This window comes from Anaerosalibacter bizertensis (assembly GCF_009696605.1).
GTDB lineage: Bacteria > Bacillota > Clostridia > Tissierellales > Sporanaerobacteraceae > Anaerosalibacter > Anaerosalibacter bizertensis.
In genome coordinates, this window is sequence record NZ_VULR01000010.1 from 1 (window position 1) to 57,671 (window position 57,671).

The 57,671-nt window shown below is 30.0% G+C and carries 55 protein-coding genes and 2 riboswitches (1 of these 57 running past the window's edge); of the genes, 47 read left to right on the top strand and 8 right to left on the bottom strand.

The features are described 5' to 3' along the window. Nucleotides 1–347: 347 nt before the first annotated feature. Entirely contained in the window at nt 348–2,708 is a 2,361-nt protein-coding gene (ppsA, locus tag FYJ27_RS08095) for a phosphoenolpyruvate synthase (protein WP_154484348.1), read from the top strand. Nucleotides 2,709–2,836: 128 nt separating this feature from the next. Beyond that, entirely contained in the window at nt 2,837–6,367 is a 3,531-nt protein-coding gene (nifJ, locus tag FYJ27_RS08100; protein WP_154484349.1) for a pyruvate:ferredoxin (flavodoxin) oxidoreductase, read from the top strand. Between the two features lie 25 nt (nt 6,368–6,392). Here nifJ and FYJ27_RS08105 read toward each other — a convergent pair whose 3' ends face one another. Both FYJ27_RS08105 and FYJ27_RS08110 read right to left on the bottom strand, forming a co-directional pair. Then, nucleotides 6,393–6,584 (bottom strand): CDIF630_02480 family spore surface protein, encoded by a 192-nt coding sequence (locus FYJ27_RS08105; protein ID WP_226808925.1) that lies wholly within the window; start codon nt 6,582–6,584, stop codon nt 6,393–6,395. A gap of 73 nt (nt 6,585–6,657) precedes the next feature. Then, complete coding sequence (locus tag FYJ27_RS08110; protein WP_229775507.1) at nt 6,658–7,461, bottom strand: MetQ/NlpA family ABC transporter substrate-binding protein; 804 nt, start codon at nt 7,459–7,461, stop codon at nt 6,658–6,660. Between the two features lie 392 nt (nt 7,462–7,853). Here FYJ27_RS08110 and FYJ27_RS08115 point away from each other — a divergent pair, with 392 nt between their 5' ends. Next, on the top strand, nt 7,854–9,143 hold the full coding sequence (locus FYJ27_RS08115) for an IS110 family RNA-guided transposase (RefSeq protein ID WP_154484427.1): 1,290 nt from the start codon (nt 7,854–7,856) through the stop codon (nt 9,141–9,143). A gap of 166 nt (nt 9,144–9,309) precedes the next feature. Here the strand turns inward: FYJ27_RS08115 and FYJ27_RS08120 are convergent, their stop codons facing one another. From FYJ27_RS08120 to FYJ27_RS08130, 3 genes are all read right to left on the bottom strand, one after another. Next, nucleotides 9,310–9,951: a methionine ABC transporter permease gene (locus FYJ27_RS08120; RefSeq protein WP_154484351.1), complete on the bottom strand. Its 642-nt coding sequence runs from the start codon at nt 9,949–9,951 to the stop codon at nt 9,310–9,312. Continuing rightward, nucleotides 9,951–10,955 (bottom strand): methionine ABC transporter ATP-binding protein, encoded by a 1,005-nt coding sequence (locus tag FYJ27_RS08125; RefSeq protein WP_154484352.1) that lies wholly within the window; start codon nt 10,953–10,955, stop codon nt 9,951–9,953. Before FYJ27_RS08125 ends, FYJ27_RS08120 begins: the two co-directional genes overlap by 1 nt. Nucleotides 10,956–11,071: 116 nt before the next feature. After that, nucleotides 11,072–11,171: riboswitch (SAM riboswitch) on the bottom strand. 95 nt (nt 11,172–11,266) lie between these two features. Continuing rightward, nucleotides 11,267–11,539, bottom strand: a complete 273-nt coding sequence (locus FYJ27_RS08130) for a YkuS family protein (RefSeq protein WP_154484353.1) — start codon at nt 11,537–11,539, stop codon at nt 11,267–11,269. Between the two features lie 139 nt (nt 11,540–11,678). Between FYJ27_RS08130 and FYJ27_RS08135 the strand changes: the two genes are divergently transcribed. The 12 genes from FYJ27_RS08135 (at nt 11,679) to FYJ27_RS08190 (ending at nt 21,915) form a co-directional block, all read left to right on the top strand. Further along, nucleotides 11,679–11,885, top strand: coding sequence for a hypothetical protein (locus FYJ27_RS08135; RefSeq protein ID WP_154484354.1), 207 nt, complete (start codon nt 11,679–11,681; stop codon nt 11,883–11,885). A gap of 16 nt (nt 11,886–11,901) precedes the next feature. After that, a complete protein-coding gene (locus FYJ27_RS08140) occupies nt 11,902–12,165 on the top strand; it encodes a spore coat protein (protein ID WP_154484355.1) in 264 nt (87 codons plus the stop codon). Nucleotides 12,166–12,399: 234 nt separating this feature from the next. Then, nucleotides 12,400–13,323 (top strand): aspartate carbamoyltransferase, encoded by a 924-nt coding sequence (gene pyrB / locus FYJ27_RS08145; RefSeq protein WP_154484356.1) that lies wholly within the window; start codon nt 12,400–12,402, stop codon nt 13,321–13,323. Beyond that, nucleotides 13,323–13,754: an aspartate carbamoyltransferase regulatory subunit gene (locus tag FYJ27_RS08150; protein WP_154484357.1), complete on the top strand. Its 432-nt coding sequence runs from the start codon at nt 13,323–13,325 to the stop codon at nt 13,752–13,754. The genes pyrB and FYJ27_RS08150 overlap by 1 nt, the downstream gene beginning before the upstream one ends. A 2-nt stretch (nt 13,755–13,756) precedes the next feature. Then, nucleotides 13,757–14,959: a dihydroorotase gene (locus tag FYJ27_RS08155; protein ID WP_154484358.1), complete on the top strand. Its 1,203-nt coding sequence runs from the start codon at nt 13,757–13,759 to the stop codon at nt 14,957–14,959. Then, nucleotides 14,946–15,815 (top strand): orotidine-5'-phosphate decarboxylase, encoded by an 870-nt coding sequence (pyrF, locus tag FYJ27_RS08160; protein ID WP_154484359.1) that lies wholly within the window; start codon nt 14,946–14,948, stop codon nt 15,813–15,815. Before FYJ27_RS08155 ends, pyrF begins: the two co-directional genes overlap by 14 nt. Then, nucleotides 15,796–16,530 carry a dihydroorotate dehydrogenase electron transfer subunit gene (locus FYJ27_RS08165; RefSeq protein ID WP_326831058.1) on the top strand — a complete coding sequence of 245 codons (735 nt, stop codon included), beginning with the start codon at nt 15,796–15,798 and terminating at the stop codon, nt 16,528–16,530. The genes pyrF and FYJ27_RS08165 overlap by 20 nt, the downstream gene beginning before the upstream one ends. Beyond that, nucleotides 16,523–17,419, top strand: a complete 897-nt coding sequence (locus FYJ27_RS08170; RefSeq protein WP_154484360.1) for a dihydroorotate dehydrogenase — start codon at nt 16,523–16,525, stop codon at nt 17,417–17,419. Before FYJ27_RS08165 ends, FYJ27_RS08170 begins: the two co-directional genes overlap by 8 nt. 4 nt (nt 17,420–17,423) lie before the next feature. Continuing rightward, nucleotides 17,424–17,984, top strand: coding sequence for an orotate phosphoribosyltransferase (pyrE, locus tag FYJ27_RS08175; protein ID WP_154484361.1), 561 nt, complete (start codon nt 17,424–17,426; stop codon nt 17,982–17,984). Between the two features lie 104 nt (nt 17,985–18,088). Then, nucleotides 18,089–19,528, top strand: coding sequence for a spore germination protein (locus FYJ27_RS08180; protein ID WP_154484362.1), 1,440 nt, complete (start codon nt 18,089–18,091; stop codon nt 19,526–19,528). 4 nt (nt 19,529–19,532) lie between these two features. After that, the gene (locus FYJ27_RS08185; protein WP_154484363.1) at nt 19,533–20,795 is read left to right on the top strand and encodes a Ger(x)C family spore germination protein; all 1,263 of its coding nucleotides are present in this window, start codon (nt 19,533–19,535) and stop codon (nt 20,793–20,795) included. A gap of 1 nt (nt 20,796) precedes the next feature. Continuing rightward, nucleotides 20,797–21,915 (top strand): GerAB/ArcD/ProY family transporter, encoded by a 1,119-nt coding sequence (locus FYJ27_RS08190; protein ID WP_154484364.1) that lies wholly within the window; start codon nt 20,797–20,799, stop codon nt 21,913–21,915. Here FYJ27_RS08190 and FYJ27_RS08195 read toward each other — a convergent pair whose 3' ends face one another. Together FYJ27_RS08195 and FYJ27_RS08200 are read right to left on the bottom strand one after the other, a co-directional pair. Then, nucleotides 21,916–23,280, bottom strand: coding sequence for a HAMP domain-containing sensor histidine kinase (locus tag FYJ27_RS08195; protein WP_154484365.1), 1,365 nt, complete (start codon nt 23,278–23,280; stop codon nt 21,916–21,918). 3 nt (nt 23,281–23,283) lie between these two features. Continuing rightward, nucleotides 23,284–23,979: a response regulator transcription factor gene (locus tag FYJ27_RS08200; RefSeq protein WP_216383031.1), complete on the bottom strand. Its 696-nt coding sequence runs from the start codon at nt 23,977–23,979 to the stop codon at nt 23,284–23,286. A gap of 372 nt (nt 23,980–24,351) precedes the next feature. Between FYJ27_RS08200 and FYJ27_RS08205 the strand changes: the two genes are divergently transcribed. The 17 genes from FYJ27_RS08205 to FYJ27_RS08285 all read left to right on the top strand — a co-directional run bounded on the left by FYJ27_RS08205 (nt 24,352) and on the right by FYJ27_RS08285 (nt 41,520). Further along, a complete protein-coding gene (locus tag FYJ27_RS08205; protein ID WP_154484366.1) occupies nt 24,352–24,699 on the top strand; it encodes a hypothetical protein in 348 nt (115 codons plus the stop codon). A 482-nt stretch (nt 24,700–25,181) separates the two neighbouring features. Continuing rightward, nucleotides 25,182–26,138, top strand: coding sequence for an ABC transporter ATP-binding protein (locus tag FYJ27_RS08210; protein WP_154484367.1), 957 nt, complete (start codon nt 25,182–25,184; stop codon nt 26,136–26,138). A 7-nt stretch (nt 26,139–26,145) separates the two neighbouring features. Beyond that, the gene (locus tag FYJ27_RS08215) at nt 26,146–26,853 is read left to right on the top strand and encodes a hypothetical protein (protein ID WP_154484368.1); all 708 of its coding nucleotides are present in this window, start codon (nt 26,146–26,148) and stop codon (nt 26,851–26,853) included. Nucleotides 26,854–27,384: 531 nt separating this feature from the next. Further along, a complete protein-coding gene (locus tag FYJ27_RS08220) occupies nt 27,385–27,885 on the top strand; it encodes a GDSL-type esterase/lipase family protein (protein WP_326831061.1) in 501 nt (166 codons plus the stop codon). Nucleotides 27,886–27,909: 24 nt separating this feature from the next. Then, the gene (locus FYJ27_RS08225) at nt 27,910–28,404 is read left to right on the top strand and encodes a DUF4358 domain-containing protein (RefSeq protein WP_154484370.1); all 495 of its coding nucleotides are present in this window, start codon (nt 27,910–27,912) and stop codon (nt 28,402–28,404) included. Between the two features lie 32 nt (nt 28,405–28,436). Beyond that, nucleotides 28,437–29,843 carry an MBOAT family O-acyltransferase gene (locus FYJ27_RS08230; protein ID WP_154484371.1) on the top strand — a complete coding sequence of 469 codons (1,407 nt, stop codon included), beginning with the start codon at nt 28,437–28,439 and terminating at the stop codon, nt 29,841–29,843. 18 nt (nt 29,844–29,861) lie between these two features. Then, complete coding sequence (locus FYJ27_RS08235) at nt 29,862–31,001, top strand: DHHW family protein (protein ID WP_229775508.1); 1,140 nt, start codon at nt 29,862–29,864, stop codon at nt 30,999–31,001. Nucleotides 31,002–31,121: 120 nt separating this feature from the next. Then, nucleotides 31,122–32,798, top strand: a complete 1,677-nt coding sequence (locus FYJ27_RS08240) for a 2-oxoacid:acceptor oxidoreductase subunit alpha (RefSeq protein WP_154484372.1) — start codon at nt 31,122–31,124, stop codon at nt 32,796–32,798. Beyond that, the gene (locus FYJ27_RS08245) at nt 32,791–33,642 is read left to right on the top strand and encodes a 2-oxoacid:ferredoxin oxidoreductase subunit beta (protein ID WP_154484373.1); all 852 of its coding nucleotides are present in this window, start codon (nt 32,791–32,793) and stop codon (nt 33,640–33,642) included. Before FYJ27_RS08240 ends, FYJ27_RS08245 begins: the two co-directional genes overlap by 8 nt. 112 nt (nt 33,643–33,754) lie before the next feature. Next, a complete protein-coding gene (locus FYJ27_RS08250; protein ID WP_154484374.1) occupies nt 33,755–34,471 on the top strand; it encodes a lysoplasmalogenase family protein in 717 nt (238 codons plus the stop codon). A gap of 107 nt (nt 34,472–34,578) precedes the next feature. Then, a complete protein-coding gene (locus FYJ27_RS08255; RefSeq protein WP_195839103.1) occupies nt 34,579–35,610 on the top strand; it encodes a serine hydrolase domain-containing protein in 1,032 nt (343 codons plus the stop codon). A 19-nt stretch (nt 35,611–35,629) separates the two neighbouring features. Then, nucleotides 35,630–36,319: a 5'-methylthioadenosine/adenosylhomocysteine nucleosidase gene (locus FYJ27_RS08260; RefSeq protein ID WP_154484376.1), complete on the top strand. Its 690-nt coding sequence runs from the start codon at nt 35,630–35,632 to the stop codon at nt 36,317–36,319. A 231-nt stretch (nt 36,320–36,550) separates the two neighbouring features. Beyond that, nucleotides 36,551–37,495, top strand: a complete 945-nt coding sequence (locus tag FYJ27_RS08265) for an alpha/beta hydrolase (RefSeq protein ID WP_195839104.1) — start codon at nt 36,551–36,553, stop codon at nt 37,493–37,495. A gap of 198 nt (nt 37,496–37,693) precedes the next feature. Continuing rightward, nucleotides 37,694–38,710 carry a lipoate--protein ligase gene (locus tag FYJ27_RS08270; protein ID WP_154484378.1) on the top strand — a complete coding sequence of 339 codons (1,017 nt, stop codon included), beginning with the start codon at nt 37,694–37,696 and terminating at the stop codon, nt 38,708–38,710. Continuing rightward, complete coding sequence (lipA, locus tag FYJ27_RS08275) at nt 38,710–39,552, top strand: lipoyl synthase (RefSeq protein WP_154484379.1); 843 nt, start codon at nt 38,710–38,712, stop codon at nt 39,550–39,552. Before FYJ27_RS08270 ends, lipA begins: the two co-directional genes overlap by 1 nt. Nucleotides 39,553–39,653: 101 nt before the next feature. Beyond that, a riboswitch (purine riboswitch) is annotated at nt 39,654–39,755 on the top strand. A 132-nt stretch (nt 39,756–39,887) separates the two neighbouring features. Beyond that, a complete protein-coding gene (locus FYJ27_RS08280; protein WP_154484380.1) occupies nt 39,888–40,955 on the top strand; it encodes a SulP family inorganic anion transporter in 1,068 nt (355 codons plus the stop codon). Between the two features lie 19 nt (nt 40,956–40,974). Next, complete coding sequence (locus tag FYJ27_RS08285; protein WP_154484381.1) at nt 40,975–41,520, top strand: phosphoribosyltransferase family protein; 546 nt, start codon at nt 40,975–40,977, stop codon at nt 41,518–41,520. 56 nt (nt 41,521–41,576) lie between these two features. Here FYJ27_RS08285 and ychF read toward each other — a convergent pair whose 3' ends face one another. Continuing rightward, nucleotides 41,577–42,671: a redox-regulated ATPase YchF gene (gene ychF, locus FYJ27_RS08290; RefSeq protein ID WP_154484382.1), complete on the bottom strand. Its 1,095-nt coding sequence runs from the start codon at nt 42,669–42,671 to the stop codon at nt 41,577–41,579. A 181-nt stretch (nt 42,672–42,852) separates the two neighbouring features. On the opposite strand from ychF, the gene FYJ27_RS08295 reads away from it, so the two are divergent. The 15 genes from FYJ27_RS08295 to murD form a co-directional block, all read left to right on the top strand. Beyond that, complete coding sequence (locus FYJ27_RS08295; RefSeq protein WP_154484383.1) at nt 42,853–43,695, top strand: phosphate ABC transporter substrate-binding protein; 843 nt, start codon at nt 42,853–42,855, stop codon at nt 43,693–43,695. Nucleotides 43,696–43,781: 86 nt separating this feature from the next. Continuing rightward, on the top strand, nt 43,782–44,648 hold the full coding sequence (gene pstC / locus FYJ27_RS08300) for a phosphate ABC transporter permease subunit PstC (protein ID WP_154484384.1): 867 nt from the start codon (nt 43,782–43,784) through the stop codon (nt 44,646–44,648). After that, a complete protein-coding gene (pstA, locus tag FYJ27_RS08305) occupies nt 44,641–45,492 on the top strand; it encodes a phosphate ABC transporter permease PstA (RefSeq protein WP_195839105.1) in 852 nt (283 codons plus the stop codon). The genes pstC and pstA overlap by 8 nt, the downstream gene beginning before the upstream one ends. A 14-nt stretch (nt 45,493–45,506) precedes the next feature. Further along, nucleotides 45,507–46,259 (top strand): phosphate ABC transporter ATP-binding protein PstB, encoded by a 753-nt coding sequence (gene pstB, locus FYJ27_RS08310; protein WP_216383046.1) that lies wholly within the window; start codon nt 45,507–45,509, stop codon nt 46,257–46,259. 76 nt (nt 46,260–46,335) lie between these two features. Next, nucleotides 46,336–46,821, top strand: a complete 486-nt coding sequence (locus FYJ27_RS08315) for a YhcN/YlaJ family sporulation lipoprotein (RefSeq protein WP_154484385.1) — start codon at nt 46,336–46,338, stop codon at nt 46,819–46,821. Between the two features lie 122 nt (nt 46,822–46,943). Then, the gene (gene yfmF / locus FYJ27_RS13035) at nt 46,944–48,215 is read left to right on the top strand and encodes an EF-P 5-aminopentanol modification-associated protein YfmF (protein WP_154484386.1); all 1,272 of its coding nucleotides are present in this window, start codon (nt 46,944–46,946) and stop codon (nt 48,213–48,215) included. 19 nt (nt 48,216–48,234) lie between these two features. Continuing rightward, on the top strand, nt 48,235–49,524 hold the full coding sequence (yfmH, locus tag FYJ27_RS08325; protein ID WP_229775509.1) for an EF-P 5-aminopentanol modification-associated protein YfmH: 1,290 nt from the start codon (nt 48,235–48,237) through the stop codon (nt 49,522–49,524). Between the two features lie 66 nt (nt 49,525–49,590). Next, nucleotides 49,591–50,328, top strand: coding sequence for a prolipoprotein diacylglyceryl transferase (gene lgt, locus FYJ27_RS08330; RefSeq protein WP_154484388.1), 738 nt, complete (start codon nt 49,591–49,593; stop codon nt 50,326–50,328). 272 nt (nt 50,329–50,600) lie between these two features. Then, nucleotides 50,601–51,032, top strand: a complete 432-nt coding sequence (mraZ, locus tag FYJ27_RS08335) for a division/cell wall cluster transcriptional repressor MraZ (protein WP_154484389.1) — start codon at nt 50,601–50,603, stop codon at nt 51,030–51,032. A 25-nt stretch (nt 51,033–51,057) separates the two neighbouring features. Beyond that, on the top strand, nt 51,058–51,990 hold the full coding sequence (rsmH, locus tag FYJ27_RS08340; RefSeq protein WP_154484390.1) for a 16S rRNA (cytosine(1402)-N(4))-methyltransferase RsmH: 933 nt from the start codon (nt 51,058–51,060) through the stop codon (nt 51,988–51,990). Between the two features lie 30 nt (nt 51,991–52,020). Then, nucleotides 52,021–52,479, top strand: a complete 459-nt coding sequence (locus tag FYJ27_RS08345) for a cell division protein FtsL (RefSeq protein ID WP_154484391.1) — start codon at nt 52,021–52,023, stop codon at nt 52,477–52,479. Nucleotides 52,480–52,499: 20 nt separating this feature from the next. Further along, nucleotides 52,500–54,674: a stage V sporulation protein D gene (locus FYJ27_RS08350; protein ID WP_154484392.1), complete on the top strand. Its 2,175-nt coding sequence runs from the start codon at nt 52,500–52,502 to the stop codon at nt 54,672–54,674. 65 nt (nt 54,675–54,739) lie between these two features. Further along, nucleotides 54,740–56,206, top strand: a complete 1,467-nt coding sequence (locus tag FYJ27_RS08355; RefSeq protein WP_154484393.1) for a UDP-N-acetylmuramoyl-L-alanyl-D-glutamate--2,6-diaminopimelate ligase — start codon at nt 54,740–54,742, stop codon at nt 56,204–56,206. 27 nt (nt 56,207–56,233) lie between these two features. Continuing rightward, nucleotides 56,234–57,199, top strand: a complete 966-nt coding sequence (gene mraY / locus FYJ27_RS08360) for a phospho-N-acetylmuramoyl-pentapeptide-transferase (RefSeq protein WP_154484394.1) — start codon at nt 56,234–56,236, stop codon at nt 57,197–57,199. A gap of 23 nt (nt 57,200–57,222) precedes the next feature. After that, nucleotides 57,223–57,671, top strand: partial view of a UDP-N-acetylmuramoyl-L-alanine--D-glutamate ligase gene (murD, locus tag FYJ27_RS08365; protein ID WP_154484395.1) — the 5' end (the start) only. 913 nt of this gene lie beyond the right edge of the window; only the first 449 of its 1,362 coding nucleotides appear in the window; its start codon is at nt 57,223–57,225; the stop codon falls past the right edge of the window.

A 57,671-nucleotide genomic window follows, 5' to 3' on the forward strand; every position in this document is an offset into this window, starting at 1 on the left:
AGTAGGCACTAGTTAAAAAACTTAAATTCATCTCCTCAATAATATTGTGCACCAGGAAAACCTCGTCATCCATATCAAAATTATTAGTCAAATCAAAACTAAAAGATAGTTGCATTTTTTTGATTTTTGCTTTATGATTAAATTTAGTATGGTTTTTCATTGCAGATAAATTATACTAAAAAACAGGTCTTAGAGCCAGTGCTCTTTGACCTGTTTTTATTTTATGGGTTGTTTATTTTGAAACAGCCCCTTTTTTATTAAAAAAAATAAAAAAAATCATAAATAGTATGACACATATAATAATATATGCTATAATATATATATAATTATTTTCAGGAGGTGCCCCAATGGGAAAATATAAATACATTAAATGGTTTAATGAAATTGATAAAAATGATATACCAATAGTAGGCGGAAAAGGTGCTAATTTAGGAGAACTTACTCAAAAAGGAGTAGATGTACCACCAGGATTCTGCGTGACAGCAGGAGCTTATACAGATTTTATTAAGTTATCTAAATTAGAGGATAAAATAAAAGAAAAAATAGACGGGTTAGATGTAGAAGATTCTTCTGAACTTCAAAAGAGAGCGGCAGAAGTTAGAGAACTTATAAATAACTGTGAGATTCCGAAAGAAATAAAAAGTGACATAGTAGATTCTTATAAAGAATTTAGTAAAAATGTGAAAGTTGAAAATCCAGAAGTAGCTATTAGAAGTTCTGCAACAGCAGAAGACTTACCAGAAGCTTCTTTCGCTGGACAACAAGATACTTATTTACACATAAGTGGAGTAGAAGAAGTTCTTAATTTTTCAAGAAAATGTTGGGCTTCACTTTGGACAGCAAGAGCTATATATTACAGAGAAAAACAAGGATTTAACCATTTTGAAGTTGCACTAAGCGTAGTTGTTCAAAAAATGGTTAACAGCGGAAAATCAGGAGTAATGTTTACAGCAAACCCAGTAAACAGTAACAAGGATGAAATAATGATTAATGCAAGCTGGGGACTAGGTGAAGCAGTAGTATCAGGTACAGTAACTCCCGATGAATATATATTTAATAAAAATGATAAAAAGGTTTCAGAAAAACATATTGCTGAAAAAATTACAATGATCGTTAAAAGTGAAGAAGAGGTAGGAACAGTAGAAGTTAAAGTTGGCGACTATTTAGGATTTGAAAAAGTAAATGAACAATGTTTAACTGATGAAGAGATACTAAAACTTGCAGACTATGGAATGAAAATAGAAAATATGTATGGAAGCCATCAAGATATTGAGTGGGCATTTGATAAAGATACTAAAGAGCTTTATATATTACAAGCAAGACCAATAACTACATTAAAAGATGGAGGGGAGTCAAAAGCTGTGACTGAAAAAACTGAATTAACATCATTAGTAAGAGGTTTAGCAGCTTCACCAGGTATAGCTAGTGGAAAGGTGAAGAATATCAAAGATATAAGTGAAATTTCTAGAGTAGAAGATGGAGATGTATTAGTAACAGTAATGACAAATCCAGACATGGTGCCAGCTATGAGAAGGGCTAGTGCAGTAGTTACTGATGAGGGTGGAAGAACTTGCCACGCAGCTATTGTATCTAGAGAGCTTGGTATACCATGTATAGTAGGAGCAAAGACAGCTAGTGAAGTTTTAAAAGAAGGAATGGAAATAACAGTAGATGCAACTAGGGGAGTAGTTTACGACGGAATAGTTCTTCAAGAAGATAAAGAAGAAAAAGCTGAAGCTGCTTCAGGAGCTGCAGTTGTTAGTGAAGATTTAATAAACCAATTAGCACCTATAACTGCTACTAAAATCTACATGAACCTTGGTGAACCTTCTATAATAGGAAGATATAAAAATCTACCTTTTGACGGAATCGGACTTATGAGAACTGAATTCATATTTACAAATATGGTAGGTGCTCATCCAATGTACCTAGTTAAAACAGGTCAAGGAGATTTATTAATAGATAAAATGGCAGAGGGAATTACAGCAGTAGCACAAGAAATATATCCAAAACCAATAGTTGTTAGACTTAGTGACTTTAGAACTAACGAATTTAGAGGACTTAAAGGTGGAGACGAAGTAGAACCAATAGAAAACAATCCAATGATTGGTTGGAGAGGTGTATCAAGATATATTTCACCAGAATATGAAGAAGGATTCAGACTTGAATGTAGAGCAATGAAAAAAGTAAGAGAAGAGTATGGATTAACAAACGTATGGGCAATGCTTCCTTTTGTAAGAACTACATGGGAACTTAAGAAGGTAAAGCAAATAATGGCAGAAGAAGGCCTAGTTCAAGACAATAGCTTTAAAATATGGATAATGGCAGAAGTACCATCTGTAGTATTTGAAGCAGAAGAGTTTGCACAACTTGTAGATGGATTTAGTATAGGAAGCAATGACTTAACTCAACTTGTAATGGGAGCAGATAGAGATTCTGGTATATTAAATAATATGGGTTACTTTGATGAAAGAAATGAAGCGGTAAAAAAAGCTATTTCAATATTAATTAAAGCTGCACATAAACATGGAAAGACTATTTCAATCTGTGGTCAAGGTCCATCACAATACCCAGAATTTGCTGAGTTCTTAGTTCAACAAGGAATAGACAGTATGAGTGTAAACCCTGATACTGTAGCATATACAAGAAGATTAGTAGCTGGAGTAGAACAAAGAATGATCTTAAAGAAAATAAGAGAAGATAGATAAAATTTAATAAAATATTTTTCCTAAAGCCTTGTATTCAAAATGAATACAAGGCTTTTTCCATTTAGTATGTATTATTGTTTGACAAATGTTGAATAATAAGTATAGAAAAATGGAATGGAGGTTTTTGTATGACAAGAAGAATGAAAACTATGGATGGAAATGAAGCGGCTGCTTATATTTCCTATGCTTTTACAGAATTAGCAGCTATTTATCCTATCACTCCTTCTTCACCAATGGCTGAATTGGTTGATTTATGGTCTAGCCAAGGGAAGAAAAATATATTTGATCAAAGGGTTAAAGTAGTGGAGATGCAATCAGAGGCAGGTGCATCAGGAACAGTTCACGGTTCGTTGCAAGGAGGAGCACTAACAACTACTTATACAGCTTCACAAGGGTTACTTCTTATGATTCCAAATATGTATAAAATGGCAGGGGAACTCCTTCCAGGAGTATTCCATGTAAGTGCTAGAGCAATAGCTACCCATGCACTAAGTATTTTTGGAGACCATCAGGATGTAATGGCAACTAGACAGACTGGATTTGCCTTATTATGTTCTAGTAGTGTTCAGGAAGTTATGGACCTGTCAGGTGTAGCCCATTTAAGCGCAATAAGTGGGAGAGTTCCTTTTTTACATTTCTTTGATGGTTTTAGAACTAGTCACGAGATACAAAAGATTGAAGTTATAGAATATAATGAATTGGAAAAGTTAGTAGATTATAAAGCTATAGAAGAATTTAAAAATAGATCTTTAAATCCAGAGAGACCAGTAGTTAGAGGAACAGCACAAAACCCAGATATATATTTTCAAGGTAGGGAGATTTCTAATCCATACTATGAAAAATTACCTGAAATAGTAGAAAACTATATGAATAAGATAAATGATATTACAGGAAGAGATTATAAACTTTTCAACTATTATGGTCATCCAGAAGCTGATAGGATCATAGTAGCTATGGGTTCTGTTTGTGAAACTATAGAAGAAACAATAGACTACCTGATTGAAAAAGGAGAAAAGGTAGGTCTCATAAAAGTTAGATTATATAGGCCATTTTCAGTAAAACATTTCAAAGATGTTCTACCAGAAACAGTGAAAAGTATAGCAGTATTAGATAGAACAAAAGAACCAGGGGCTTTAGGAGAACCGCTATACTTAGATGTAAGATCTGCTTTTTATAATTCAGATATAAAGCCTCTAGTAGTAGGTGGTAGGTATGGACTTGGTTCAAAGGATACTGTACCAGCAGATATAATAGCTGTATATAAGAATTTAAAAAAGGATGCTCCAAAAGATCGATTTACTATATGTATAGATGACGATGTATCTCATACATCATTAGAAGTGAAGGATTTTGTTGACACATCTCCAAAGGATACTATTAAATGTAAATTTTGGGGACTTGGATCTGATGGAACTGTAGGAGCAAATAAAATGGCAATAAAAATAATAGGGGATAATACATCGTTATATGCTCAAGGATATTTCTCCTATGACAGTAAAAAATCAGGAGGAACAACTGTATCCCATCTTCGATTTGGAAAAACTCCAATAAAATCTACTTATTCAGTCCACGAAGCTGACTTTATTTCTTGTCACAATAAATCCTATATATATCATTATGATATTTTAAAAGGATTAAAAGATGGAGGAACTTTTGTTTTAAATTGTCCATGGGAAGAGTATGAGTTAGATGAAAAGCTTCCTCACTATGTAAAAAAATATTTAAAGGATCATAATATAAATTTCTATATAATAGATGGGGAAAGTATTGCTCAAGAGATTGGATTAGGCACAAGGATAAATATGATAATGCAATCAGCCTTTTTTAAATTAGCAAATGTGATTCCAATAGAAGATGCAATAAAATATTTGAAAGAGTTTATAGAGAAAACCTATGGTAAAAAGGGAGAAAAAATAGTAGAAATGAACAACAAGGCAGTAGATGAAGGAGTAAATAGTGTTGTAAAAGTAGACATACCAGAGGGTTGGGGAAATATAGATGTACAAGAAGAAAAAGAAGAAGTAAAAGATGAACCAGATTTTGTAAAGAGGATTCAAAGACCTATGGCAAAATTGGAAGGAGATAATCTACCAGTAAGTGCATTTAAATATATGGAAGATGGAACATTTCCAATGGGAACTACTGCCTATGAAAAGAGGGGTATAGCAGTACTTGTTCCTCAATGGCAAACAGATAAGTGTATTCAGTGCAATCAATGTTCTTTTGTATGTCCTCATGCAGTTATAAGACCTTTTCTATTAGATGAAGAAGAGGTGAAAAATAAACCTGAGACTTTTGAAACGAAAAAAGCTGTTGGAAAGGGATTGGAAGGACTAGAATATAGAATACAAGTAAGTCCCCTTGATTGTACAGGATGTGGAAACTGTGCAGATATTTGTCCAGCACCAGGAAAAGCATTAGTAATGGTGAAGGCAGAAGAAGAAATTGAAAGACAGGTTGACAATTGGGAATATGCAGCTAACAACATTTCATATAAAGATAATCTGATGAGTAAGACTATGTTGAAAGGAAGTCAATTTTCTAAACCATTACTTGAATTCCATGGGGCTTGTGCAGGATGCGGAGAAACTGCTTATTTAAAGTTAGTAACTCAACTCTTTGGAGATAGAATGATGATAGCCAATGCTACTGGTTGCTCATCTATTTGGGGTGCTAGTGCTCCATCTATTCCTTATACAACTACCAAAGATGGTAGAGGTCCAAGTTGGGCAAATTCATTATTTGAAGATAATGCAGAGTTTGGACTGGGAATGTATCTAGCTGTAAAACAGACAAGGGAAAAACTTGCAAGTCTAATGGAAAAAGGTATAGAAGAAAATATTAGTAGTGAATGTACAAATATATTTAAAGAATGGTTAAATTATATGGATGATGGTGAAAAATCAAAAGAAGTATCTGATAAACTGTTAAAGATCATTAGTAAGGATGAGTATAATGGAAACTCAACTATTGGAAAAATACTTAAATTAAAAGATTTTCTCGTGAAAAAGTCACAATGGATAGTTGGAGGAGATGGTTGGGCCTATGATATAGGATATGGAGGACTTGACCATGTGATTGCTACAGGAGAAGATGTAAATATCTTAGTATTTGATACGGAAGTGTATTCAAATACTGGAGGTCAGGCATCGAAAGCTACACCTACAGCTTCAGCAGCTAAATTTGCTGCTTCAGGAAAAGTAACGAAGAAAAAAGATTTAGGAAGAATGGCCATGACTTATGGCTATGTATATGTGGCACAAGTGTCATTAGGAGCAAATATGAATCAAACCCTTAAAGCTATAAATGAGGCAGAGAACTACAAAGGTCCTTCACTTATAATATGTTATGCTCCATGTGTTGCTCATGGTATTAAGGTAGGTATGGGAAAAACTGTAGAAGAAGAGAAAAAAGCTGTAGAATCAGGTTATTGGCATCTTTATAGATATGATCCAAGATTAAAGGAAGAAGGGAAGAATCCATTTATATTAGATTCTAAAAAGCCAGAAAAACCTTTTAAAGATTTTATACTAGGAGAAGTAAGATACTCTCAAATAGAAAAAACATTTCCTGATTTAGCAGAAGAATTATACGAAAAAGCTGAAAAAGATGCATCTGAAAGATATGAAGTATATAGAAAGCTTTCAGAAAAAAAATAAGAGCAAGGATATCCTTGCTCTTATTTTACTTCTGATTTTGTTCAACCCATTCTTTTGCCCTTACTACTCCTTCTAGGGTAGGAATTGGTACTCTTGATTCTGGCTTTAGTCCCTTAATATCATAGTAAGCTGCTGTTTTTTGATTTTCTATAGGGATAGACATTTTTTTTTCTTTAAATCTATTGACATTTAAATTTTCATTATTGTTTTTAGCCACTCTATCCCTCCTCATAGTATATTATCTGCAGATATTTAAAAAATAAACTATAAGGTTTAAAACATATTTTATATTAAAATCCAGGAATTACAGCTCCATTGTATTTTTCTTCAATAAATTTCTTTGTTTTTTCACTTTGAAGAGCTTTTATTAATTTTTGAAACTTTTCTTCTTTTTCTTCTCCAGCTCTTATAGCAATAATATTTGCATAAGGTGAATCTTTATCTTCTAGAATTAGAGCATCTTTTGTTGGAGTCATACCTGCTTCAATAGCATAGTTTCCATTGATTATAGCTCCATCTATATCTTTTAGTATTCTTGGTAGTTGAGCAGCTTCCATTGGTTTAAAAGAAAAGTTTTTAGGGTTTTCTTCTATATCTTTTTCTGTAGCTGCAAGACCAGCATCTTTATTTAACTTAATCAATCCATGTTTTTCAAGAAGCAAAAGTGCTCTTCCGCCATTGGTAGGGTCGTTAGGTATAGCTATAGTACTCCCTTCTTTAAAATCTTCAATAAATTTATAGTTAGAAGAATATAATCCTAAAGGTTCTACATGAACTTTTCCAAGAGAGGCAATATCAATATTACGTTCTTCTTTGAAGTCATTCATATAAGGTTCATGTTGAAAGAAATTAGCATCGATTTCTTTGTCAGCTAAAGATAGATTAGGTTTTACGTAGTCTGTAAATTCTATTATTTCTAAGTTTACACCTTCTTTTGCAAGATCATCTTTAATATTTTCTACTATTTCCCTATGTGGTACAGGGGATACTCCTATTTTTATAGTATTTTCACTACCCTTTTTTTTCCCACATCCAGTAAGTAATGAAAAACTAAGAACTAAAATCAGTAATGATAATAAAATATTTTTTTTCAAAATAAACTCCTCCTTGTACAATATAGTTATAATCAAATTACAGTTTTCCACTGTAATAATTATCAATTTCTTAAATAATAATATAGTCTTCTTTTCTAATCATTAAATACATTTCTTTGGCTTCTCACCCTAGCCATAAGCCTAGTTTAATTTGGCCTGAACCATGACAACATTGTATAATTAATTATGGATTTGGAGGTTGATGAAACTCCTCCTAGGACGCCTTTAGGCGACTACCTGTAAAAAAGAGTATCTATCCATTCTCATAAGATTACATTATTTGGCTGGTTGAGGCCAGTTAACACTGGTTCCTCGTGTCACATGCAAGGTTGTGTACTTATTTGAGAAGGAATGGATTTCTAAATCCAAATACTTTATTTAGGAGGTTTCTTATGGATTATCCACCTGTAGCTGGAATTGATGTTGGTAAAAATTTTAGTGAGATGTGTATTTTGTCCCCTAATAATGAGATTTATCATCGTATTAAGATCTATCATGATTCAATTGACAGTATTAAAAAGGCTATAGGTCTATTGCAAAAAGCAGAAAAGGATTTTGCAATTAGGCCTGTCGTAGTCTTAGAATCCACTGGGCACTATCACAAAATCCTCTTCCACTATCTTTCTGATTCTGGATTTGAGGTCTCTATCATAAACCCCATCCAATCTGATTCTATCAAAAATATTGGAATAAGGAAAGTAAAAAATGATAAATTTGATGCCCATAAGATTGCATTGCTTTATAGGTTTTATTTTATTAAGACTACTGTTGTTCCTGATGATGTTATTGACTGCCTTAAAAGCCTTTGTCGCCAATATTACAAGTTAGGTGATGAACTTACTACTTACAAGAATAGGCTTATTGGCATTATTGATCAAGTAATGCTAAACTTTACAGATGTCTTCCAAAATGTATATTCAAACACTGCCTTAGCAGTACTTGATAGGTATCCTTCACCTAAGCAAATTCTAAAGGCTAACAAACAAACATTAATATCACTTATTGAAAAAACTTCTAAGAAAGGTCTAGGATGGTCTACTGAAAAATATGAACTTTTAGTTTTAAAAGCTAAGGAGTTTAAAGACTTAAGTATCAGTAATCCTGGAAATCTAGCCATTCTCAAAGTTAATATTTCCATGGTAAGAACCTTACAAGATGCCCAAAAAGACATACTTGACGCAATTAATGAAATTATTTTAGCAGATTCTTTAGAAGATAATCCTGTATTGGCACCTATTATTAATCTGCTATGCAGTATTCCTGGTATCGGGATACTAACTGCTGCCACGATACTTGCTGAGGTTGGTGATTTTTCTGCATTTTCTAGCCCCAATAAACTTGTAGCTTTCTTTGGAATTGACCCCTCTGTTAATCAATCGGGTGAATTCATTGGAACTCGTAACAAAATGTCTAAAAGAGGCTCTAGATTGCTTCGTAGGGTCATCTTTACAACTGCTTTAGCCAATATTCGAAGTAAGAGAAATGGTGACAAAACTAATCCAGTTCTCTATGAGTTCTATCAAAAAAAGTGTACAAACAAGCCCAAAAAGGTTGCATTAGGTGCTGTAATGAGAAAATTAGTAAATATTATATTCGCCGTCATGAGAGACAAAAAGCCTTTTGAGCTAAGAACCCCAGAAGAGCATGAGGAACTACTTCTTACTAGGTCTTCAGTAGCCTAATGATCTGTATTTAATGTTTAGTTTTCAAAGAACAATTTTAAATAACAGCTTCGTTTTTTAAACCAATAATCATTGGTTTATTAGGTGTGCATTTTTTTATTATTAATTTTTCAAAAAATATTTAATATTATTTTGCTAAAATCTATTGACTTTAATTAGCTGGTCTTTATTTTTTATCTATTGAAATAGCTATTTTATTTCCAAGGAATTGAATACCTTGAACTAAAATAATGATTATTATAACAGAAGCCACCATAATATTGGTTTTAAATCTATATAGTCCATACCTTATGGCTAAATCTCCTAATCCACCTCCACCTATTGCTCCGGCCATAGCTGAGTATCCAATTAAGTTAATAATAGTTAGAGTAATTCCCATAACTAAAGAAGGCATAGCTTCTGGAATAAGTACTTTAAAAACTATTTGAGAAACTGTAGCTCCCATAGATAGGCTAGCTTCAATTACTCCTCTATCTACTTCTTTTAAGGCATTTTCAATAACCCTAGCTACAAAAGGTGCTGCGGCAATTGAAAGAGGTACAATAGTTGCAGTAGTTCCAATAGTACTTCCTACAATTATTCTAGATAGTGGAAATACCAATATCATTAAAATAATAAACGGGAAAGAACGAAGAATATTTATTATTCCACTAAGTATTTGATTTAATAAGGGCTTTTCCCATATTCCACCTTTTTCTGTTATAACCAATAATATTCCTAATGGAAACCCTATAATCAAAGAAAATATAGTAGAAAAAAACACCATATATAATGTTTCAAGTAGTGAGGGAATTAAAAGTTCTAACATTAGATCACCTCCAGTCTTATATTTTCTTTTCTAAGCCAATCTATAGCTTTTTCAATTTCATTGTCTTCACCTGAAATTTCTAGTACTAAATTTCCTATGCTTGTACTTATCAGTTCATTTATGTTTCCTGAAAGAATATTTACATCTATATCAAATTGTTTTACCATTTTAGAAACAATAGGTTTTTTTGCGTTTTCTCCAACGAAACTAAGCCTTAAAATTTTACTTCCAGATTTTCTTTGATAATTTATCCCTTCTTGAGTATTTATTTTTAAAGTAGAAATAAATTCTGTAGCAGTTTTAGTTTTAGGATTAGCAAAAATCTCCTCTACTGTATTAAGTTCGATTATTTCTCCATTTTCAATAATAGCCACCCTATCACAAATATCTTTTATAACTTCCATTTGATGGGTTATAAGTACAATAGTTAAGCCAAATTCTTTCCTAATTTTATTTAATAATTCTAATATAGACTTAGTAGTTTTTGGATCTAATGCAGATGTTCCTTCATCACTTAAGAGTATTTTTGGATTATTAGCTAATGATCTGGCAATAGCTACCCTTTGTTTTTGTCCTCCGCTTAATTGGGAAGGATATGCAAATTTTTTATCCTCAAGGTCAACATATTCTAAAAGAGTGTTAATCTTTTTATCTATTTCATCTTTTTTCAATCCTTCTAATTCTAAAGGAAAAGCAATATTCTGATAAACATTTTTTGAAGATAGAAGATTGAAATGTTGAAAAATCATACCTATGTCTTTCCTTGTTTCTCTTAAATCGGTATTATTTAGATTAGTAATTTCTTTTCCATCAATAAAAATTTTTCCATTAGTAGGCTCTTCAAGTCTATTTAAACATCTAATTAGTGTGGATTTTCCAGCACCACTTAATCCAATTATTCCAAATATTTCTCCTTTCTTAATTTCAATATTAATGTTTTTTAAAGCGTAGATTTCTTTATTATTATTTTTATATGTTTTAGATAGTCCTTCTACTTTTATCAATCAAATTCACCCCTTTAATTAATTACTATATTAAACTATATTATATAGAAAAAACCTCTTTCCTCAGGTTTTTTTGTAATAAAAAAACCTCTTCAAGAAGAAAGAGGCAAAATCCTCTCTCATCTTCCGGTTAATACCGCAGGAATTAGCACCTTGCAAATTAATGCAGGCTGCCGGGCTTCATCGGGCCAGTCCCTCCACCACTCTAGATAAGAGTTTATCATTATTTTCATATATTAATTTTCAAATCCAACTTTAAATTACATTCTATTATTAAACTTATACTTTGTCAAGTAAATATAGATATTCTATTATTTTATATTGTTATATCTAGATTCTAATAATTCATATATTTCTTCAGGAGTTCGCCCTTTAGCTTCAATTACTGGTATCTGTGGATTTTCATAAGTTGTTCCATTAGTGCTTAAAACATCTATTCCAGAAACAATTACTGCACTATATTCATTAGAATTTATTTTATCTAAATTTTTATTTTGATGAAGTGTATAAACATCATATCCAGAATCCTTTAAAAAGTCTATAAAAGGAGTTAAATTGTTTTCAACAACTACTTTTTTATTCAAATTATCACCTCCACTGAAATTATTATTTCCACTTTTCTATTTTAATATTTAAGTTCTTTTTTACCATGAATAAATCTACACATATCAAGCCAAAATATTAAAGGATGAAAAAATATAAAGAAAAGAAAGGAGAAATCTTATGGCTTTAAAAAACACTTTGAATTTAGGTAATATAAATCAACAAGAACTTCAAAGTATAAGGGAAATTGCTAGTAGTCATCAAATGATGGCTACAAAGTTTGATTTCTATTCTAATCAATGTCAAGATCAACAGTTAAAACAATTATTTAAACAATCAGGCCAAGATGCTCAAACTACTGCTACAAATTTAACGAATTCATTATAAATATAGGAGGTATATTATGCAAGAAAAAGATATGGTAGCCGATATATTATCTGGTACAAAGGCAAGTATAGATAGTTATTCAAAAGCTATAACAGAATGTGCTAACCAACAACTTAGAAGCACATTACAACAACTTAGAAATGAAGCAGAACAATTTCAATATCAATTATTCCAAATAGCAGAACAAAAAGGTTATTATACTCCAGCACCAACAGCAGATCAACAATCTATTCAAGAAGTTAAAAGTGGATTAAGTGGTGGAACTGCAGGAATGAAATAGTTAAAAGGACTCCATTTGGAGTCCTTTTAAAATTAAAAATTATTGACAAAAAACTTTAAATATGATATTGTAAATAAAAATAAATAGGGCCTTTAAACTGATCCTGTGAGATCGGAAAGGGAAGCGTATAATGGCCTTGCTATATCTATGCCTTCCTTTAAGGAAGGTTTTTTTATGCTCTTTGGCCCGTTTCTTTTAAATTAGTCCAGAGAGGCTAAAAAAGGAGGGAATAAAATGTTAAAAGGTAGACATTTAATTGGTTCAGAAGATTTTACAATAAGGGAATTAGAAGAAATATTTAAATTAGCAGATGAGATAATAGAAGATCAAGATAGTTTTTTAGATTCTTGTCATGGAAAGATATTAGGAACTCTTTTTTATGAACCTAGTACTAGAACTAGATTGAGTTTTGAATCTGCTATGTTAAGGCTTGGAGGTAATGTAATTGGTTTTTCAGAAGCAGCTTCAAGTTCTGTAAAGAAAGGTGAAAGTATTCCAGATACAGTAAGAACTGTAGGTTCTTATGCAGATATTATAGCTATGAGACATCCAAAAGAAGGAGCACCTAGATTGGCTTCTTTTTATTCACCAGTCCCTATCATAAATGCTGGAGATGGTGGACATCAACATCCAACTCAAACACTTACCGATCTTTTAACTATTAGAAATACAAAAGGTCAATTTTCAAATTTAACCATTGGACTTTGTGGAGATTTGAAATTTGGAAGGACTGTCCATTCACTTATAAAAGCTCTTTCAAAATATGAAAATAATTCATTTGTATTGATTTCTCCTCAAGAATTAAAAATACCCGATTATATAAAAAGTGACGTATTAGATAAAAACAATATAAAATATATTGAAGTTGAACGATTGGAAGATGTTATGTCTAGTTTAGATATATTGTATATGACTAGGGTTCAAAAAGAACGTTTTTTCAATGAGGCAGATTATATAAGACTTAAAGATAGTTATATACTAGATTCTAAAAAAATGGATTTAGCAAGAAAGGATTTAACAGTATTGCATCCACTGCCAAGAGTTAATGAAATTAGTTATGAAGTAGATACTGATCCAAGGGCTTGTTATTTTCAACAGGTTAAATTTGGCATGTACGTAAGAATGGCTTTAATGCTAAAACTTTTGGGGGTGAGATAATGTTGAATATAGATAGTATTGTAAATGGTATAGTCATAGATCATATAAAAGTTGGATATGGTTTTAAAATATTTAATTATTTAGGTTTAAATAATGCTGATTGTAGGGTTGCTTTAATCATGAATTCTCCTAGCAAAAAACATGGAAAAAAAGATATGATAAAAATTGAGAATGTTATGGATTTAGATTTAACTATGTTGGGTTTTATAGATCCAAATATTACAGTTAATATAATTGAAAATGAAAAAATAAAAGAAAAAATCAATCTTTCCTTACCAGAAAAAATTGAAGGAGTAATAAAGTGTAAGAATCCTAGATGTGTAACTTCTACAGAGCGAAATATAAAGCATATCTTTGTCCTTACAGATGAAGAAAAAGGGATATATAGATGCCAGTATTGTGATCATATTTATGATACTTGGGAGGAATAGATATGAAATTACTTTTAAAGGGAGCTAAAGTCATTGATTATAATAAAGAATTTAAAGGTGATATTTATATTGAAGATGGTAAAATTTTAGACTTTGGCCCTGACTTGAATTATGATTGTGAAATTATTAATTGTAATGGTTTAGTAGTTATGCCGTCTTTTATAGATTTGCATACCCATTTTAGAGATCCAGGCTTCACCTATAAAGAGGATTTATACACAGGGAGTAAGGCTGCATTAAAGGGAGGATATACCTTTGTAAATCTTATGGCTAATACAAATCCAATATGCAGTAGTATGGAAGTGGTAAATTATGTGCTGGAAAAATCTAAAGAATTAGATTTAATAGATATTCATCAAACTGTTTCTATAACAAAAGACTTTGATGGAAAGACTTTAGAGCATATAGATAGCCTAGGAAAAGAAGTTAAATTTTTATCTGATGATGGAAAAGGAGTCCAGGAAAGTGTAGTAATGTATAGAGCCCTTAAAAAGGCTAAGGAAAAGAATTTAACTATTATAGCCCATGAAGAAGATGAGGGGATAGTTGGTGTTGATAGTAGACTTTCAGAAAACATAATGACTTTTAGAGATATAGAACTTGTGAGGGGGACAAGGGCTAAACTTCATTTGGCCCATGTAAGTACAAAACAAGCTATAGAGGGGATAGTTAAAGGGAAAGAAGAAGGGCTACCTATTACATGTGAAGTAACTCCACATCATATATCACTTTATAATAATTCTTATAAGGTAAATCCACCTATAAGGAAAAAAGAAGATGTATCAGCATTAATTGAAGCTATAAAAGCTGGATATGTAGATGCAATAGGGACAGATCATGCCCCCCATAGTGTGGAAGATAAAAAGAATGGAGCTTGTGGAATATCAGGTTTAGAAACAGCTTTTTCAATTTCTTATACTACATTAGTTAGAGGTGGACATATATCCCTTAACAAGCTATCAGAAATAATGTCAGCAAATCCAGGGGAAATTGCAGATATAAACAAAGGTAGAATAGAAGTAGGTTATGATGGGGATTTAGTATTATTAGATTTAAATAAAGAAGTAAAAATAAATAGTGAGAACTTTGTCTCTAAAGGGAAGAATACTCCTTTCAATGGAGAAAAGTATTGGGGCGAAATAATAGCCACTATAAAAAGTGGAAAAGTAAAATATAATGGAGGGATAGAAGTTGATTATAGATAGATTATATGAAGAGGTAGAAAGAAAAGGGAATGTATGTGTAGGATTAGATACCAGTTTAGAATATATTCCATCTACTATGAAAAATAGCTATCACTCAGTAGATGATGTATTGTTCTATTTTAATAAAAGGATAATAGACGCAACTATAGATATAGTACCTTGTTATAAAGTTCAAATTGCTTTTTATGAAGCTCATGGACTAAATGGAATGTTGGCTTATAAAAAAACTTTGGACTATATAAGGAATAGAGGTGCTATAGCTATAGCAGATATTAAAAGAGGAGATATTTCTTCAACTGCAAAGGCCTATGCTAAGGCCCATTTTGAAGGGGATTTTGAAAGTGATATTATTACTTTAAATCCGTATATGGGATTTGACAGTGTTGTTCCTTATCTTGATTATGTGAAAAATAAGGAGAAAGGATTGTTTATACTTCTTAGAACTTCAAATGAAGGAGCAAAGGATATTCAGTATTTAAATATAGATGGTAAAGAAAAAGTATATAATTATGTAGGAGATAAAATTAAAGATATAGCTTCTAAACATATGGGGAAATGTGGCTATAGTTCTATAGGAGCGGTAGTTGGTGGCACCCACTTAGAAGAGGCAGATGAAATTAGGAACAGATTGGGAAATATATTTTTTCTAATACCAGGCTATGGAGCACAAGGTGGAAGTGGTAGTGATGTAGCTTCTTACTTAAAAAATGGAAATGGTGGAGTAGTCAATTCTTCTAGAGGAATAATTACATCTTATAAAAAATATGAAGATGGAATAGAAAAGCTTGATTATTATGTTAGAAAAGCTGCCTTAGATATGAAGGAGGATATACTTAGTGAAACCAAAACAATGTAGTGGAAAGGTAGTATCAAATATTAAAATATTAGACAATATATATGAAATGAAATTAACTGGAGATTTTCAAGGGAATCCGGGACAGTTTTATATGCTTAGAAGTTGGGGTAAAGAGCCTTTTTTATCAAGACCCCTTAGTATTTGTAATATAGAAGGAAATTTATTGACTTTTTTATATGAGGTAAAGGGGAAAGGGACAGATATATTTTCTAAACTTAGAGAAGGGGATGTACTTAATTTATTGGGACCTTTAGGAACGGGTTTTCCACTAAATAATAAAGGGAAAATTGGAGTAGTAGCAGGAGGAATAGGTATAGCCCCAATGATCTACCTATGTAGAAGTCTAAAGGGTGACATAGATTTTTATGGAGGATTTAGAGAAAAATCTTTTTATATGGATAGAATAGAGGAAAACATAGATAAGTTATACATTTCAACAGATAGTGGAAAAGAAGGCCACAACGGATTTATAACAGATATATTTAATCCAGAAGAATATTCTGTAGTTTATACATGTGGTCCAATGCCTATGATGTCAAAAGTGAAAAATATTTGTGAGGGAAAGAATGTGCCCCTATATATTTCTATGGAAAAACGTATGGCTTGTGGTGTAGGAGCATGTCTTGGCTGTAGTATAAAGACTACCTCTGGAATTAGAAGGGTATGTAAAGATGGTCCAGTATTTAGAGGAGAGGAGATTATTTTTCATGACTAGTGTAGAAATGTTTGGAATAAAGTTTAAAAATCCTGTTATTACTGCTTCAGGCACTTTTACCAGAGATTATGAAGATTTTTTTTCACTATCAAAATTAGGAGGAATATGTACAAAAGGATTAACTTTAAATGAGAAAAAAGGAAATAGTGGAATTAGAATACATGAAACTACGGGAGGACTTTTAAATAGTATAGGCCTTCAAAATCCAGGTGTAGATAGATATATTTCTGAAGAGCTTCCTCATATGGAAAAATACGATACAGTAATTATTGCTAACGTAGGAGGAAGCACTATAGAAGAATATGTAAAAACCATTGAAAAACTAAACAATACTAATATACCTATAATAGAGTTGAATATCTCTTGTCCCAATGTAAAAGAAGGTGGAATGGCTTTTGGTATAAAATCTGATGTAGCTTTTAAAGTAGTTAGAGAAGTGAAAAAGATATGTAAAAAGCCATTAATAGTTAAGCTTTCACCTAATGCAGAAAATATTTTGGATATGGCTTATAAATGTTGTGAGGCAGGAGCAGATGGGCTTTCACTTGTAAATACTTTTAGCGGAATGGCAATAGATATAAAAAACAGAAAGCCTGTATTTGATAATACAATTGCAGGGTTATCTGGTCCTTGTATTAAACCAATTGCATTAAGAATGGTTTACGAAGTTAGTAGGATTGTTAATGTACCTATAATTGGAATTGGGGGAATTGTAGACTATAAGGATGCTTTAGAATACATAATGGCCGGAGCTTTAGCAGTACAAGTGGGAAGTGGAAATTTTATGAAGCCAGATATATGCTTAGACATAATAAATGGTATAGAAGAATTCATGGAAAAAGAAAATATAAAATCTCTTGAAGAAATAAGAGGTATTGCTAGGAGGTAATATTATGTTGATTGATTTACTTAAAGAAACAGAAGCTTTATTGGAAGGCCATTTTTTACTTTCATCAGGGAAACATAGTGATAGATATGTACAATGTGCAAAACTACTTCAATATCCAGACAGTGCAGAAAAAGCTATAGGTATAATAGTGGAAAAACTTAAAGACATAGACTTTGATGTAGTAGTAGGACCAGCTATGGGAGGGGTTATTGTTAGCTATGAACTTGGAAGACAAACTGGAAAGCCTGCTCTATTTACAGAAAGGGTAGAGGGAAAGATGGTGTTAAGAAGAGGATTTAAGATAGAAGAAGGACAAAAAGTTCTTATAGCAGAAGATGTAGTGACTACAGGGAAATCTTCCTATGAAACTATACAGGAAATAGAAAGCTTGGGAGGAGAAGTAGTAGGTATTGTGTGTATTGTAGATAGAACTACTAAAGCATTAGATATACCAGTATATGGAGGAACGAAACTTGAAATAGATACTTATGATGAAGAAAATTGTCCTCTATGCAAAAGTGGAATTCCATATAAAAAATTAGGAAGTAGAAATCTTAAGAAATAGGTGCTCATTTACAGAGTACCTATTTTTTTATGGTATTTTTATCATAATTAATGCAAGATTAACCCATACTATAAATAGAATATTTTGCAAAGGGTGTTTATATATTGATTTCAAAAGATATAGATAAAAATAAAGAGAGATTAATAGAAGAATTTAATAATACATCTGATCTTGTAGCATATGAATTTAGGACTAATTCTAATTTGAAAATAATTATAAGCTATTTAGAAGGTTTTATTGATAAGAATACATTGGATAGAGATGTTTTAAAACCAGTAATAACTAGATTAGAAAGTTATAATGATCTAAAGAAGATTATATTTGTTTCTGGTATAAAGGAAATAAATACTTTTGAAGAAATTATAGAAGAAATAGTATCTGGAAGTTTGATTTTATTTATTCAAGGTTGTAAAGAATGTTTTTCTATAGATTTAAGACATTGGGAAAAAAGGTCTATTGAGGAAGCTGATTCAGAGGCAGTAGTTAGAGGACCTAAAGAAGGATTTATTGAAGATATATCAACTAATAAGATGCTTCTTAGAAGAAAGATTAGAAATCCAAATTTAGTTTTTGAAAACTATATATTAGGGGAGCAAACTGAAACAGAAATTTCAGTTGCTTATATTAAAAATATTGTAAATGAGGACGTTTTAGATAAAGTAAAAAAAAGAGTCCAAGATATTAATACAGACTCCATATTAGAATCTGGCTATATAGAGAGTTATATAGAAGATAGCCCTTATAATATAGTATCTACCATAGGTAATACTCAAAAGCCTGATATAGTTGCTGGAAAAATATTAGAAGGAAGAGTGGCAATATTTTGTGATGGGACTCCTCATGCTTTGATTATTCCTCGTTTATTTATAGAAAATATACAGGTAAGTGAAGATTATTATTCAAGAACTTATATAGCAACTTTTTTAAGAATGTTAAGATTTTTTGCTTTATTCTTAGGTATTTTATTGCCAGGTTTATATGTTGCACTTCAAACATTTCATCAGGAGATGATTCCTACAGTTTTATTAATAACTATGGCAGGTGCTAGAGAAGGAGTTCCTTTACCTTCAGTATTAGAAGCTCTTTTAATGACCGTAATGCTTGAGCTTATAAAGGAGTCGGGAGTTAGGCTGCCTAAAGCAGTAGGTTCGGCAGTAAGTATTGTTGGAGCCTTAGTACTAGGGCAAGCAGCTGTTGAAGGTGGTATAGTTAGTGCACCAATGGTTATAGTAATAGCTATTACAGCAATAGCAGAGTTCGCTGTCCCAGCTCTTACAGAAGTAATGATTTTATATAGATTATTTCTTATTGTACTTGGTGGATTTATGGGGCTATATGGAATTACCTGTGGATTAGTAGTAATTATTATAGGAGCAGTTTCATTGGATCCTTTTGGTATTCCTTATGGTTATCCTATTGCTCCATTAGATAAAACAGGACTTAAAGACTTTATTATAAGGTTTCCCCTTTGGAGTATGAAAAAAAGGCCTGGATATTTAGTAAAGAAGAATAGAATAAGACAAAGAAACGTACGAAAGAAGTGATAGAATGAAAAAAAAGTCTGTTTTACTTATCTTTATTTTATGTCTTACTTTAATTATAACAGGTTGTTGGAATTCTAGAGAATTAAATACTTTAGGAATTGCTACCGTCATAGGAATAGACTGGGAGGATGAAAAAATATTAGTTACTATAGAAGTTATAAATCCTAGGCCAGTAAAGGCAATGTTGGAAGCTAAGCCAGCGGATTTAGTTCTATATGTTCAAGGAAGAGGAGATACAATTTTTGGTGCTCTTAGAAATATATCTTTGAAATTTGACAGAAGGATTTTTGTATCTCAAAACAAAATATTTATATTTGGTGAAGAGTTTGTTAAGAAAGGTTTTATTAATCATATAGACGTGCTACAAAGAGATCATGAGTTTAGAGAAACAGCGTATATACTAGTAGCAAAAGAGAAAAAAGCTACAGATATTATGGGAGTTCATGAGGCGGTAGAAGAGATTTTAGGAATGTATATGGAAGATATTATTGAAAATAAAAAATTTAACCCTAAAGGAGTTGATGTTAATTTATCAGAATACTTAAAATATTATTATGACTCTGGGAGACAGCCTATTTTAGGAGTAGTAGATAGGAAAGAGAAGAATGCAATTAAAAAAGCTGATACACATGAAGGAAAAAAAGAGTATGAATTAGTAGTAGAAGGTTGTTCCATATTTAATAAGGAAAAATTATCTGGTTATTTGAATGGCGAAGAAACTAGAGCTTTAAATTTTGTAAGAAATGAGGTAAAAGGGGGGGAGATTGAATTTCCTACTCCAGTAAAAAACGTAGATCATTATAGCACACCTACCCCTAGTATTAAAGATTCATCAAGTGCTATAAATACGCCAAATAGGAGTAAAAGTGTTCTTGAAATAATTAAAAGCAAAACTAAAAGTGATGTAGAAATTAAAAATGGGAAATTTATATTAAAGACAAAAGTTAAGATGAGAGGAATGCTAGGAGATGTAAGTGGAGATATCGATATATCAAATGAAGAAACAATAAAGTTAATTGAGGAGTCTTGTTCAAAACAAGTTAAGGAGGAAATTGAAAACAGTATAAAAAAAGTGCAGAAAAATTATAAAACAGATGTATTTGGATTTGGAACTTTAGTGCATAGAAAGTACCCAAAAGAATGGCGTCGTATAAGTTCTGATTGGAACAATATATTTTCACAAGCTGATGTTCAGGTAGAAGTAGAAACCAATATAATTAGAACAGGTCTTGTGAATACATCCACTAATAAGATAAAGGGAGAATAATATGAAAGATAATGTTAGAATAAGTTCATATCAAGCAATTTTATTAATTATTGCTTTTAGAATTGTTCTTGCTTTTTCCTATCAACCAGCTATAAATGCACCACCAGGTAATCAAGATAATTGGATAATGATATTTTTATCAACAATTTATAGTATAATATTATGTGTGCCTATGCTAATTCTGAGCAATAAATTTAGGGATTTTACATTAATAGAATATATGAAATTAATATATGGGAGAATATTAGGAAAAATAATAGGATTTTTTTACTCGATGGTTTTTCTATTATTTACGATTATATTTGTTTCTATTTTAGTTGAGATATTAGATTCTACCATGTTCCCAGAAACTCCTACATGGGTTACAGCATCTATGATGTTAATAACTTGCATTTATATTTCATATAAGGGATTAGAGAGCATTGGAAGAGGTGCAGAAATATTTGTTCCTTTAATATTAGTAGTTATTGCTGTTATAATTATATTGGGAATAAATGTTTTAGATTTTGGCGTTTTTTTACCTATACTAAGTGATTCATCTTTTAAAGATATAAATATAGGTGCAATAGAAATTGGAACTAAGTTTGTAGATATTTTGATTTTAGCAATGCTTGCACCTTACTTAGATAAAAGAGAAAATTTAAATAAGATTTTTATAAAGTCTTTAATTTATTCTATTTTAATAGTAGTTTCGATGATAATAGTTTCTCAAGCTGCATTAGGAATAGAACAAGCCAAACATGCTAATTTTCCTTTTTTTACCTTTGCTAGACTTATAAATGTTTTCGAGATAGTACATAGAATTGAATCAATTTATGTCGTAGCTTGGATTACAAGCAATATTGGCAAAATAACAGGATATTTATTTTTTACTACTGTATCTTTAGGCCAAACATTTAGGAAGGGAGAAAATAAGGTATATATAATTCCTGTGTCTATAATTGTTTTTATATCATCAGTTTTAATAAAGGATAGACGTTCTATTTTAGCAGCTAAAGAACCTTTGAATAAAATAACACTATTTATAGCTTTAACTTCTATATTTATTATCCCTATGATAGCTTTAATAGTATATTTTTTTAGAAGAGACAGATTGAAAGATAAAATTAGTGCTAAATAATTACTTTATAGGGAGAATTATATTAAAATTAGTTCCTTTGCCTAAAATACTTTCAACGGTTATTTTTCCTCCATGAGCTTCTACTAAAGATTTTGTAATGGTAAGGCCTAATCCTGACCCATCATTTTCTTTGTTTATATGGTTATTAGATCTGTAAAATCTATTGAAAATATTTGGCAGATCTTTTTTATGAATACCTATTCCATTGTCTTTAAATTCAATATGAACACAATCTTTATCATTTCTAAGATTTAATATTATTTTTCCATCCTTATCTAGATATTTGTAAGAATTAGATATTAAATTATATATTATTTGCTTAAATTTGTCTTTATCTGCTAATATGGTTACATTTGGTTCAATTTTAGTTATAATTTCATAACCACTTTTTTTAAATATAGGTTTAAACGATTCTGTTATTTTTTCAAGTTCATTAGAAATATTAAAATAAGATTTATTTAAATTAAGTTCAAGCTCTTCTAATTTTGAAATATCCCTTAGCTCATTTACTAATTTCGTAAGATGGTCAACTTCTTCATGAAGTATTAAAAGGTTTTTTTCATCTATTTCCCATATTCCATCAATCAAGGCTTCTATATGGGTTTGCAAAGTAGTTAAAGGGGTTCTAAGTTCATGAGATATATCAGAAGTAAATTTTTTTCTAAAGTTATCTTGTTTTTGTAGTGTTTCTCCTAGATAATTTATAGAATTAGATAAATCTTTAATTTCCTTTGTATTTGTATTAATTTTAGAACGAGAAGAAAGATCTCCTTTTCTCATTTTATTAGCTGTATCTGTGATATTAATAATAGGATATGAAAGTTCTTTTGAAAGCACTATACTTATTATAAAACCTATCAAAGTAGTAATAAAAGTTGACATTAGAAAAGATTTAGATAGTGTTTCTTTAAATATTATGGCGCTTTCTGTTAGGTATGACTTATCCATATATCCAATTATTAAAGTTCCAATTTTATTGTTATTATCATAGAGAGGATATTCCTTTTCAATATAGTTTCCTTCTATAATACGAGGTTTTCTCATATTTCTCATCATTCTTCTATGATGATCCATGTGGTTGTTATGTGAATTGCAAACTGTTTTTCCTGTATCATTTTTTATTTCAATATAAACTCCTTCCAAAGAAGATAATTTTGAAATATCTTCTTCGTTAAGATAAGGTCCTTTTGTTTTATATAGATTTTCTACTATGTCTTTAACTTTTTTTAGTTTTGTATTTTGTTCTTCAATTAGGTAGGTTTCAAATTTTCTATTTATCATATAATTAGAGACAAAACTAGTTATAATAATTGAAATAATAATAGATAAAAGTAGAGTTAATACTATTCTTTTAGTTAATGACATATTTTACTCACCTCCAAACTTATAACCTACTCCATAAACAGTTAATATATATTTAGGTTCTTTAGGATTGTCTTCAATTTTTTGTCTTATATTTTTAATATGGGTATCTATAGTCCTATCAAAACCTTCATAATCAATACCAAAAGCTTTTTCTATAAGTTGTTCTCTACTGAAAACTTGCCCAGGATTAGTTAGAAGAGCAGATAATATTTTAAACTCATTTGTAGTTAACAATATAACCTTTCCATCTTTTTTGACTTCCATTTTATCTATGTCTACTTCTAAATCTTTATTATTAAAAGATAGTTTTTCAAATAAGGGATTAGAATCTCTATAACTTCGTCTTAAGAGAGCTTTAACTCTACTAACCAGTTCTCTTGGACTAAAAGGCTTTGTAACATAGTCATCAGCACCAATAGCCAATCCTTCTATTTTATCGTCCTCATCTACTTTAGCTGTAAGCATAATAATAGGAATGTCTGAAGAAGTTCTTATATGATTACATACCTTTTCTCCAGAAATTATAGGTAACATTAAGTCTAGTATAATAAGATGAAAAGTTTCAGAATTAAATAAATCAAGAGCTTCTTTTCCGTCTATAGCAGTTTTTACTTCAAATCCTTCTTTTTCGAGATATGCTTTAACTACATCAAGTATTCTTTTTTCGTCTTCTACTACTAATATTTTTTTATTATTCACAAAAATCACCTCAATTATATATTACCCAATGTAAGAACAAGAAAAGCGGAGATTTATCTCCGCCTAATCTTTTATATGCTATTATCTTGCGATCTATTATTTCTAATAAGCTTTATTGCTAATGATATTAGTATTGCCCAAAATATAATTTTACTTATGGGCCCAAAAATGGGACTCCAAAAACCTCCCATTAATCCATATCTGGCTCCATAACAAAACATATATAAACCCTCCCTAAGTACTTTTAGCATAATTATAACCCTAGATTATGAAGCAATTATGAAGACAAATTTCTTCATAATTGCTCTATAATTTAATACTATAATAAGATTAAATAAAAATTCAAATATATTATATAGGGAGGAGATAGAATTGAAAAAAACATTACTTGTTTTAGGAGTTCTTTTAGTTCTTGCAACAACTTTTGTTTATGCTCAAAGTGAAGGAGATATTAATCCACCACCAAAGTCAAGTTATACTTATAATAACAATATAGAAGAATATCAAAATGATATGAGCGAATGGCATAAAGATAGAATTGAATATAATAGGAATAGAGTTAATGAAGATTTAAAGGAAGGAATAATTACTAAAGAAGAAGCAGAAAAATGGAATGAGCACTTCAATTATATGGAAAAATGGCATGATGAAAATGGATTTTACCAAGGCTCATGTCATGGAGGAAGAAGAGGATATGGAAATGGAATGATGAGAAGGTAATACCTTTTTTAAAGTTAAAAAACTATGAAAGCTTTAATAAAATTTTATTAAGGTTTTCATAGTTTTAATTTTTTGATATAAAGAAATAGAGAGTGTGCAAAATTCCCAAATTGTATAGCAGTTTTTTAAAGTTTTTAGATTATGGTTTTAGTGTAAAAAGATATATAATAACTTATTTTATTGTAGTTTTATTGAATAAGAGCTATTGCAATTTAAAGATTATTTTAAGTTGTTTTTTATTTTAAGACAACTTTATACTTTTTATATTAGTAATGTATAACTAAATTTAGCATAATTATAAACATATCTTTATAAAAACAAGTTATAATTTGTTTTTATAACATTTATTTAAATTATTTCTCAAAATATGTCCTTTTTTGTATAAAGGATTTTTTCTTTTTATGTTTAATATACATTTATAAAATTGAAATTATATTTAAATTAAGTAACATATATAAAACTCTGTATTAAGGAGAGATTTAATGCTGATTTATAATATGTTATCAAAAAAATATAAAGATAAAAGAGTTGTTGATAACTTAGATATCAGAATAAATGAAAAAGATATTGTAGGTTTTTTAGGTCCTAATGGAGCTGGAAAAACTACTACAATAAAAATGAGTTGTGGATTAATAACACCAACTAGTGGAGATATAGAATGCTATGGATATTCTCTTAAAGAACATAGAAATCATTATTTAAAAAATATAGGTGCTGTATTAGAAGGAAATAGAAATATCTATTGGAAACTATCGCCTGTAGAAAATATGGAATACTTTGCTGGCATAAAAGGTATAGGGAGAAAAAAAGTTAAAAATCAGATAGATAAATATATCGAAATGTTTGATTTAAAAGAAAAAAGGAATATAGAATGTGGAAAGCTTTCCAGAGGAATGCAACAAAAAGTTGCAATATCTTGTAGCTTAATACACGATCCCAAGGTTTTATTTCTTGATGAGCCAACATTAGGTTTAGATATCCATTCTGTTTTATTAATAAGGGAAACTCTGAAACAATTAGGTGAAGAAGAAAGGGTTATAATTATTACATCTCATGATCTTAATTTTATTAGTTCTTTATGTAATAGAATTATTATTATAAATAATGGGTTAAAAGTATTAGATGAAAATATTGGGTTTTTAAAGAATTATTCAGAGGATATCATTTATATTATTAAGACGAAGAGGATTGGTGAGAACCTGAAGAAAGATATGCAACGGAAATTTACTATATATATAAAAGATTATGAAGATACTAGTGAAATTGAGATAATGTTAGATAGTGAAAATAAAATTCATGATTTTTTACATTTTTTAAAAATAAATAATATTAATATAAAAGATATGTATAAAGTTAAAATAGAACTTGAAGATATATTTACTAAAGTTATAAATAATAGGGAAAATAATATTTTAACTACTAAAAGCTCAAGTGATTAATTTTTTAATGGATGTATTAGTTTATTATATATTGTTTATGGGACTTTATATTTTTATTAAAACTAATATGAGTAAAATGCCGATGGAAGAAATCAACAGGATAATTACAGCACAATTAGTTGGATATATATGTTGGTTTTTCTTTTCATTTACGATTAGTTTTATGAACAATGGAATTTACAGAGAGTTATTAGAAGGAACATTTGAGCAGGTATGCATTAATCACCATAGTATATTGAAAATTTTCGTAATAAGATTAATTGTATATTCTATTAGAAATATTATGTTAATGTTACCTTTAGCTTTTCTTTTGGTAATATCTACTAAAGTTAAATTAAATATAACTGTACATACATTAATAATATTTTTAATTACGTTATTAGGAATGGCAGGTCTTTCCTTTATAATAGGAGGGGTAACCCTTGTATATAAAAATGTTGGTCAACTACCATTTATTATAAGTATAATTTTTTTGGGAACTAGTATAACGGATTTATCTATACTACCTCCTAAGTTGCAAAAAATAATATATTCATTTCCATTTGCCAAAAGTGTAGATGTTTTAAAGAATTTAGAATCTGGAAATCAGATCATTTTAAAAGATGAAATTATTTTTTTACTTATAAATTCTAGTATATACTTGATTATAGGAATTATATTTTTCAAAAAGAGTTTTAAGAAAGCATCTAATCAAGGTTCATTTTCCAGATTTTAAAAGGGACTATCTCAAAATAACTTAAAAGTTATTTTGAGATAGTTTTTTTATATCTTCATAAATTATATTTAACTTAAATTGCCAGAGATTTGATATTGGATTGTAACCATTTATACAGGTATAGATACTATAATATTATATGTTGAGATATTTAATCAAGAAATGTTGGAGGCATGAAATGAAAAGGAGAAGAGGAAGAAGGAGAAAACTTAGAGTAGTTAATAAAATAAGGTTTGCTTTTTCATTAACTTAATTATTGGAGTTATATTTATTTTAAATTTTTCTGTAAAGGCAATTTTCAACAAAGAAGGTAAAAATAAAGTTGTCCCAAAGGCAGAAAAATCAACTTGTTCTGTAAAAGATTCTGAAGTTAAAACAAAAAGTAAATCAGAAAAAGAAAAAAGCCCAAAAAGTAATGTAAAAGAAGTAGAAGAAACTCCTGTATTTAAAGAGGAAGAAGTCATTGAAAAGAAAGAAGACAATGGGAATAAAAGCTATAATTATAAAGAGATTTTTAAAGAGAGTCTATTTATAGGAGATTCAATTACTGATAGTTTATCTGCATATGAAGTATTGGATGAACGAAATGTTATTGCTAAACTAGGTCTTACAGCAGTAGGTGCTCAAAAGGAAGTTATTAATATTGGTGAAGGAAACTTTTCAAAGGTATATATATTATTCGGAATGAATGATATTCTCATGGGTATTAGCGATGAAAAGTTCACACAAAATTATATAGATTTAATACATATAATTCAGAAAAAGCTACCAAATGCTGACATATATGTCCAATCTATTCTTCCTGTTTCACCAAAGGTTCAAAATAAAAAACCTGCGTTGAATAATTTAAAAATAGAAGAGTTTAATTCTGCATTAATTAGAATATGTAAAGATGAAGGAATAAATTATATAAATCTAAGGCCTATATTAAAGGGAAAAGAAAATTTATTTGAACCAGATGGAATGCACCTTAAATATGCCTTTTATAAACAATGGTTAAATTATATTATAAATAACAATTCACAGCAATAAGGTTAATTAAAGGAGGAATTTTATATGAAGAAATTATTTGGAGGTAGAACTAAGAGTATTTTTATTATTGCTATTTTGATATTTGGTATATCAATTATTTCAACAGGTTGTTCTTCTAAGAAAGAAGTAAAAGAGATTTCCATTGATGATATAGTTGAGAAAATTAAAAATGAAGCAGATATGTCTAATTTAAAAGAAGGAGATAGTGATAAATTAAAAAAGCTTTATGATATTAGTGATGATGAAGTTGAAGAATTTTCATTACATATAGCTTCATCAAATATTAAGGCTAATGAGTTATTAATATTAAAGGTTAGGGATGAAAAAGATTTATCTAATATAGAGGATAAGATCAATAAAAGAATAGAAAATCAGTCTGAAAGTTTTAAAGACTATCTTCCAGACGAGTATTATTTAATAGAGAAGCATGTACTAAAGGCTAATAATAACTATATGCTGTTTGCAGTATCGAAAGATGGGGAAAAAATAGAAGGTATATTCAATGATGCATTTAAATAAACAATAAATACTCCTAAGGTGGTGGACAAGGTTTGGTTTTTAGCAGTTTAATATTTATTTTTGTATTTTTACCTTTAGTATTATCAGTATATTATATTAGTCCCAGAAAGATAAGAAACCTTGTCTTTTTCATAGCTAGTCTAATATTTTATGCTTGGGGAGAGCCGATATATATATCTATTATGCTTTTCTCTACAGTATTTGATTATTTTAATGGATTATTTATAGATAAGTATAGAGAAAATAAGAAAATTACAAAATTAGTTTTAGTTAATTCATTAGTTGTAAATTTAGGAATTCTTTGTTTCTTTAAATACTATGGATTCATAGTGAACAATATAAACAATTTTTTTAATATGAGTATAAAGGCCATAGAATTACCTCTTCCCTTGGGAATCTCTTTTTATACATTTCAAACCTTGTCATATACAATAGATGTATATTTAGGTAAAGTTAAGTCACAGAAAAATATTATTTCTTTCGGTACTTATATAGCCATGTTTCCTCAGTTAGTGGCAGGGCCAATAGTTAGATATAGTGATGTAGCCTTAGAGTTAGAAAATAGGCATGAAAGCTTCAATTTGTTTGGGGAAGGAGCAGAATTATTTATTATAGGACTATCTAAGAAAGTACTCCTTGCAAACAATATAGGAATACTTTGGGATAGTATAAAAGCTGCCCCTATAAGTGAGCTTTCAGTTTTTTCAGCGTGGCTGGGAATAATAGCTTTTACATTTCAGATATATTTTGATTTCAGTGGGTATTCTGATATGGCTATAGGACTAGGAAAAATGTTCGGATTTAATCTTATGAAAAACTTTGACTATCCCTATATTTCTAAAAGCGTAACCGAATTTTGGAGAAGGTGGCATATTTCTCTTGGTTCTTGGTTTAGGGAATATGTATATATACCTCTTGGTGGCAATAGAGAGGGGAGAGTAAAACAATATAGGAACTTATTTATAGTATGGTTTCTAACAGGACTTTGGCATGGAGCAAATTGGAACTTTATTTTGTGGGGATTATATTATTGTGGATTTTTGATCATAGAAAAAACTTTTTTACAAAAATGGTTAAAAGATAAACCAGTATTTATCAGCCATATATATACTATTTTAGTAATAATAGTAGGATGGGTATTTTTTGAATTTGAAGATATAGACAAAGGTATAAGCTTTATTAAAACTATGTTTGGGTTTGGTAATAACCTACTTTATGATGGTAAAGCTATTTACTATTTATATACCAATGCATTACTATTTATAGTATTAGCCATATGTTCTACACCAATTATTGGTTCGAGAATAAAAAGATTAAAAGATAGCTTAAAATTCAGAGGGAATATAATTATACCTATAATATTTATGGTGCTATTATTTATATGTACAGCTTATCTTGTAGATGAAAGTTATAATCCTTTTCTATATTTTAGGTTTTAAAGAGAAAGAGGTGTTATTTTGAAGGAAGATAATAATTCATATAAATACATTATTGGACTAATGCTATTAGGGTATATTGGTATCATGATATTTACTAATATAATAACTTCAGATAGGGTTTTTTCAGATATGGAAAATAGGAGACTTGAACAGGTGCCTAAATTTTCTTTTGAGAAACTTTCCAAAGGAGAATTTACATCAAATTTCGAAAAATATACTTCAGATCAGTTTCCTTTTAGAGATTTTTTTATAGGGATAAAGTCAAACTGTGAAAGAATTTTAGGTAAAAAAGAAAACAACGATGTATTTTTAGGAAAAGATGGATACTTAATGGAAAAGTTTAATAAACCAGATGATGAGAATCTAGAAAGTAAAATTGATACAATTAATTCTTTTTCTAGAAACAATCCTAATACCAATAAATATTTTATATTAGTCCCAAATTCAGTTAAAGTTTTAGAAGATAAACTTCCTGCTTTTGCACCTGTCGATGATGAACTTTTTTATATAGATAAGGTTAAAAGTAATCTTGATAAAGATATTAAAATTATAGATATATATGATGAGCTTCTTTCTAAGAAAGATGAGTATATATATTATAAAACAGATCATCATTGGACAAGTAAAGGGGCTTTTTATGCCTATAAAAGATTAGGTGAAAGTATGGGATTTTATCCTCATGGGAATGACTATTTCGATATAAAAGAGGTTACTGACAGTTTTTATGGATCTCTTTATTCAAAAGGTAGATTTAGAAATATAAAGGGTGATAGCATTGAACTATACATTCCTAAAAAAAGTGAAAATTGTACAGTAGAATACTATGATGAGAAAAAGACTTCCAATTCACTATATAATATGGAAAGTCTTAAGGAAAAGGATAAATATACTGTTTTTCTCAATGGAAATCATTCATTATTGAAGATAAATACTGATATTTCCAATAGTAAAAAATTATTAATTATAAAAGACTCCTATGCTAATAGCCTAGTCCCTTTTTTAACGGGGCACTATAATGAGATATACATGATAGATTTAAGATACTTTAATGAAGATTTAAGCAAGTTTATTAAAGAGAATAATATAGATGATACGTTAATTTTATATAATGTTAAAACATTTTTTGAAGATAACTCTATAGAAAAAATTTCATGGTAAAAAATGTACTGTAATTAAATCACAGTACATTTTTTTGTTTTTCTATAAGACATTAGGGTATAAATTACATTAAGATACAATATAAAGAAAATAGGAATAGAATCATAGGGGGTATAGAAAATGGATTATAGTATACTTGTAGGCGGTGAAGCAGGCCAGGGTATGGATACATTTGCTCATATTCTTGAAAGAACTTTAAAACGTCTAGGGTTCTATGTGTTTAAACATAATGATTATATGTCCAGAGTAAGAGGAGGACATAATTTTATGCAGGTTAGATTTTCAAATGTACCTATATATACATACAGTTCAAAGGTGGACATTGTATTTGCATTAAATGATGAAACAGTAGAACTGCATAAATCTAAGTTAAAGGATGAAGGGATAATAGTTTGTGACAATGATATTGGAAAAGATGAAGATGTGCTACATTTACCTTTAATAGATATATCAAAAGAAGTCAAAGATAGAAGGGTATATACTACTGCAGGTTTAGGAGCTATATTAAAATATTTTGGACTTCCAGTTGATAGGGCAGAATCTGTATTAAGAGATGAGTTTAAAGAAAGTGCAGCAGAAAGCAATATAAAGGCTTTAAAGAAAGGATATGAAGTAATAGAAAGCAAATATAATTTAGAACCATCTAAAGATGAAAATATAATAATAAATGGTAATCAAGCCGTAGGTTTAGGAGCTATAGCAGCAGGTTGTAAGTTTTATTGTGGATATCCTATGACGCCATCATCAGGAGTATTAGAATATATATCTTCTAAGTCTAGGGAAATGGAAATAATGGTTGATCAGGTTGAAGATGAAGTGGCAGCACTAAATATGGCATTAGGAGCTTCTTATGCTGGTGTAAGAGCCATGACGGGTTCTTCTGGTGGTGGATTTGCACTGATGGTAGAAGCACTAAGCCTTGCAGGAATAATAGAAACTCCAGTAGTTGTTATAAATGTACAAAGGCCAGGACCGGCTACAGGATTTCCAACTAGGACAGAGCAAGCAGATCTTAGATTTATGATTCATGCTGGCCATGGTGAATTTCCAAGAATGATTATAGCACTTAGAGATCCTGAAGATGCATTTTATCAAACAGCTAGAGCATTTAATTTAGCAGAAAAATATCAGATACCAGTACTTCTAATGAGCGATCAACATCTAGCAGACTATACAAGAACTATGAAACCTTTTGATTTTAGCAAAATAAATATAGAAAGACATATTTCTGGAGCCGAAGCAGTAACTGATGAAGAGTATAAAAGATATAAATATACAGGAAATGGCATTTCACCTAGATTGATACCTGGAAAAGTTCCGGGACAAGTAGTACTTGTAGACAGTGATGAACATGATGAGCGAGGAAATATAACAGAAAGTGCTGAAACAAGAATAAATATGGTAAACAAAAGATTAAAGAAATTTGAGGCATTGAAAGAAGAAGTTGAAGAGCCTTGGTTAATAGGAACAGAAGAACCAGAAAATCTTATTGTGTGCTGGGGTTCTACTTATGGTGCTGTAAGAGAAGCAGTAGAGAGATTAAATGGGGAAGGGGTATCTGTAGGAGCATTGGTATATGGAGATATATGGCCACTACCGACTAAGCGATTATTGGAAATGAATAAGTATGCAAAAAAAATTATAGACATAGAACAAAATGCCACAGGGCAACTTGATAGTCTCATAAGGGAAGAAGCACTTATAAAATGTAGCCATAAAGTACTGAAATATGATGGCCGACCATTTAGTGGAGACGAGATATATGAGAGGCTAAAGGGGGTTATAGATAATGAGTAAGCATGAATTTAAACTATATGAACCAGCATGGTGTCCTGGATGTGGGAATTTTGGTATAAGAACTGCATTAAAGCAAGCTTTAGAAGAATTAGGTTTAAAACCTCATGAAGTAGTTATATCTTCAGGAATAGGACAGGCAGCAAAAATGCCCCATTATATAAAAGTAAATGGATTTAATGGTCTTCATGGTAGAGCATTACCTCCAGCTATAGGCATAAAAATGTCAAATAAAGATTTAAAAGTAATTGTAGAATCAGGTGATGGGGATAGCTATGGTGAAGGTGGAAATCATTTTATTCATACAATAAGGCGTAATATAGATATAGCCCATTTTGTACATGATAACCAAATATATGGTTTAACTAAAGGTCAAGGCTCACCTACTACTGCAATGGGTCAAAAAACCACATTACAATTTGATGGAGTAAAAGTAGAGCAGTTAAATCCTCTGGCACTAGCTATGACTATGGGAGCAGGTTTTGTTGCAAGAGGATTTTCAGGAGATATTCCACATTTAGTTGAAATTATGAAAGAAGCAATAAACTATAAAGGGTATGCTTTAGTAGATATACTTCAACCTTGTGTAGTTTGGAATAAAGTAAATACCTTTGCTTGGTACAAAAAAAGGGTATATCATCTTCCTGAAGACTATGATTATACAAATAAAGAGGAAGCTTTTAAAAAGGCTATGGAATTTGGAGATAGAATACCTACAGGTATAATATATAAAGTAGACAAAGAAACTTATGATGATAAATTTGATTTTATAAAGAATGGAAAACCTCTTGTAGATAGAGAGCTTAATCCAATGGATGCAGAAAAATTACTTGAAGAGTTTGTATAAAAAATAGATATTTAAAAATGTACTGCCATTTAAATTGCAGTACATTTTTTATTGGGAATTATAATTTCATAAAATAAGAACAAATGAAGCAATATATTAGCAGGGTGATGATATGGGGAGCAAAAATTATAGATCATTAATTGTTAAAATTTCACTAATAATAATTAGCATATTATATGCATTGTTTATATATATAGATATTTTTGATGGCAAATTTACAATATCCTTAGACAGGATTAAATATATATGTATAGTACTATGTTTTTTAATATCTCTTCTTACAGGTAAAGATGCATTAAATAAAAGGGATTTATGTCTGCTCCAACTAGGATTGTTTTTCACTGTTATTGCAGATTTCTTTCTTATAATCCTTGTAAATAATGTTTTAGGAGTAGTGTCTTTTTGTTTTACTCAGATATTTTATTCTATTAGATATAGAAGTGGGGAGTTTAAACTGGTACTTAAAAATTCTATAATTATATTTTTATTAGTATCAATATTTTATTTAACAACAAATCATTTCATTGTAGATATGGATATTTTAATTGGTGTATCTTTATATTATTCAATATTTTTAATAAGCAATGTTGTGAAGTCAATAAAAATTTGTAAATATAATTTATATCCAAGCCCAAATAAGTACATGATAGCTATAGGAATGATACTATTCCTTTTATGTGATATAAATGTTGCCCTTCGCAGCATATCAGGAGATATATATTCTCTATGGAATATTGCAGATTTATATACCAATATATTTTCTTCACTAGTTTGGATTTTCTATATTCCGTCCCAAGTACTACTTTCATTAAGTGGATATAGATTTTAAGATTTTAATTTTGTTGGATAGCTGCAGATATTAACAAACAATAGTATAATATAATGTATTAGCGATATATGTCGTAATATAAGTTTATAGGAATGGAGATGAAAAAGATGTTTAAAAAAGATGAATTAGAATCAATTGTTTTAGATTATATGGAAGAGGAAAATATTCCAGGTTTAGCATTAGGATTGGTAAAGGATAGAAAGATATTATATACTAATGGATTTGGAGTAAAAAATATTAATAAAGATGAAAAAATTACTGAGGAAACTATTTTTCATATGGCATCAATTTCTAAAACTTTTGTTGCTACAGCAATTATGCAATTATATGAAAGAGGAAAACTAGATATTTATAAACCTGTTATAGATTATATACCATATTTTAAGCTTGCAGATAAACGCTATAAAGAGATAACTATTCAACAAATGTTAAGCCATTTATCTGGTATGCCAGATGTGGAAGATTATGAATGGGACAACCCACAGTATGATGACAATGCACTAGAAAGATATGTAAAAAGTCTTGATGATATAAAATTAATGTGGGAACCAGGAGAAAAATTTTCTTATAGTAATATAACATATGAAATTCTAGGAGATATTATATCAAAAGTTTCTGGAATGACTTTTGAAAAATATATGAAGGAAAATATACTAAACCCTTTGGAAATGAATAATAGTACTTATTTGAAACAAGATGTTCCAAAAGGTTCCCTTGTTAGTCCTCATATAAGAAATAAAAGTGGAGAAATAGAAGTAAGCAATATATTCCCTTATAATAGGATTCATGGACCTAGTTCTACACTTTATTCAAATGCACTTGAAATATGTAATTATATTATTGCATACATGAATAAGGGAAGATACAATGGAAAAGAAATTTTTAAAGAAGAGACATATTTGAAAATGATAAAACCATATAAAGAAATTGGACGAGGAAATAAAAAGATAGGACTAGGATGGTTTATAGAAAATAATGGTGAAGACAAGGATATAAAGATCATGCATAGTGGTGAAGATATAGGTTTTAGAAGCAATCTTATTATACAACCAGAGGCGGGGAAGGCTATTATCGTTATGTCTAATTATAGATGTAGAGGAATATCTGCTTTTTCTAAGACAATTTTAGATATTATTTAAATATAGCTGGAGGTTTTATATGGATACTGTAGGAATAATTGGGGCTATGGAGTTGGAAATTAAATTATTAAAAGAGAAAATGTATATAGAAAGGAAAGAAACTATAGCAGGTTTTAATTATTATATTGGTAGAATTGAAGAAAAAAATGTAATAGTGACTTGTTGTGGTGTGGGAAAGGTAAATGCAGCATCTTGTACACAAGCTTTAATAGACAATTTTAATGTAGATTGCATTGTAAATACAGGAATAGCTGGTGGATTATATAGTGAAGTAAAAATATGTGATGTAGTTATATCGAAGGATGTTACATATCATGACGTAGATAAAAGGCAGATGAAAAATTGTTTTCCATTTAAAGAATACTTTGAAGGAAATGAAAAATTAATTGAATTAGCAATAAAAGCGTGTAAACAGTATAAACACAATAATTATAAATACCATATAGGTAGGATTGTTAGTGGAGAAAGTTTTATATCAAATAGTGAAATGAAGAAAAGTATAATAGAAGAATACTCACCATATTGTGTTGAAATGGAAGGAGCAGCTATTGGACATGTATCTTATATAAATAATATACCTTTTGTTGTTATAAGATGTATATCTGATAATGCAGATGATGAAGCAAATATAAATTATAATGATTTTGAAAAGATTTCGGCAGAACATTCAGCTAATATAGTATTTAACATGATGAAAATAATTGATTAGCTATTTAATAAAAAAATATAATGGGAAATTTTCTGACCACAAAAAGCATCTATTTAAAATAGATGCTTTTTATTATTAGGATTTTAATGTAAATTTATTAATAACATGTTTCTTATATCATATATATGTTTTTATTGCCTAAAACTGAAAGGGTTAAAATAAAAATCATGGGAAAACTTTTAATGAAGATTAAATTTTAATTAAACTAAGTATTATTTCATGGAGGTAGATATGAAGAATAAATCTAAATTAAAGGTTTTTCTAACTTTCTTTCTAATAGTTTTTATGGTAGTTAATTTTATAGGCTTCTCCATAGGTAATTTTTGCCATAAGCAAATGTGTCTTAGACGAGGAGTAGACAATGATACTGCTCGCACAGTATCAAAAATTTTGGGAGGAAATAAAAAGTATGATGAAGAGAGTGTTAGCATAAAAACAACACAAGGATATAAATTAAGTGGGACATATATAAAAAATCCAAAGGAAACTAAAGATACTATGATATTGGTACATGGTCTTGCTAGGACAAGAAAAAGCATGCTTTCTACTGCAAGGCTATACTTAGATAAAGGGTTTAATGTATTGGTATATGATTCAAGAAACAATGGTGAAAGTGAAGGAAAAGATACAACATATGGACATTTTGAAAGATATGATTTAGATGATTGGGTACATTATATTTCGAAGAAAAACCCTGGAGGTAATATAGGAGTACATGGTAGGTCTATGGGAGCAGCAACTGCTCTTATGCATTCAGAACTCAATGAAAAGCATAGGAAAGTAAAATTTTATATTTCAGATTGTTCTTATTCTGACTTGAAAGATGAATTTCTGTATGTTGGAGAAAAGGGAAAATTATCTATACCTTTGGAAGCTATAGCATTTTGTGCAAGCACAGTTACAAAATTGAAATCTAATTTTAAATATAGCGATGTTTCACCTAAAAAATCAGTTCAAAATGTAAGTACACCAATAATGTTTATTCACGGTGCACAAGATGAACTTGTACCAGTTTCTATGTGTAAGGAGTTATTTGATTCAAAGAATAAGGGTTTAAAAGAAATATATATAGCAGAAAATGCAGGTCATGGTGAAAGCTTTAAAAATAATAGAGAAGAATATAAAGAAAGGGTATATGAATTTGTAGATGCTGTTTTAAGTAAAAATGGAAAATAAAATTCCTGTGGAAATAACACAGGAATTTTATTTTTTATATAACTAAAAAGTAAATCCCAATTATCATTAGTATATTTTCTATCCTTTTTAATAATATTAGTTTAATCATAAAAATAAATATTACTTCATTGCAAATATTGGAAATTTTTTATACAATGAAATAAAAGAAGACCGTCTAATTAGGAGTGTGAAAGCAATATGATATATGTGATAAACAATAATAATGATCCTTTTTTCAATCATGCTGTAGAAGAGTATTTAATGAATAACTTCGATGAAGAAATATTTATGCTATGGATAAATAAGCCCTCAATATTAATAGGAAGGAATCAGAATACCATATCAGAAATAAATATAGATTATATAGAAGAAAATGGGATTATAGTGGTTAGAAGGCTTTCTGGTGGAGGAGCGGTTTACAATGATTTGGGGAATATAAATTTTACCTTTATTACCTATAGGGATAATTCAAAGCCACAAGTAAAAAATGGATTTGAGAAATTTGCATTACCTGTAGTAAATGCACTTAAATCTTTAGGTATTAATGCCGAATTTACGGGCAGAAATGATATAACGATAGATGGAAAGAAGTTTTCTGGCAATGCTCAACATTTTGGAAAAGACAAGCTTCTTCACCATGGGACTCTCTTGTATGATTGTGATATGTCAAAGCTATCTTTAGCATTAAAAAGTAAGCCAATAAAATTTGTAGATAAATCTGTAAAATCAACAAGTGCAAGAGTTACAAATATTTATCCTTATATGAAGGAAAAGATGAGCTTACATAGCTTTAAAGATTATTTACAAGAATACATAATTAAAACTTATAATATAAAGAACATATATGAATTCAATGAAGAAGATCTATATGAAATAGATAAAATAGTCAAAAATAGATTTTCTACATGGGAGTGGAACTATGGAAGGAGTCCAGATTATAAATACAAAAATTTTGTGAAATATCCAAGTGGAGTAATAGAATATTATCTAGGGGTTGAAAATGGAGAAATAAAAAGTATTTCCATATATGGTGATTACTTTGGAGAAAAAAATATACAAGATGTAGAAAAAGCATTAATAGGAGTAAGGCATAATAGAAAAGAGATAGAACTTGTTTTAAACAAAATAAATTTAGACCAATATATCCATGGAATAACAATAAATGAATTTATTGATGGACTAATGGATATAGGGTCAAATATGGAGGGAGATTAATGGCTTTAAGAAAACCAGAGTGGATTAGAGTTAAAATGCAAGGGGGAACTCAACAAAACAAAGTAAACTCTTTGATGTCAAACCTTTCTCTAAATACAGTGTGTGATGAGGCAAATTGTCCCAATAGAATGGAATGCTATACTCGAGGAACTGCTACATTTATGATACTAGGTAAAAATTGTACAAGAAACTGTACTTTTTGTAATGTAACCAGAGAAAAACCAGAAAAGGTAGACCCAGATGAACCAGAAAATGTAGCTAAGGCTATATCAAAACTTGGACTAAAACATGCTGTTATTACATCAGTTACAAGGGATGATTTGGAAGACCAGGGAGCTAATCAATTTGTAAGAGTTGTAGAAGAAATAAGAAAGGCTACTCCAAAGGTAACTATAGAATTGCTTATACCAGATATGCAAGGCGATAAAGATTTAATAGATATTATAATAGATTCAGAGCCCAATATTCTAAATCATAATATAGAAACAGTACCGGAATTATATGATAAAGTCAGACCTATGGCAAATTTTGAAAGATCAATAGAGTTACTTGATTATGTAAAGAAAACAAAACCAGATATGAGAACTAAATCTGGAATTATGCTAGGACTGGGGGAAACAGAGGAGCAGGTTTTAGAGGTATTTAAAAGATTACGTGAAGTTGATTGTGATATGTTAACATTAGGGCAATATTTGCAACCTACAGCTAAACATATTCCTGTAGTAGAGTATATTACCCCAGACCAATTCAATGAATATAAGGAAATTGCACTATCTATGGGATTCAAACGAGTAGCATCTGCACCTCTTGTTAGAAGTTCGTATTATGCTGAAGATTTTTAAGATGCATATTTAATGATAATATATGGATGTGAGGTTCCTAGGAATCTCACTTATAAACAAAATATCTTGAAAAATGTCGAATTTTCTGGTATATTCATTATATAAAAACAGAATATTGCTCTCATATAATCCTGATAATATGGTTCAGGAGTCTCTACAGAATAACCAATAATTATTCTACTATGGGTTAGGATAAACAGCTAATGATTAAAAGGTATTATATTAATTTTAATCCTTATTTACATTTTAAAGAAACTGGAATTCTCTCCTATAGAGGGTTCCAGTTTCTTGTTATGTATTTCTTTATGTGGGAGCAACACAAAGGAGAGACATAAATGGAATATTTAAAAGACGTACTTGCAGCATTGAGTGTTATTCTTAATGGATTACCTCAAGGACTTTTAGCATTGTCATTTGGATTTGCATCAGTACCAACTGCTTTAGCATTTATTGTTGGTGCAATAGGATGTCTAATATTTGGTGTGGTAGCACCAGTTTCATTTCAGGCAGAAACTATTACATTAGCAGGAACAATGGGTAAAAACATGAAAGAACGAATATCTATGGTTATTTTAGGTGCTATAGGTATGACTATCATAGGTGCATTTGGTTTACTTGAAAGAATTGTAAACTTTATTGGGCCTGCAATTACTAGTGGAATGATGGCAGGAGTAGGTATTATGCTAACACGTGTTGCTGTTGACATGGCAAGAAAAAATAAGATAGTTGGGTTTAGCTCTATTGGTATTAGCTTCGTTGTTTATATGCTTACAAAAGATTTAGTATATACCATTGCTATTTCTGTAATTGTATCAAGTATTATTGCACTAATATTAAAGCAAGAATCCGATATTATTATTTCTGAAAGGGAAAAATTCGTTTTTCAAAAGCCTATTATAAATATTGATGTTATTCGTGGTGCTTTGGCCATGATATGTTTAAATATAGGTGCTAATATTGCATTTGGAAAGATCACTGGTAATATTGCCAATACCAATGTCAATATAGATCATTTATCAATTGTCAGTAGTTTGGCAGATTTAGCATCAGCAATGTTTGGAGGCGGTCCTGTTGAATCTATTATTTCTGCAACAGGAGGTGCACCACATCCTTTAATGTCTGGTGTTTTAATGATGGTTTTAATGGCAATTATTTTATTTGCAGGTTTATTGCCTAAGATGGGAAAATATATACCTAGTGAATCAATTGCTGGATTTTTATTTGTGCTAGGAGCTATTGTAACTGTACCAGTTAATGCTGTGTCTGCGTTAACTGTTACTGGAATTCCAGGAGGACCCATTGTCGGAGGAATAACTATGACTGTAACAGCAATTACTGATCCATTTTTAGGTATGGTATCAGGTATTATTTTTAAAGTTTTTGCTAGTATATTAGGAATGTAATGTATGAGGAGGATGAAAAATGGAAAAAACATATTCTATTGAAATAGCTGGAGTAACAAGGGAACTACCTATTGTACAGATTAATGACAATCTTTCTATTGCTAGTTTTGTAATATTAGGAGATACTGAACTGGTTTCTGTAGCAGCTCCTGAAATAGTAAAAAAATTACCTCATGTAGATGTACTATTAACTGCAGAGGCAAAAGGAATTCCTTTAGTATTTGAGATGTCTAAGTTGTTAGATATGGAAAGATATATTGTGGCTAGAAAGAGCATAAAACCTTATATGAATTCACCTATTATTGATGAAGTTGTATCCATAACTACCCAGGACAAGCAACTATTGTGTTTAGATGAGAAAGATGCTGAATATATAAGGGGGAAAAGGGTAGCTATTATTGACGATGTTATAAGTACTGGAGACTCTATACGAGCTATGGAAAGACTTGTAGAATCGGCAGGAGGTATTGTTGAAGCTAAAGCAGCTATATTGGCAGAAGGAGATGCAGCCAATAGAAAAGATATTATATTTTTAGGGTATCTTCCGATTTTTGAGAAAGAATAAATCATAGTAAATAGTTATAAAAAATAAGTTGGCGAAATAGAAACGCCAACTTATTTTTATACATTAAACCTAAACAATACTACATCCCCATCTTGCATTATATAATCTTTTCCTTCTAGACGGATAAGTCCCTTTTCTTTTGCTTGAGTATGTCCACCGCATTCTAATAAATCTCTATAGTTTACTACTTCTGCTCTTATAAAACCTCTTTCCATATCTGTATGGATTTTTCCAGCAGCTTGTGGGGCTTTTGTTCCTTTTTTTATAGTCCAAGCCCTTACTTCTTGTGGACCAGCGGTTAAGAAGCTCATAAGGCCTAATAGATCATAACTAGCCCTTATAAGTTTATCAAGTCCAGATTCTTTAAGACCTAGTTCGTCTAAAAATATTTCTCTTTCTTCTCCTTCAAGTTGAGCAATTTCAGCTTCTATTTTAGCTGATATGACTATAGTTTTAGAGTTTTCTTGTTTTGCATACTCTTCTACTTTGGCTACATGTGGATTATTTTCATATCCATCTATATGATCTTCCTCTGAAACATTACATACATACAGTACAGGCTTTAATGAAAGTAAGCTTAAACTCTTTATTAGACTAAGCTCTTCTTCTGTATAGTCTAAACTTCTAGGAGATTTTCCTTCTTCTATACTTTCTTTGATTCTAGTTAAAAGTTCATATTCTTTCTTGTAGCTTTTATCTCCTTTCATTTCTTTTTCTACTTTAGCAAGTCTTCTATCTATGACTTCTAAATCAGAGAGCATAAGCTCTAAATTTATAATTTCAATATCATTAACAGGGTCTATTCTTCCTTCTACATGGGTAACATTCTCATCTTCAAAGCATCTAACTACTTGAATTATAGATTCTACTTCACGAATATGTGAAAGAAATTTATTTCCTAAACCTTCTCCATCACTAGCACCTTTTACTAATCCAGCAATATCAAAAAATTCAATAGTAGCTGGAGTTAATTTTTCAGGATTAATAAGTTCAGCTAATTGATTTAATCTTTCATCTGGCACAGGAACGATGCCTACATTTGGCTCTATGGTACAAAATGGATAGTTTTCTGCATCTGCTTTTGCAGCTGTTAATGCATTAAAAAGAGTACTTTTACCTACATTTGGTAGTCCTACTATTCCTAATTTCATTTCAATCTTCCTTTCGACCTTAAGTTATTGTGTCATAAGACATTATATATTATGCTTTTTATTTATTCAATACAGAGCTAAAATGAATTTGTATTTTACATAGATTTTACTTTCTCTTAACTTGGACTTAACTATATTTAATTATTATTGAATTGTAAAAAGAAAAGAGAGGAGAATGTAAATGAAAATTGCTAGTTTTAAAAGAATAGTTTTAATTCTATCTTTAGTATTAATAGTTTCTGTAGTAGTAGCTGGTTGTACAAAAGGATCAAAAGAAGCTAAAGGAACTGATTCAAAACTAGAAGGAACAATAAATATTGTAGGCTCTACCTCTGTAACACCACTAGCAGAAGATTTAGGACAAGAATTTAGTAATAAAAATCCAGAAATTAAAGTAGATGTTCAAGGAGTTGGTTCTACAGCAGGAATTAAAGCTACAATTGATAAAACAGCAGATATTGGTATAAGTTCGAGGGATTTAAAAGATGAAGAAAAAGAATATAAAATGAATGAATATATAATTGCTTATGATGGTATTGTTGTAGCAGTACATCCTGAAAATAGTGTAGAAGATTTAGACATGAATACTATAAATAAAATATTTACTGGAGAAATAAAGAATTGGAAAGAAGTTGGAGGAGAAGATGAGGAAATTTTAATAATTTCAAGAGAAGAAGGCTCAGGAACAAGGGGAGCTTTTGAGGAAATACTAGACCTTGATTCAGTTAGAGAAGATGCCCTTATAGCTGAAGGAAATGGAGCGGTTAAAGCTAACATAGCAAGTAAGAAGAATTCAATAGGCTATATATCCTTATCTTATTTAGATGATTCAATAAGTGGACTTAAAATAGATGGTGTAGAAGGAACATCAGAAAATATTAAATCTGGAAAATATAAAATTTCAAGACCATTTCTAATGATTACAAATGGTGAAGAAGATCCTTTAGTTAAAGAATTCTTAGATTTCGTATTAAGTAAAGAAGGACAGAAAATAGTAGGCAAAAAACAAATTACTGTAAAATAATAGTTAGAGTGTAGAGATGAGGGAGTGGGACAAATCCTAATGGATTACATCCCTGTCTCTCTAACTTATAAAAGAGGTGTAAATATATGAAGAAAAGCAATTGGCAGGAGAAATTAAATGAAAAGCTATATTTAATAAGTGCCCTAATTTCTATTGCTTTAATTTTTAGTATTACTTTGTTCATATTTATAAAAGGGGTTCCAGCAATAAAGGAAATTGGAATTAAAAATTTCATATTAGGAACCAATTGGAAGCCAGGAGATGGTCAATATGGCATTTTACCTATGATTGTAGGTTCTATCTATGTTACTATAGGAGCTTGTTTAGTAGGAGTGCCTATTGGACTATTTACAGCTATATATCTAAGTGAAATGGCTAATAAAAAAACAGCAGATTTTTTAAGAAAAGTTGTAGAACTTTTAGCAGGCATACCTTCTGTAGTTTTTGGCTTTTTCGGCCTTGTTAGTATAGTTCCTCTTATTGATAAGTTTTTTGGTGGTGGAGGGAATAGTCTCTTTGCTTCTTCAATAATACTTGGAATAATGATTTTGCCAACTATTATAAGTATTTCAGAAGCTTCTATAAGGGCTGTTCCAAAGGAATATAAGGAAGGTTCACTAGCTTTAGGCTCAACCCATATAGATAGTATTTTTAAAGTAATGCTACCATCTGCTAAATCTGGTATATTGGCTTCTATTGTATTGGCTCTTGGTAGAGCTATAGGGGAAACTATGGCTGTTATATTGGTATCAGGCAATACTCCACTAATTCCCCATTCCATTTTTGATAGGGTGAGAACATTGACTTCCAATATAGCAATAGAGATGGGATATGCATATGGACTCCATCAAGGTGCACTTTTTGCAACAGGGGTTATTCTATTTGTATTCATAATGATTATTAATGGGCTATTCTTAGTATTTAATAGAAAAGCAGGTGAACTAAATGACTGATAAAAGTTTACAGATGGATAGTCAAATTAATGTTAAAAAAGTAAAGGAAAAGCTGATTAAGGGAATTATATATTTTTCTGTATTTTTAACTTTTGGGATAGTTTTATGGATACTTCTTCATGTGGTGTTTAATGGGGTTATAAAGATTGGTAATATTGATAATATTGGAGATGAAAGTATTCTACCTATGATCATGAACACCTTTTATATTGTATTGTTAGCAGTATCTATTTCTACTCCTATAGGTATTTGGACAGCTATTTATTTAAATGAATATGCTAGAGACAATAAACTAGTGCATTTAATACGATTTGCTATCCAAAGCTTAGCAGGAATACCTTCTATAATATTTGGTCTTTTTGGAATGATTGTATTTGTTGTAGGTTTAAATTTTAAATGGTCAATACTTTCTGGAGCTTTAACACTGAGCATTATGATTCTTCCTATAATAATTAAAACTACAGAGGAAGCTTTAAAATCTGTCCCCCTATCTATTAGAGAAGGAAGTTTGGCACTAGGAGCTTCAAAGGTTAAAACTATAAAAGCTGTAGTAATTCCTAGTGCTCTTCCTGGAATAATTATTTCAGTTATTTTAAGCATTGGTAGAATAGTAGGGGAAACAGCAGCAGTTTATTTAACAGCAGGAATGGTACCGAGAGCAGCTGTTAGTCCATTAGATTCAGGTAGAACTTTATCTGTACATTTATATCTTCTGGCAAAAGAAGGTATATCCTTTGAAAGAGCTTATTTTACGGCTACTATTTTAGTTTTATTTGTTCTCTGTATAAATTTGATTTCAAATAGATTGGCTAAAAAGTTTAGTGAAAAATTAAAAGCAGATTAAGGGGTGAATGTATAGTGAATGAAAAGATAGCTGTTAATAATTTAAATCTTTATTATGGAAATATGAAAGTATTAAACAATATAGATGTTTCTTTTGAAGAAAATAGTATAACTGCTTTAATAGGTCCTTCTGGATGTGGAAAGACAAGTTTTTTAAGAACTTTAAATAGATTAAATGATATGGTATCAAATGTGAAGGTAGAAGGGAATATAATGTTAGATGGTGAGGATATATATGAAAAAATGGATCCTACAATTCTTAGAAAAAAAGTGGGAATGGTATTTCAAAAGCCAAATCCTTTTCCAATGAGTATATATGATAATGTAGCCTATGGACCTAAGGTGCATGGGATAAAGAAAAAAAGTGAATTAAATAGAATAGTTGAAAGGAGTTTAAGATTAGCATTTCTGTGGGATGAAGTAAAGGATAGATTAAATAAGTCTGCCCTCAGTCTTTCAGGAGGGCAACAACAAAGACTTTGTATAGCTAGAGCATTGGCAGTTGAACCAGAGATAATACTGATGGATGAGCCTACTTCTGCACTAGATCCAATTGCTACAGCAAAGATTGAAGAGCTAATAACTACTTTAAAAGAAAATTATACAGTTATAATAGTTACCCATTCTATGCAACAGGCAGCTAGGATTTCAGATTATACTGCATTTTTCCTTTTAGGTAAACTTGTTGAACATAGAGAAACTAGATATATGTTTGAATCTCCTAAAGATGATAGAACAAAAGATTATATCATGGGCATGTTTGGTTAATATTTTCCAAACATGCTTTTATTTTAATATTTTTTATTTTAAATGGAATAATAAATTCTAAAGGAGGTTTATACATATGGGAAAGACAAATAAAAAACTATTATTTTTGCTCATTTCAATGATGATTATATCTATAATTATTTCTGGGTGTAAAAAAGGTGATGTAGAAAAGGTAGAAGAAGAGATGGAAGAAGATATAGAACAAAAAGATGTAAGTGCAGATGTAGGAGCAAAAAAGACCAATGAACTGGTAGATAGGGGAGAAAAAATTGCTGATAACCTAGTAGAATTAATAGGAGTAGAAGGTGCAACAGCAATAATATATGACAATGAAGCTATAGTAGCTGTTGAGATAGCAGAAGAAGTAGAACTAGATGAAAATATGATTAATATGATAAAAAATACTGCCATAGAAAGCGATGGACAGATAAAAGAGGCTAAAGTAATTGCAGATAAAAAAACATTTGATATAATAGATGATATAGCTCAGGCTCTTATCAAAGGAGATAGTATCGATAAGTATAAAAAAGAGATAGATAATATAATGAAAAAAACAAAATAATTTAAAAATGTAGATAAAACCTGGTCTTAAGACTAGGTTTTTTCATATAATAGTTATTAACTTATATTTTTTTATTTAAATATGGGTATTATAAAAACAAATAGATTTAAGGAGGTAGAAACGTGGCAACATTTAATGAAATATTAAACATAGGTAATGGAATAAATTTAAATTTAATAAAGACAGATAAGTTTAAATCTAATTTAATAAGTTTATACATGGAAATGCCTTTAAATAGAGACATGGTTACTAAAAATGCTCTAATTCCATTAGTTTTAAAAAGAGGTACTAACAAATACAATACTACTTTAGAGGTTGAGAGAAGCCTTGAAGAGCTTTATGGAGGACAACTAAGCTTAAATATTAATAAAAAAGGTGAAAGACATGTTTTAAGATTTACAATAGAAAGTCCAAAAGGTATCTATGTAGACGATGAAGAGTATTTTTATGACGTAATTAGTTTTTTAAAAGAAATAGTATACAATCCCTATGTAGAGGACGGAGGTTTTAAGAAAGAATATGTAGATCAAGAGAAAGAAAACTTAAAGAGAATAATAGAAGGAAAGATAAATGATAAAAGATCCTATGCTATAACTAGATGTATAGAAGAAATGTGTAAAAATGAAAAATACAGTATTTATGAATATGGTTATGTAGAAGATTTAGATTCTATTGATAATAAAAATCTATATGAGCATTATAAATCTATATTAGAAAATAGCCCTATAGAGATATTTTATATTGGCAATTATGATAATAAGATGATAGACCATATAAAAAATACATTTAAAATGGATAGGGGAAATATAATAAAAGTTCCTAGAGAAAAAATTACAGATGCAGTGCAGACAAAAAACATGGTTTATGAAGATATGCAAATAAACCAAGGGAAATTAGTAATAGGTTATAGAACTGGTATACCTTATGAAGATAATCTTTATAATGCACTATTAGTTTCTAGTGAAATATTAGGTGGAGGGCCAAATTCAAAATTATTTAGAACTGTTAGAGAAAAAGAAAGTCTTGCATATTATATAAATTCTAAAATTTACAAATATAAATCTATAATGCTCATAGATGCTGGTATTGATTTTGATAAATTTGAAAAAACATTGGAAATAACTAGAGAGCAAATAGATGAATTGAAAGAAGGGATTTTCAGTGATGAAGATATAGAAATTGCTAAAAAAGCTATAGTTACATCTTTAAAATCTGTAACAGATAGCAATTATCTAATATCTGAATTCTTTTTAAGTCAAGTATTGTCTAATGATAATAGGTCTGTTGCTGAAATGATAGAAGATATTTTAAATGTGAGCAGGGAAGAGATAATAGAAGCTTCTAATAAAATAAATGTAGATACTATTTATTTTTTAAAAAATGAAAATCTGTAGTTCAGGAGGGTGGATTACTTTGGACAAAAATATATTTAAAAACAATAAGATAAATGAAGAATTATTTTTTTATGAATCTGAAAGTGGACTTAAAATTTATTTAATGCCTAAAAGTGGTTATATGAAAAAATATGCAGTATTTGCAACTCGATATGGCTCTAATGACAATAAATTTATTCCTATAGGAGAGAAAGAGGCAATAGAAGTCCCAGAGGGGATTGCTCATTTCTTAGAACATAAATTATTTGAAGAACCAGATGAAAATATATTTGATAAGTTTTCAGAATCTGGTGCTAGTGTAAATGCATATACTAATTTTGATCAAACAGCCTATCTTTTTTCTTGTACTGATAATTTTTATGAAAATCTAGAACTTTTAATTAAATTTGTTCAAAATCCCTATTTTACTGATGAAAATGTAGAGAAGGAAAAAGGGATAATAGCTCAAGAAATAAAAATGTACCAGGACAATCCAGGATGGAAAGTATTTTTCAATTGTTTAACAGGAATGTATCATAATCATCCTGTTAAAACAGATATAGCAGGTACTGTAGAGAGTATTCAAAAAATTGATAAGGAAACTCTATATACTTGTTACAATACTTTCTATCACCCTAAGAATATGGTGTTATTTTTAGTAGGAGATATTTCCTTTGATGAGGTCATAAAAGTAGTAAATAATTCTGAGAAAAAAAATATAAAACCTGGGGTAGATAGTATAATTCGTATATATCCTGAAGAACCAAAAGAGATCAAAGAAAAGTATATTGAGGAAAAGTTAGTTACTTCAATTCCTATATTTACTATAGGTTTTAAAGATGATGAATTGGGACTGGAAGGCAAGGAATTGGTTAAAAGAGAAATAGTTACAAATATATTATTAGAAATGTTATTTGGGAAAAGTTCTGAATTTTATCAAGAACTCTATAGTGAAGGTCTTATAGATGCTAGTTTTGGTGGACAGTATGTAGGGCATAAAAACTACGGGCATTCTATTGTAGTAGGCCAATCTTATAAGCCAGAAGTTGTACTTGAAAGAATAAATACTTATTTAGAAGAAATAAGGAATGAAGGGTTAAATGAAGAAGATTTTGAAAGGATTAAAAAGAAGGACATTGGGTCCAATATTATGGGATTCAATTCAGTAGAGTTTATTGCTAATAATTTTATAAATTATTTATTTCTAGATTTTTCATTTCTAGATTATTTAGATGTATACAAATCTATTTCTTTTGAAGATGCATTAAATAGATTTAATAAGCATTATAGAAAAGATAACTATACTTTATCTGTAATTAATCCAGTTTAAATACTTTTAAATATCCCTATTTTATGTTATATTTAAAAGATATACAAATAGAAAGGGGGAGAAAATATGGACCCTGTAGCCTTTGAACTCTTCGGAATAGAGGTAATGTGGTATGGAATACTTATTTCTTCTGGCATTATAATAGGTGCAATACTTGCATTTAGAGAAGCACGAAGAATAAATTTTGATGAGGAGACATTAATAGACTTGCTACTATATGCTATTCCTCTTTCCATAGTAGGAGCAAGAATTTATTATGTAGCTTTTAGTTGGGATTATTATAGTGAAAATTTAAAAGAGATATTTCATATAAGAGGTGGAGGATTAGCTATACATGGAGCTATAGCTGCTGCAGTGATAGTGGCAGTTATATTTTGTAAAAGAAGAAAGGTTAATTTTTGGAAGGTTGTAGATATATGTGCACCAAGCATTATCTTAGGTCAAGCCATTGGTAGATGGGGAAATTATATAAACCAAGAAGCTCATGGAGGTCCTACAGATTTACCATGGGGTATTATAGTTGATGGTGTAAAAGTTCATCCTACATTTTTATATGAATCTTTGTGGAACTTTGCAGTTTTTTTCTATTTAATCTGGTATAGAAAAAACAAGCAAAAGGTAACGGGAGAGACATTTTTGTTATATTTAATACTTTATTCAGTTGGAAGATTTTTTATTGAAGGACTTAGAACTGATAGCTTAATGTTAGGTCCAATTAGAGTAGCTCAACTTGTAAGTATGGCACTAATAGGAATTTCAATAGTCATTTTTTCCTATAGGAGGAAAAAGATAAATAGGATTTAAAGGAGCAGAAAGTATGCTGCTTCTTTTTTAATGTCTAAAAACATGTAAAATTGTAGTTATTACCCAGTTTTTGCGTTGCTTTTATAATAGAACTAAAATAGTAACAGTAAACTATTTAGGTTTAGATAAAAATAGTCTGAAAGTCCTAATAAATATTTGGACTTTTTTTATTTTTTTTGAAGGATTTCACGAATACTTATAGAAATAATAGAGTGTGGAGTAAAGTGGTGAGAAGTGGGAGGTAGTGTAAACACTTTTTTGGGGTGAATAAAATGTTTATTGGAGAATATCAACACAATGTAGACAATAAAGGAAGACTTATTGTTCCATCCAAACTTAGAGAAGGTCTAGGAGAGAACTTCATTATGACTAAAGGATTGGATAACTGTCTATTTGTGTATCCAAAATCTGAATGGCATATATTAGAAGAAAAATTGAAATCACTACCTTTAACTAGTAGAGATGCCAGAGCTTTTGTAAGATTTTTCTTTTCAGGTGCCACTGAATGTGAATTAGATAAGCAAGGAAGGATTCTTATTCCAGCAAATTTAAGAAATCATTCAAAATTGGAGAGAGAAGCGGTGATAATAGGAGTTGGGATAAGGGTTGAAATTTGGAGTAAGGAAGAATGGGATATATACAATGAGGATGACAGCCTAAGTTATGAAAATATTGCAGAAAAGATGGCTGAATTAGGAATATAAGAAAATAAAAATGGGAGCTGATATATTGAAATTTAAACATGTTCCTGTAATGCTTAATGAAGTATTAGAGGGACTTAATATAAAAGAAGATGGAATATATGTAGATGGCACTTTAGGAGGAGCAGGCCATTCAACTGAAATTGTAAAAAGACTTAGCACTGGAAAGTTAATAGGGATAGATCAAGATGAAAATGCAATTAAAAAGTCTAAGGAGGTTTTAGCTGATTATAGTGATAGAACTATTATTGTAAAGGAGAATTTTAAGAACATAAAAAATGTATTAAATACACTTGGGATAAATAAAGTTGATGGAATACTTTTAGATTTAGGTGTTTCTTCACACCAATTAGATGAGGAAGAAAGAGGATTTTCTTATAACAAAGATGCTCCTTTGGATATGAGAATGGATAGAGGCAATGCTTTTTCAGCTTGGGATGTAGTTAACAAATACAGTGAAAAAGAATTGGAAAAAATCATTTGGGATTTTGGAGAAGAAAAATGGGCAAAAAGAATAGCTAAATTTATAGTAGAAGAACGCAGGGAAGCCCCAATAGATACTACATTTGAATTAGTATCTGTAATAAAAAAAGCTATACCAAAGAAGGTTAGAAGTCAAGGCGGGCATCCTGCAAGGAAGACTTTTCAAGCTATTCGTATAGAGGTGAATCAAGAGTTAGATATATTGAAAAACAGTATCTTGAATGCAAATGAAGTCTTAAATGAAAGTGGAAGGTTATGTATTATTACTTTTCATTCGTTAGAAGACAGGATAGTTAAAGATACTTTCAAGTATTTAAATAAAGACTGTATTTGTCCACCAGAGTTTCCGGTATGTACTTGCAATAAGAAAAGGGAACTTAAGATTTTAACAAGGAAACCAATTATACCTAGTGAAGAAGAAATAGAAACTAATCCAAGATCCAGAAGTGCTAAACTTCGAATAGGAGAGAAAGTTTAGTGTTCTAATTTTAGGGAGGTGTGAATAAATTTGTTAGTAGCTAAACGGGAAGAAAACCATTATTATGAAGAAAGAAACAAAAAAAGGAAGAAAATAAAGAAAAACAGTAAAAATAAATCTAATGAGAAATTGAAATTTTTAATGGGTGCAACTATAATATTACTAGCTTGTTTATTTGTTTTATTAAGATACACTCATATCACCCAAATGAGGCTGGAAAATTCAAAGTTGGAAAGCCAAAAAGTTGAATTGAAAAAAGAGAAACAAGATTTAATGGCTGAACTCGATAGGGTTAAAAGTGATGCTAAAATAGAAGAAGATGCAAAGGTAAAACTTGGTATGGACTATCCTTCGGAGGAACAAATAGTCTATATATCTATTGATGATAAAGCTAATGATGAAGATAAATTATTAGGAGAATCAAAATCAAAAGAAGATTTTTTTATAGTTGGTTATTTTAAAAATGTGATGAATATGATATTAAAATAATATTATGGAGGGTTGGGCTAATGCCAGCACCTAGCAACAAAACAAAAAAACGATTAGTATTTATATTTTTTTCTGTATCATTTATTGTCTTTTTACTAATATTAAGATTAGGGTACTTACAAATTGTAAAAGGTGAGGAACTAAAAAAAGGTGCTCTTGAGCAATGGACTAAAGGTATCGAGATAAAGCCTAAAAGAGGAGTAATATACGATAGGAATGGAAAAAAATTGGCTATGAGTGTAAGTTCTTACACTGTATGGAGTAGTCCGGCTGATATTGATAAACCTAAAGAAACTGCTAAGATAGTAGCAGAGATATTAAAAATGGATGAAAAGGAAGTCTATGAAAAAATAACTAAGAACCAAAGAGTAGAAAAACTTAAACAGTGGATAACTAAGGAAGAAGCTGTAGAACTTAGGAAGGCAAATTTACCAGGGATTGAAATTATTGATGATAATAAAAGACATTATCCTTATGGCAGTTTTGCAAGCCATATAATAGGTTTTACAGATATTGATAATAACGGATTATATGGTATTGAAAAAGTTTATGATAAATATCTTAATGGAAGACCAGGTAAATGGATAAAAACTACAGATGCGAAAGGTAGACAACTTCCTTATGGAAGTGAGAAACTATATGAAGCGGAGGATGGTCTTAGTGTTGTATTGACTATGGATGAAACTATACAGCATTTCGCAGAAAAAGCAGCTTTAGAAGCCCTTATAAAAAACAATGCAAAAAATGTATCAGTTATAGTTATGGAGCCTAAGACAGGGGATATCCTAGCTATGGCTACTAAACCAGATTACGATCCAAATAACCCAAGAGAGCCAGTTGATGAAGGAATAAAAAACCAGTGGAAGGATTTATCACAAGAGGAATTACAAAAAAGATGGTATGATATGTGGAGAAATTTCACTATAAATGATGCTTATGAGCCAGGCTCTACTTTCAAGATAATAACATCTGCTGCTGGTTTAGAGGAAAATGTAACAACTCCAGATACAAACTTTTATTGTGGAGGCCATATAAAAGGGATTCCAGGTGCTAATATAAAATGTTGGAGATGGTATAATCCTCATGGAAGTCAAACTTTTACAGAGGGGGTTCAAAATTCTTGTAATGCTGTTTTTGTAGATGTAGGTAGGAGATTAGGAAATGAGAAAATGCTTAAATATATAAAAGCCTTTGGATTTGGAGAAAATACAGGAATAGATTTAACTGGTGAACAAGCGGGTATCATTCCTTCAGATCCAAAAAATATAAAAGAAGCAAATCTTGCAACAATGTCTTATGGCCATGGGATAGCAGTTACTCCAATTCAACTTGTGACGGCTGTTTCGGCTATAGGTAACGGTGGAGAATTAATGAAACCTAGGATAGTTAAAGAACTAATAGATGAAGAAGGAAAAGTTGTTCAAAGTTTCAAGCCTGAAGCTAAAAGAAAGGTTATATCTGAGGAAACTTCAAAAACTTTATTGGAAATACTAGAGTCGGTAGTGTCGGAAGGTACAGGTAAAAAAGCTTATGTTCCTGGGTACAAGATAGGTGGAAAGACTGGAACAGCTCAAAAAGTAATAGACGGAAGATATGCACCAGGAAAATATATTGCTTCTTTTGTAGCAGTAGCACCAGCAAATGATCCTAAAATTGCTGTGTTAGTAGTGGTAGATGAACCAAGTGGTGGTAGTTATTATGGTGGAACTACTGCAGCGCCAGTAGCAAGTGAAGTAATTGAAGAGACTTTAAAGTATTTAGATATAAAACCTCAATACACAGAGAAGGAAAAAGAAGAATTTGTTAAAAAAGTTACAGTTCCAGATGTAAGAAACAAAAATATAGTAGCTGCAGGCAAAACTTTAACAAAGCTTGGTTTTAAATATAATACAGAGTTACCAAATATAAATGAAGATACTATAGTTATAGATCAATTTCCATTACCAGGCACTAAAGTTAATGAAGGTTCAATAATAGATTTATATTTTAATGAAAAAAGGAAAGAATCAAATGTAAATATAATGCCAGATTTAACTGGCAAAAAAAGAGAAGAGGCAGTTAAAATATTAGATGATTTGAAATTAAAATATAATTTCAATGGAAATGGTATAGTTGTAAATCAGAAGCCTAAAGCAGGCTCGGAAATAGATGAAAATATAACTGTTGAAGTTGAATTTTCAGATATTAAGGAGTAATATATTAAAGGGCGACTTAAGGTTGCCTTTTAATTAATTTTTACATGTAAGGTGGAGATTAAAACATGAAGATAAAAAATATAATCAAAGGATTGGAAGTAGAAAAAATTTATGGAAGTCTAGAAAAGGATATAAAAGGAATTAGCTATGATTCAAGAAAAGTAGGTTCTAACTATGTGTTTGTAGCTATAGAAGGGTTTGAATCTGATGGACACAAATATATAGATCAAGCAATTGAAAAAGGAGCTACTGCATTAGTAGTTACTAAAGATATAAAAGTAGATGAAGAAAATATTACTGTAATAAAAGTTAAAGATACTAGGGATAGTTTAGCTAGGATTAGCTCTAATTTTTATGGAAATCCTTCTGAAAAAATGAAACTTATAGGAGTTACAGGGACCAATGGAAAAACATCTATAACTTACTTAGTTAAAAGCATATTGGAAAAAGCCAATATGAAAATTGGAATAATAGGTACTATGGGGAGTGTAATAGGCGATGAATTATTTAATACATCAAATACTACTCCTGAATCATTGCTGATACAAGAATATCTTTATCATATGATAGAAGAAGAGACAAAAGCTTGTGTTATGGAAGTTTCTTCTCACTCACTAGATTTAAAAAGGGTAGAATATTGTAATTTTGATATAGGAATATTTACAAATTTAAGTAGAGATCATTTAGATTATCATAATACTATAGAAAACTATTTTAATGCTAAGTTAAAATTGTTTTATATGACAAATAAGTGTAATATTATTAATATAGATGATATTTATGGAAGAAGAATAGTAGAAGAAACTAAGGATTTAGATATCTCTACTATTACTTATGGAATAGTAGAAAAAGCTACTATTTATGCTACAGATATAGAATACCATTTGAATGGTGTAGATTTTAAATTGAATACGCCTAAAGGTTCGATAGATATATTATTTAATATACCTGGAGAATTCAGCGTTTATAATGCACTAGCAGCTGCTAGCTGTGCTTATTATTATGGAATAGGGTTAAATACCATAAAGGAAGGCTTACAGTCTGTAAAGGGTATTAAAGGAAGATTTGAAATAGTTCCTACTAATAGGGATTTTTCAGTTATTATAGATTTTGCTCATACTCCAGATGGACTCGAAAAAGTTTTGACTACAATTAGACAGTTTTCAGAAGGTAGAGTAGTAGCTGTTTTTGGAGCAGGTGGAAATAGGGATAGAACAAAGAGACCTATTATGGGTGAAACAGTAGGCAAATATGCAGATTTTTTAATTGTAACTTCTGATAATCCTAGACATGAAGAGCCAGGAAGAATAGTAGATGATGTAATAGAAGGGGTTAAAAAGGTAAATGAAAATTATATAAAAATTGTAGATAGAAAAGAAGCCATAGAATATGCAATTAAAAATGCAAGATCTAAAGATATAATTTTACTTGCAGGGAAGGGCCATGAAACATACACTATTATTGGAGATGAAGTTCTTCCATTTGACGAAAGACAAATTGTATTGGATATTTTGAAAAAAATGGAAAAATAAGCTATATACTAGAGAGGAGAAAGAATAATGGTTGATTATACCGACACAATACGAACTATAATTATTTCTTTTATTATAACTGTTATACTAGGTCCAATATTGATACCTGTTTTAAGGAAAATGAAAGTTGGGCAAAGTATTAGAGAGGAAGGTCCAAAAACTCATTATAAGAAGAGTGGTACCCCTACTATGGGTGGAATTATTATGATGATTGGACTTTTAATTACTGTTTTAACTTCAGGTATATTAAATAGGGATATATATATTTTACTTTTATCTACTTTTGGTTTTGGTCTTATAGGATTTATTGATGATTATATAAAGGTAGTCAAAAGAAGATCTTTAGGACTTAAGCCTTATCAAAAGTTGATTGGCCAGTTTATATTAGCTGCTTTACTGGCTATTTATCAGTCTAATACTTCTATGCTAGGTACTAAGATAATTATTCCGTTTGTAAGTAATAAATATTTAGATTTAGGAATGCTTTATATACCTTTTATAACTTTTGTGGTAGTGGGTACTGTAAATAGTGTGAATCTAACAGATGGATTAGATGGTTTAGCTACAGGTGTTACTTTAATAGTATTATCATTTTTCGGTTTAGTTTCATTAAATTGGGGAATGGATAGTGCTTCTATATTTTCCGCAGCATTAACAGGAGCATGCCTTGGATTTTTAGTTTTTAATGCTTATCCAGCTAAAGTGTTTATGGGAGATACAGGTTCTATGGCTTTAGGAGGTGCAGTGTCTGCTCTTGCTATATTATTGAATTTACCACTGATAATTCCTATAGTAGGAGGAATATATTTTGTTGAAGCATTGTCAGTTATAATACAAGTGACTTCTTATAAATTAACTGGAAAAAGGGTATTTTTAATGAGTCCCCTTCACCATCATTTTGAACAAAAAGGATGGTCAGAAACTAGAGTTGTAGCAGTTTTCTGGATTATAACTGTTATATTATGTCTAATTGGAGTAGCTAGTATAAACTAAATTTAGAAAGATAGGTGTTTGAAATGGAGTTAGAAAATAAAAATGTACTCATACTAGGTTTAGGGGTAAGCGGAGTGTCTACTGTTAAGGCTTTAAATAAATTGGGAGCCAATATTATAATAAGTGATTCTAAAAAAGAAGATGAACTTAAAGATTTTTTAAAGAGTATAGAATTATATTCTGTTAAACTTTTTCTAGGCACCAATGATGTTCCATTAGATGATATAGATTTGATTGTAAAAAGTCCTGGCATACCCCTTGATATACCAATAATTGAAAAAGCTAAAAAACTAAATATTGAAGTAATAACTGATATAGAGCTAGCTTATAGGATCATTCCTAAAAATAAATTCATAGCGATTACAGGAACAAATGGAAAAACTACTACTACAACATTGATGGGAGAAATTTTAAAAAAAGCTGGATATAGCTGTCATATTACGGGAAATATAGGTGTAGGAATACTTTGGGA

Excerpts from the sequence above, each read along its gene's own strand:
- ppsA (WP_154484348.1), top strand. The coding sequence starts at position 348 with ATGGGAAAATATAAATACATTAAATGGTTTAATGAAATTGATAAAAAT.
- nifJ (WP_154484349.1), top strand. The coding sequence starts at position 2,837 with ATGACAAGAAGAATGAAAACTATGGATGGAAATGAAGCGGCTGCTTAT.
- FYJ27_RS08115 (WP_154484427.1), top strand. The coding sequence starts at position 7,854 with ATGGATTATCCACCTGTAGCTGGAATTGATGTTGGTAAAAATTTTAGT.
- FYJ27_RS08120 (WP_154484351.1), bottom strand. The coding sequence starts at position 9,951 with ATGTTAGAACTTTTAATTCCCTCACTACTTGAAACATTATATATGGTG.
- FYJ27_RS08135 (WP_154484354.1), top strand. The coding sequence starts at position 11,679 with ATGGCTTTAAAAAACACTTTGAATTTAGGTAATATAAATCAACAAGAA.
- FYJ27_RS08140 (WP_154484355.1), top strand. The coding sequence starts at position 11,902 with ATGCAAGAAAAAGATATGGTAGCCGATATATTATCTGGTACAAAGGCA.
- pyrB (WP_154484356.1), top strand. The coding sequence starts at position 12,400 with ATGTTAAAAGGTAGACATTTAATTGGTTCAGAAGATTTTACAATAAGG.
- FYJ27_RS08150 (WP_154484357.1), top strand. The coding sequence starts at position 13,323 with ATGTTGAATATAGATAGTATTGTAAATGGTATAGTCATAGATCATATA.
- FYJ27_RS08155 (WP_154484358.1), top strand. The coding sequence starts at position 13,757 with ATGAAATTACTTTTAAAGGGAGCTAAAGTCATTGATTATAATAAAGAA.
- FYJ27_RS08170 (WP_154484360.1), top strand. The coding sequence starts at position 16,523 with ATGACTAGTGTAGAAATGTTTGGAATAAAGTTTAAAAATCCTGTTATT.
- pyrE (WP_154484361.1), top strand. The coding sequence starts at position 17,424 with ATGTTGATTGATTTACTTAAAGAAACAGAAGCTTTATTGGAAGGCCAT.
- FYJ27_RS08185 (WP_154484363.1), top strand. The coding sequence starts at position 19,533 with ATGAAAAAAAAGTCTGTTTTACTTATCTTTATTTTATGTCTTACTTTA.
- FYJ27_RS08190 (WP_154484364.1), top strand. The coding sequence starts at position 20,797 with ATGAAAGATAATGTTAGAATAAGTTCATATCAAGCAATTTTATTAATT.
- FYJ27_RS08195 (WP_154484365.1), bottom strand. The coding sequence starts at position 23,280 with ATGTCATTAACTAAAAGAATAGTATTAACTCTACTTTTATCTATTATT.
- FYJ27_RS08210 (WP_154484367.1), top strand. The coding sequence starts at position 25,182 with ATGCTGATTTATAATATGTTATCAAAAAAATATAAAGATAAAAGAGTT.
- FYJ27_RS08215 (WP_154484368.1), top strand. The coding sequence starts at position 26,146 with ATGGATGTATTAGTTTATTATATATTGTTTATGGGACTTTATATTTTT.
- FYJ27_RS08225 (WP_154484370.1), top strand. The coding sequence starts at position 27,910 with ATGAAGAAATTATTTGGAGGTAGAACTAAGAGTATTTTTATTATTGCT.
- FYJ27_RS08240 (WP_154484372.1), top strand. The coding sequence starts at position 31,122 with ATGGATTATAGTATACTTGTAGGCGGTGAAGCAGGCCAGGGTATGGAT.
- FYJ27_RS08245 (WP_154484373.1), top strand. The coding sequence starts at position 32,791 with ATGAGTAAGCATGAATTTAAACTATATGAACCAGCATGGTGTCCTGGA.
- FYJ27_RS08250 (WP_154484374.1), top strand. The coding sequence starts at position 33,755 with ATGGGGAGCAAAAATTATAGATCATTAATTGTTAAAATTTCACTAATA.
- FYJ27_RS08255 (WP_195839103.1), top strand. The coding sequence starts at position 34,579 with ATGTTTAAAAAAGATGAATTAGAATCAATTGTTTTAGATTATATGGAA.
- FYJ27_RS08260 (WP_154484376.1), top strand. The coding sequence starts at position 35,630 with ATGGATACTGTAGGAATAATTGGGGCTATGGAGTTGGAAATTAAATTA.
- FYJ27_RS08265 (WP_195839104.1), top strand. The coding sequence starts at position 36,551 with ATGAAGAATAAATCTAAATTAAAGGTTTTTCTAACTTTCTTTCTAATA.
- FYJ27_RS08270 (WP_154484378.1), top strand. The coding sequence starts at position 37,694 with ATGATATATGTGATAAACAATAATAATGATCCTTTTTTCAATCATGCT.
- lipA (WP_154484379.1), top strand. The coding sequence starts at position 38,710 with ATGGCTTTAAGAAAACCAGAGTGGATTAGAGTTAAAATGCAAGGGGGA.
- FYJ27_RS08280 (WP_154484380.1), top strand. The coding sequence starts at position 39,888 with ATGGAATATTTAAAAGACGTACTTGCAGCATTGAGTGTTATTCTTAAT.
- FYJ27_RS08285 (WP_154484381.1), top strand. The coding sequence starts at position 40,975 with ATGGAAAAAACATATTCTATTGAAATAGCTGGAGTAACAAGGGAACTA.
- ychF (WP_154484382.1), bottom strand. The coding sequence starts at position 42,671 with ATGAAATTAGGAATAGTAGGACTACCAAATGTAGGTAAAAGTACTCTT.
- FYJ27_RS08295 (WP_154484383.1), top strand. The coding sequence starts at position 42,853 with ATGAAAATTGCTAGTTTTAAAAGAATAGTTTTAATTCTATCTTTAGTA.
- pstC (WP_154484384.1), top strand. The coding sequence starts at position 43,782 with ATGAAGAAAAGCAATTGGCAGGAGAAATTAAATGAAAAGCTATATTTA.
- pstA (WP_195839105.1), top strand. The coding sequence starts at position 44,641 with ATGACTGATAAAAGTTTACAGATGGATAGTCAAATTAATGTTAAAAAA.
- FYJ27_RS08315 (WP_154484385.1), top strand. The coding sequence starts at position 46,336 with ATGGGAAAGACAAATAAAAAACTATTATTTTTGCTCATTTCAATGATG.
- lgt (WP_154484388.1), top strand. The coding sequence starts at position 49,591 with ATGGACCCTGTAGCCTTTGAACTCTTCGGAATAGAGGTAATGTGGTAT.
- mraZ (WP_154484389.1), top strand. The coding sequence starts at position 50,601 with ATGTTTATTGGAGAATATCAACACAATGTAGACAATAAAGGAAGACTT.
- FYJ27_RS08350 (WP_154484392.1), top strand. The coding sequence starts at position 52,500 with ATGCCAGCACCTAGCAACAAAACAAAAAAACGATTAGTATTTATATTT.
- FYJ27_RS08355 (WP_154484393.1), top strand. The coding sequence starts at position 54,740 with ATGAAGATAAAAAATATAATCAAAGGATTGGAAGTAGAAAAAATTTAT.
- mraY (WP_154484394.1), top strand. The coding sequence starts at position 56,234 with ATGGTTGATTATACCGACACAATACGAACTATAATTATTTCTTTTATT.